The organism is Nonomuraea pusilla, assembly GCF_900109355.1.
Lineage (GTDB): Bacteria > Actinomycetota > Actinomycetes > Streptosporangiales > Streptosporangiaceae > Nonomuraea > Nonomuraea pusilla.
This window is the reverse complement of sequence record NZ_FOBF01000027.1, coordinates 1-55,437: the sequence shown is the minus strand read 5'-3', so window position 1 is coordinate 55,437 and position 55,437 is coordinate 1. Positions and strand designations below refer to the sequence as shown.

Genomic DNA, 55,437 nt, shown 5'->3' with positions numbered 1-55,437 from the left:
CGAGTCAGCGCTTCTTCATGCGCGTGCAGTTCACGGCACCGCTGGGCGAGGACGAGGTGACGGGCGCCTTCGCGGCGCTCGCGCCCGACTTCGGCATGGAGTTCAGGCTGCGCGACCTGGCCAGGAAGCCCCGCGTGCTGATCATGGTGAGCCGCTTCGACCACTGCCTGAACGACCTGCTCTACCGGGTCAGGGCGAAGGCGCTCGACATCGAGATCGTCGCCGTCGTCTCGAACCACCCCGACCTGCGGCCGCTCACCCAGTCGTACGGCATCGACTACCACCACCTGCCGGTCACCCCGGAGACGAAGCCGAAGCAGGAGGCGGAGGTGCTGGCGCTGGTCGAGCACTACCAGGTGGACCTGGTCGTGCTGGCCCGCTACATGCAGGTGCTGTCGGGCGACCTGTGCGGGAAGCTGGCGGGCCGGGCCATCAACATCCACCACTCGTTCCTGCCGTCGTTCAAGGGCGCCAAGCCGTACCACCAGGCGCACGACCGCGGTGTGAAGCTGATCGGCGCGACCGCGCACTACGTGACGTCCGACCTGGACGAGGGCCCGATCATCGAGCAGGAGGTGGCCAGGGTCAACCACAGCCACTCGCCCGAGGACCTCGCGGCGATCGGCCGTGACGTGGAGTGCGTGACCCTGGCCAGGGCGGTCAAGTGGCACGCCGAGCAGCGGGTGCTGCTCGACGGCCACAAGACGGTGGTCTTCCCCCGGTAGAGCCCGGTGGAGCCCGGCAGAGCCCGGTGGAGCCCGGCAGGGGTCAGGGGCGGTAGGTGCCGAAGTACCAGAGGTTGCCCTCGGGGTCGGCGCACGCGTACTCGCGCGACCCGTACGGCTGGTCGGTGAGCGGGGCGGTGATGCGGGCGCCGGCGTCGCGCGCCCGGTCGTGGTGGCCGTCGACGTCCTCGACGGCGACGTACACGCCGGGCCCGCCGGCGCGGCCCTCGCCGATCATGACGATGTCGTCGCCCACCAGCAGTTCGGCGTGGTAGACGGCGCCCTGCTCGTTCGTGGACGCCTCGTGCACCAGGAAGCCGAACGCGGTGGTGAGGAAGTCGAGCGCGGTCTGGACGTTCTGGTAGCGGGCGAGTGCGTAAACGGTTCGCGTCATGGTCACAGCATCGCCTGCGCGGGCCCTTCCGGTCTTGGACGAATCTGACCGGGGGTGGTGCCGCCGAGCACGCGGAACTCTCGGTTCATGTGGGCCTGGTCGTAGAAGCCGCAGTGGGCGGCGACGCGCGCGATGGGTGCGCCGCCGCGCAGCAGCCGCACCGCCCTGGCGAACCTGATCACCCGGGCCGCGGCCTTCGGCGCGAGCCCGACCTCCTCGTGGAAGCGGCTCACCAGGTGCCGGTGGCTCCAGCCGAGCGTGGCGGCGAGCGCCGACACGCTGACGCCGCCGCCGGTGCCGAGCAGCCGCTCCCATGCCCACGCCACCTCGGGGCGCGGGTCGGGCCCGGCGCTCAGGCGCTCGCGCAGCAGCCGCTCCGCGAGGGCGAGCCGGTCGCGCGGGGTCGGGGTCGCGGCCAGCCGCTCCGCCGCCGTGCCCGCCCACGCCCCGAGGACGTCCTCGGCGGGGACGACCTGGTTGGTCAGGTGCCGCATGGGCAGGCCGTACAGGCGGCGGGCGCCGAACGGGGTGAGCACCACCTCGACGCCCTCGCCCGGCCCGGACACCCGGGTGAGCGTGTAGCGGTCGGCGAGCCCGCCCGCGAACGCGGTGAGCGGCCGCCCCTCGACCTCCAGCGGCGCGCCGAACCCGAGCACCAGCACGGCGCCCGGCAGGGCGGCCTCGGCCCGCGTCTCGGGGGTGCGGGGCTCCTCGCGGTAGGCGCACAGCCGGCTGACGTACGGCCGCAGGGCGGCGCCGGGGACGGCCTCGACCATGGCCGGCCCCGGCGCGCTCATGCCCGTGCTACAGACCGGTGTGGCGGGCGAGGAAGGTGAGCGTGTCGGCCGAGAGGTCCGCCGACCTGCTCACGGAGCGGGCGCCGTGTCCCACCTCGGCCTCGTTGCGCAGCAGCACCGGCCGGTCGCCGGACGTGGCGTGCTGCAGCGCCGCGCACATCTTCCACGCGTGCAGCGGGTGGACCCGCGTGTCGGACTGGAAGACGGTGAACAGCGTGGCCGGGTAGTCGACGCCCTCCTTGACGTGGTGGTACGGCGAGTACGCCCGCAGCCAGGCGAACTGCTCGGGGTCGTCGGCGGAGCCGTACTCGACGTTCCAGGTGGCGCCGAGGCCGAACCGCTCGTACCTGATCATGTCGAGCAGCGGGGCCGAGCAGACGACGGCGGCGTACAGGTCGGGGCGCTGCGTCAGCGCGGCGCCGACCAGCAGGCCGCCGTTGGACCCGCCGGAGATGCCGAGCTGCGCGGGCGTGGTGACGCCGGTGGCGATGAGGTGCTCGGCGGCGGCGTGGAAGTCGTCGAAGACGTTCTGCTTGTGGGCGAGCATGCCGGCGCGGTGCCACTCCTCGCCCTCCTCGCCGCCGCCGCGCAGGTTGGCGATGGCGTAGACGCCGCCGGCCTCGACCCAGGCCAGGATGGACGCCGAGTAGCCGGGGGTCATCGACAGGCCGAAGCCGCCGTAGCCGTACAGGATGGTCGGGCGCGGGCCTTCGGCGGCGTCGGCGGGGGAGATGACGAGCATGCGGACGTCGCTGCCGTCCTTCGAGCGGTAGACCACCTGGGAGGTGCGCACGGCCGGCACGTCGACCGCGCCGGGCGAGGCCGCCCAGAGCGTCGTCTCGCCGGTGCGCGCGTCGTAGCGCTGGATGGTGGGCGGCGTGGTGTTGTCGGTGTAGCCGAACCACGCCTCGTGGCCGCCCTCGGGCCGCTCGGCGATGCCGCCGATGCTGCCGAGGCCGGGCGTGGGCACCTCGCCGACGCGCTCGCCCGTGGCGAGATCGTGGATCGTGATCTCGCTGATGGCGTGGCGGGTCCAGCCCACGAGCATGACCGGGCGTTCCAGGTCGTCGAGGATCGCGAAGTCCGACAGCACGGCCTCGGGGTCCTCGGGGACGAGGTCGCGCCAGTGCTCGTGGCCGGGCTCGGCGGGGTCGGCGACGCACACGCGGCCCCTCGGCGCGTCGCGGTCGGTGTGGACGTACAGGCGGCCGTCGCGCCCGAACACCAGCCCGGTCTGGGCGTCGACGCCCTCCTGCACCACCCGCAGGTCGGGACGGTCGAGGGGCGAGGCGGTCAGGTCGGCGACCCACAGGTCGTTGCGCGGGGCGGTGCCCTCGTGCGCCGACACCTGCAGCCACCGCCCGTCGCGGGAGACCGAGACGCCGTAGTAGTTGGTCATCTTCAGGCCCTGGCCGAAGATCATGACGTCGTCCTCGGTGGAGGTGCCGACGCGGTGCAGGTAGACGCGGCGGTGGAACTGCGACTCGTTCTCCGGCACCTCGGTGCTGGGCAGGCGGCGCACGTAGTAGAACGCCTCGCCGCCGGGCAGCCAGGCGATCGGGGAGTAGCGGCAGCGGTCGATCGGGCCCTCGACGCGCGTGCCGGTGGCGACGTCCATGACGTACAGCACCGACTCCTCGGTGCCGCCCACCGAGATCTGGTACGCGAGCAGCCGGCCTTCCTTGTCGGGCTGCACGGCGTCGAGCGTGGTCAGGCCCGAAGGGTCGATCTCCATCGGGTCGATCAGCGCGCGCTCGGCGCCGCCGGCGTCGGCGACGTAGTAGACCGCGTGCTCCTGGTCGGGGGTGCGGCGGCTGAAGAAGCAGCGGTCGCCGCGCCAGGCGGGCGTGCCCACGGAGCCCGAGCGCAGCAGCTCGGTGATGCGGTGCTTGAAGCGCTGCGGCCCGTTCCGCTCGGCGAACAGCCCGGCCTGCGCGAGCAGCCACTCCTTGGTCTCGGGGCTGTCGGGGTCTTCCAGCCACCGGTACGGGTCGGGCACGGGCGTGCCGTGCACCAGGTCGACGATGTCCTCGCGGCGTGCGGTCGGGTACGGCGGTCGCGTCATGCCAGGAACACTACTGCCAAGGATGGTGCGCCGGGACGCGCGTAAAGGCCCGGTGATGTGGGCATAAAACGTACCGTCTGTCCCTCTCGTCGGCCCGTTCGGGGGATATGGGGTGGCGGGGACGACGCGCTAAAGGCCACACTTGGTGACAGGACGGCGCCGTGGGGACCATCCGCTGGGCCGTCCGGCGGAGGTCCACGTGACGGATGCACGAGCGCCCCAGGAGGGGCCGACAGACGGGACATGTTGCGACATGTCCCCTTTGATACGGGTGCAGCGGGGAGAGGCCCTGTGATGCGCCAAGTCCTGCTGCTGAACGCCACCTACGAGCCGCTGACCACGTTGTCCCTGCACCGCGCCATCGTGCTGGTGCTCAGGGAGAAGGCCGACGTCGTGCACCGCGACGGCCGGGGCGCCGTGCTGCGCTCCGCCACCTGCACGCTCGACGTGCCCTCGGTGATCAGACTGAGAAGATATGTCCGCATACCCTACCGATCCCGCATTCCTCTGACCAGGGCCGCCCTCATGCGGCGCGACGACTACCGCTGCGCCTACTGCGGGCAGCGGGCCGACACCATCGACCACGTCATCCCGCGGTCCCGGGGTGGCACGCACACCTGGGAGAACTGCGTGGCCTCCTGCACCTCCTGCAACCACAGGAAGGCCGACAAGTTCCTGGAGGAACTGGGGTGGGCTCTGCGCTTCGTCCCGGTGGTGCCCCGTGGCGCCCACTGGAGGCTCATCGGCGCCTCCGGCACGGGAGACCCGCTCTGGGCGCCGTACCTGGAGGCGGCGGCCTGACATGTGGTCCTTCACCTCCGACGCCCGCAAGTACGCCGAGGTCGCCGAGCCGTTCCTGCTCGGCGACCCGGTGAGCGACACCGTCCCGCTGACCGCCCTCAACGGTCTGCGCGCCGGCAGCCCGGCCGATGACCCCGTCCTCGGCTGGTGGGACGACGGCGGCGAGGTGCGCGGCGCGGCCGTGCGCACGCCGCCGTACCCGCTCGCCCTGGCCCGCATGCCGGTCGAGGCCGTCGCGCCCCTGCTGGACGTGCTGGGCGCGCCCCACGTCCGTCAGGTGCACGGCCCGGTGGAGCTGACCTCCGAGGTGGCCAGGCTGCTCGGCGCCCCGGTCAAGGAGGTGTCGGAGCGGCTGTACCGGCTGGGCGCGCTCGACGTCCCCGACGTGCCAGGACGGGGCAGGCTGGCGACGCCCGCCGAGTTCCCGCTGATGGTGAGCTGGTTCCACGCGTTCGGCACGGAGGTCGGGCTCGGCGAGACCGCCGACGCGGCCGAGCGCGTCGCCCAGCGCACCGCCGGGCGCGAGCTGTTCGTCTGGGAGGCCGACGGCGTCCCCGTGGCCTGCGCCGGGCTGTCGCCGTCCGCGGGCGGCGTGTGCAGGATCGGGCCCGTCTACACCCCGCCCTCCCGCCGCAGGAGGGGCTACGGCGCGGCCGTCACCGCGTTCGCCAGCCGGGTGGCGCTGGAGGAGCGCTGCGAGCAGGTGGTGCTCTTCACCGACCTGGCCAACCCCACCAGCAACGCCGTCTACCAGTCGATCGGCTACGAGCCGGTGGCCGACTACGCCCACCTCACGTTCGCCGCCCGGCCCTGACGTCCCCCTGCCCGCCCTGAGCCGCCCGCTCCGGGCGGACCCGGCGTTACCCTTGGTGGCATGCCGCGTTACGACTTCCGCTGCCGCGCCTGCGGCTCCACGTTCGAGGTGTCCCGCCCCATGTCCGCGTCCGGCGACCCGGCGGCCTGCCCCGAGGGTCACGACGACACGGTCAGGCTGCTGTCCACGGTGTCCATGACGGGCGGCGCCCAGGCCCCCCGCTCAGGCGGTGGTGGCGGGGGCTGCTGCGGCGGAGGCTGCTGCTCCTCCTGACGGGCGGGCGAGAACCGGCAGGCCGACGCGCGCCTGCCCGGCTCTCGCCCGCGTGACGGTCAGGCGGCCCTGCTGCGCCTGCGGCGCTGGAACGGCAGGAACCGGTCGGCGAGGTGCGGCCTGGACGGGGTGAGCGTCGGCTCGACCGCGAGGATCCGGTCGAACCTGAACGCCCTGATGGCGTGGCGCATCCTGCACACGCCCACGAGGTACCAGTACTCCCGGTGCACCAGGCAGGTGACCGGCTCGACGTCCCGCGTGCTGACGGTGCCCCTGGCGTCGCGGTAGTGCAGGCGGATCATGAGACGGCTGGTGATGGCGTCGGCGATGAGCCTGGCCCGCGAGGCCACGTCGGCGGGCAGCGGCTCGGTGAGGGTGGACAGCGTGGCGGCGATGACGTCGTCGTCGAGTTCCAGGTGCTGGAGCGTGTGCTGGAGGGCGCGCCTGGCGGTGACGGCCTGGGGGCCCGTGCCCAGATGGGCGAGAGAGAGGGCGAGGGCGGCGATCTCGGCGGTCGTAAGCGGGTGGGAGTGGGGCTTCACGACTGTCGTCATACCCCGAGAATACGGGCCAGGACCGACATTTTTCGAAAGCCTGTACGGCAGGAGAGTGCCTCCTGCCGTACAGGTAAGGGCTCAGCGTGACAGCTGCGTCAGGTCCCTCGACGCGCCGGTGGAGGCGGACGTCGTCATCGCCGCGTACGCCTGCAGCGCCGCGCTCACCGGGCGGTGCCGGTCGCGCGGGCGGTAGCCGCCCAGCTCGGCCAGCAGCCGCTCCCGCCGCGCGGCCAGCTCGGCCTCGGGCACGCGCAGCTCCATCGAGCGGTTCGGGATGTCGATGTCGATGATGTCGCCGTCCTCGACCAGCGCGATCGCGCCGCCCTCGGCCGCCTCGGGCGAGGCGTGGCCGATCGACAGGCCCGAGGTGCCGCCGGAGAAGCGGCCGTCGGTGACCAGCGCGCACGCCTTGCCCAGGCCCCTGCCCTTGAGGAACGAGGTCGGGTAGAGCATCTCCTGCATGCCGGGGCCGCCCTTCGGGCCCTCGTAGCGGATGACCACCACGTCGCCCTCCTTGACCTGGCCGCCCAGGATGCCCTCGACCGCCTGCTCCTGCGACTCGAACACGACGGCGGGGCCGCTGAACCTCCAGATCGACTCGTCGACGCCGGCCGTCTTGACGACCGCGCCGTCGCGGGCGATGTTGCCGTAGAGCACGGCCAGGCCGCCGTCGGCGGTGTAGGCGTGCTCCCTGTCGCGGATGCAGCCCGTCTCCCTGTCGAGATCGAGGGAGTCCCAGCGGTTGTCCTGCGAGTACGCCTTGACCGTGCGGACGTTGCCGGGCGCGGCGTGCCACAGCTCGACGGCCTCGGGCTTGGCGGTGGGCGACTTGACGTCCCAGCCGGCCAGCAGGTCGGCGAGGGTGCCGCCGTTGACCGTGGGGACGTCGCGGTGCAGCAGCCCGGCGCGGTCGAGCTCGCCGAGGATGCCGGGGATGCCGCCCGCCCGGTGGACGTCCTCGATGTGGTACTTGTTCGTGGCCGGGGCGACCTTGCACAGGCAGGGCACCCGCAGCGAGATCTCGTTGATCTCCTTGAGCCCGAAGTCGACCTGGGCCTCGCGGGCCGCGGCCAGGATGTGCAGGATCGTGTTGGTCGAGCCGCCCATGGCGACGTCGAGCGTCATGGCGTTCTCGAACGCCTCGCGGGTGGCGATCGAGCGCGGCAGCACCGAGGCGTCGTCGTCCTCGTAGTAGCGGCGGGTGATCTCCACGAGGGTGCGCCCGGCGTCCTCGAACAGCTGCTTGCGCGCCTTGTGCGTGGCCAGGATGGTGCCGTTGCCGGGCAGCGCCAGGCCAATGGCCTCGGCCAGGCAGTTCATGGAGTTGGCGGTGAACATGCCCGAGCAGGAGCCGCAGGTCGGGCAGGCGTTCTCCTCCATCGCCAGCAGCTCGTCGTCGGACACGCCCGCGTCGGCGGCGGCGATCATCGGGTCGATCAGGTCGAGCTTGCGGCCGGGCGTCTTGCCCGCCTCCATGGGCCCGCCGGAGACGAAGACGGTCGGGATGTTCAGCCTGAACGCCGCGAGCAGCATGCCCGGCGTGATCTTGTCGCAGTTGGAGACGCAGATCAGGGCGTCGGCGCAGTGGGCGTTGACCATGTACTCGACGGCGTCGGCGATCAGCTCGCGCGACGGCAGCGAGTAGAGCATGCCGCCGTGGCCCATCGCGATGCCGTCGTCGACGGCGATCGTGTTGAACTCGCGCGGGATCGCCCCGGCCTCGCGGATCGCCGCGGACACCACGTCGCCCACCTCGCGCAGGTGCACGTGGCCGGGCACGAACTGGGTGAAGCTGTTGGCCACCGCGATGATCGGCTTGCCGAAGTCGCTCCCGGCTACGCCGGTCGCCCGGAGCAGGGCCCGGGCACCGACCATGTTCCTGCCGTGGGTGACCGTACGTGACCTGAGGGCCGGCATTGCGCTTCTCCCATCGCTCGCGAGTCTTCCCATGGTAACGACCACCGCCCGGTACTTGAGACGGTCGTCCACGACTCGGACGCGGGTTACGGAATCGTGCCGTAATGCGCTGTCGCGGCCCGCCCCGGCGTGTTACAGAGATCAGATGAGCCAGGGGTCAGCACAGGTGCTGGACGACCCGGCGGGGGTCGGCAACTTCATCCACACCGTCGACCGGCTGTGCCGCAGGCCGGCCAGGGGCGAGGGCGTGCAGGACTCCCCGCACGCCGCCAGGCCGCCGCTGCTGCGCAGGCGGGCGGCGGGGGAGACGCCGAGGCAGCACACCGACCGGCGCGGCATCCCGCTGGTCAGGCTGCACGAGGCGGGGGAGTGGCCCGAGATCCTCGCCCCCGCGGGCCGGCCCTCCGTGCACGTGATCTCGCCCGGCATCCCGCGCGCCAGGCCCGCCGTCCAGCCCGGCGAGCCGGTGCCGCGGATGCTGTCGCGCGTCGTGGCCGCCCTGCGCACCAGCGCGCCGAGGCTCCGCTTCCCCCGCTACCGCCTGGCCGCCTGGATCGTCGAGCGGCTGGCCGAATCCCACGACAGGGAGGAGCAGGCCCGGCGGGTGCTGCGCGAGTCCGACCGCACCTGGGGCTGGGGCGTGGACACGGCGGGGCTCGGCGCCGAGCACGTCCCCTTCCCGCTGAACGTCCTGCTCAGGCTGTTACCGGGGTTCGTCCACGACGCCAGGGTGAGCGGGCGCGTGCCCGGCCTGAGCGGACGCTTCCGCTGGCTGCGCGGCCGCCTGGCGCACGAGCGGCCCCGCGCGCCCGGCCTGGCCGCCCTGCTCGCCGACTTCGACCCCGACGACGAGGAGCGCGTCTCGCGGCTGCTGCTCGGCGCGTTCATGGACGACCTGGCCAGGCAGTACCGGCGCTCGCCGCTGCACGTCCGCGGCGCCGGCCACGTCTTCTACCCGCTCCTGCTGCTCAACGAGCACGCCGGCCCGCTGGTACGCCTCATCGAGGAGCGGCGGGCCGACCTCGGCAGGTTCGATCCCGTCGTGGTCGTCTCCTACACCGCGGACGCGGTCGTCCCCGAGGACGACGAGCCGCTGTGGACCGTCATCCGGTGGCGCAGGGAACTGGTCACCGCCGACGACGACGCCGCCTGGCGGCACGTCGTCGAGACCCCGCTCACCATCACCGCGCCGCCCGTGCCCGCCGACCTGGCCAGGTACGACGTGACGGAGGCCGCCTGGGTGCCGCCCGCCAGGGTGGCGCCGTGGTGGTCGTCGTGGACGGCCGTCGCCCTGTTCTGGATGGCGCTCGCGGGGGCCGCCGGCGCGTACGCGGGACAGACCGCCGCCTGGCACAGGGAGGCGTGCGCGAGCGGCCTGTGGACGCCGTGGACCGAGAGCGGCAGGCAGCTGCTCGGCACCGAGTGCGTGGGCGTGGCCGAGCCGGGCTACCTGTTCGCGCCGGGCAACGCGGAGATCGGGGAGGTCCAGCGCGTCCTGGCGCAGGAGAACGAGCGGGCCGCCCGCCTGCACGAGGCGGACGGCCAGGGCCGGTCCAGGCCGTACGTGACGATCGTGTACCTCGCCGCGCTGACCACGACCGACCAGGACCAGCTCGCCGCCGCCCGCGAGGGCCTGGCCGGGGTGGCGATCGCGCAGAAGCGGCAGAACAGCTCGGCGGGGCCGAGCGAGCCGCTGGTCCGCATCCTGCTGGCGAACGCGGGCGGCCGCATGCAGCACGGCTCGCGCATCGCCAGGCTGCTGCTGCGCCACCACGACGACGAGGCGCCCATCGTGGGCGTCGTCGGGCTCGACCAGAGCCGCAAGGAGACCGTGGCCGCCATCCAGGAGCTGGGCAAGGCGGGGCTGCCGATGGTGGCGTCCACGCTGTCGGCGGACCGCCTGGTGAACGAGTCGCCGTTCTACTTCCAGGTGGCGCCGCAGAACGCCAGGCAGGCGTGGGTGGCGGCGGGCTTCGCCGACGACCTCGCCCGGCGCCGCCAGGTGGCCAGGCGGGCCCGCGTCTACTACTCGCACGACGTGACCGACTACTACGCCTCGAACCTGAGCCGCCAGGTCGTCGCCCGGCTGGAGGAGCGCGGCTTCGCGGTGGAGCCGATGCGCTTCACCCCGGTCGGGGCCGAGCGGCCGGGGCCCGGTGACGTCAGCGACGACCCGTACCGGGGCGACCCGCGGGCGGCGGGCGTGTCGGCGTGCGGGTTCGACGGCCTGGTGTACTTCGCCGGGCGCGGCATCCCCGACTTCTCCGAGTTCGTCAAGGGCGTGGCCGACAGGTGCGCGGGCGCGCCGCCGGTCATCCTCGCCGGCGACGACGTCACGAGGTACGCCGCCGACGTCCGGCTCAGGTCGGCCGTCAGCCGGGTCGGCTACTACTATCAGTCGTTCGCCGTCGCCCCGGCCCGGTGCGACGAGCCGCAGCGCCACGACTTCTACGTCGAGCTGTTCGCCACGTTCCCGTTCGAGTGCAGGGAGCCGGGCCCCGGGCGCACCCTCGACGGGCACGCCGCCCTCGCCTACGACGCGACCGAGACGATGATCACGGCCATCCGGCGGCTCGGCAGGGAGAGCCACGCCGTGCCGGTGAACTCCTTCACCGTCTGGCGCCAGCTCGGCACCCTGCACACCCCGGCCGGGCAGTCCGGCCACGCGATCGAGGGCGCCACGGGCGGCCTGGACTTCGGCGAGGACTCGCCCCGGCAGTACCCGGTGGACAAGCCCGTGATCATCCTGCGCGCCACGGGCGCGAGCCGGCCCACCCAGGTGGGCGTCTGCGGCCCGGTCACCGGCGCGCCGCCCGGGGAGTCGTTCCCCTGGTGCGCGTCGGTGCCCGACGCCTACCGCTGAGACGGCGCCGCGGACGGAGGGTCAGCCCTCGCCGTAGCGCGGGGGCAGGACCTCGGCCGCGATCTCGTAGATCCGGTCGATCTCCTCCTGCGTGAGCGCGCGCTCCCGCTTGGTGATCCACTTGCGGGCGCGGTCGCCCTGGTAGACGTCCACGCCGCGGATCGTCATGATCTTCCATGGCACCGGCGGGCCGTACACCGCGAGCGAAGGGACGACCGTGATCTCGCGGCCGTACCGCGCGCTGATGAGCTCGCCGGCCCGCGTGGCCTCCCACTTCGCCTCGGTGAGGCGCGGCTTCATGTCGAACGGGCCGTGGAAGAGCTTCTTGCCGCTCTGCACGCGCACGGGCAGCCGCCTGTCCCACTTCTCGGAGTCGACCGCGTACACGCCGGTCGGGCCGACCACGAGGTGGTCGATCTGCGCCTCGCTGTCGGGGATGGCGCGGGCGTGCAGGGTGCGGTAGCCGTTGCGCTGCAGGGAGCGCAGCTGGGCCTCCGTGCGCCGCTCGGCCGCCGAGGCGCGCCGCCAGGCGGGCACGGACGAGTGGGAACGCGCGCGGTAGACGGCCTCGCCGATGGCCGCGACGATGCCGGCGGTCACGCCGACCCGCCAGTCGGCCGCCAGGAAGCCCACGACGACGGCCGCGACGAGTGCCACCACCGCGCGGGTGCCGAGGCGGCGGACGCGCGGCTGTTGCAGCAGGTCGCGTACGGACGCGCGCTCGACGGGCGCGTACGCGGGGGTGGGCGCCGGAGGATCGGCGACGGCGGTCTCCTCGCTGTCTGACCGTTCGCTCACCCAGATCGGTGACGTATTGTGACCGTCTTCTCGCTGCTGGTCGGAGTCCACGTAACTCACCGTAGCCCGGGGTTCGGATCGATTCCTAGTGTTGCCCTGTGCATAGTTTTATGGCCCAGATCATCGTGTTCCACGCACGTTCACGGGGTATGTCTTACGTTCTTCTCTAGAGAGGCTGTGCCCCGGGTTGATCCTAACCGTCCGGGGGCGCCCCGATCATGGACTTGCCCCACTCCGCTCCGCACGCGCGTCGTGCCTGGCCAGCGGGGCCGCCCGGGTTTACGTTCGTGGTGTGCACAGCGCGGCGGAGATCCTCGTGTTCCTCATCGGGACGTCCATGGGGTCGTTCGTCCTGATCACCCTGGCGGTCGCGATCCCCGGGCGGGGTTCGCGGCGGCCCGAAGGCCCGGTCTGGATCGGCGGCCCCAGGCGCAGCGAACGCGGCGTGAGCACGTCCGGCATGGTGCTGGCGGAGCGGACGGGCCGCGCGCCCGGCGAGGACTGGGTGCTCGCGGCGGAGACGGCCGAGCCCGGCAGGCACATCGGCGGCGCCTCGGCGGGATGGTGATGGGCGATGCGGGTGCTGACCACCGCGCAGGCCGACGACGTCAGGCGCGTGATCGCCACGGCCGAACGGCGCAGCGGGCTGCGTTTCGGGGTGTTCCTGGGCGCGCCGGTGGGCGGGCGGCGGCACTTCGCCGAACGGCTGCACGCCGCACTCGGCGAGGAGTCGCCCGGCGCCGTGGTGATCCTCGTGGACGTCGAGGCCCGCGGCCTGGAGATCGTCACGGGCGAGAGGGCCAGGCGCAGGCTGAGCGACGGTGTGTGCCGGCTCGTCGGCATGTCCATGGCCACCGCGTTCAGCGCGGGCGACCTGGCCGGGGGCCTGCTCTACGGCATAGCGACGCTCGCCGAGCAGGCCGCCGCCCGCCGCTGGTGACACCGCACCCCGCGGCGCCCGCACGGGAGGGGGCGTCAGAGCCGTGCGAGCAGGCGGGCGACGTGCTCCGAGGGGGCGTCAGAGCCGTGCGAGCAGGCGGGCGACGTGCTCGCTCACGCCCTGCAGCAGCGTCGCGGGCGCGATGGGCGCCGCCGCCACCGCGGAGAACAGCGACGGCAGCCCCGGCAGCGGGAAACCGTCGTCGCTCGTCGCCGCCGCCCCCACCGGGTTCTTGTCGAGCGCGGCCCGGCTGCGCTCCCACGCGTCGAGCACCTCCTCGGGCGACGGCACGCCGAAGCCGTGCCCGACGGGGGCGGCGTGGCGCAGCCGCACCAGCGGGGTCTCGGCGAAGGCCAGCGCGGTGCGGGCGCGCACCTGCAGGTCCGCGCGCGGCTCCGGCTCGATCCAGTCCATCGCCGTGCACGGGTTGCGGCAGCCCGCCACGCAGGTGGCCAGCGCGCCCGCGACCTGGCTGTGCTGCCGGTCGAAGTACGCCCGCCAGCCCTCGGGCGGCTCGGCCGCCACCCGCAGCGTGCGGTTGGTGGCCGACTGCTCGGACTTGGTGTGGTCGCACTCGCGGTCGCCGATCACGCCGAACCTGCTGCCCGGCGCGCTCAGCCCCGCCGGCCAGCGGGCCGGGTCTCCCGCGTGGCCGAGGTGCGGTTCGAAGGCCAGCAGCGGAAGGTACTCGCTGGCGATGTGCACCGCCGCGATCATCGGGCTCAGCTCCCGCCGGTGCCAGCGCACCGAGATGACCTCCAGCAGCAGCCCGTACGCGGGGCGCAGCGAGTCGAGCGCGCCGCGCGGCTGCTCGCGCGGCGTCTGCGGCATGTGGCAGGCGCGTGCCCGCCGCCGCAGGTCGGCGGGCACCGACCGGGCCTCGGCGGCGAAGTCCTCGGCGTCGAGCGCCAGCAGCCGGTGCCCGAACTCGCACACGTCCGCGATCTCCTCGCCGGGCGCGAGCGCGCCGAGGTCGGCGAAGGCGTAGCGGCGGGCCAGGGCGATCAGCAGCTCACGAGTCGATTCCACCCGACGACTTTCTCACGCCCGGCGGGTTGCCGGGACACGCCGCTTTCACGCCGTTCGTCCACGCCGGTTCGTCCACGGCGTTCGCTGGCGGGCCCGGCCGGGAACCTCGCCGCTCACGGCGTCTCGCCCGGCACCTCGGTGGCCGTGGGCTCGGACGTCGGCTCGTCGGTGCCGGGCTTGGTCGGCTCCTGGGTGGGCTCGCCGGTGGGCTCCTGCGTCGGTTTGTCCGTGGGTTTGTCCGTGGTCGGCTCCGCCGTGGGGCTGGGGTCGCTGGGGCTGGCCGTCGGGGTGGCGCTCGGTGTCGCGCTGGGCGGGGCCGTGACCGTGCCGCCCGGCTTCGGGCCCGGGGTGCTCCTGCCGGGCCTCGGCTGCTGCCTGCCCGGCGTGACCGGACTGGACGGGGCGGGGACGGGCGCGGTGGTGGCGCTGACCGTGGCCGGCGTCTCGACCTGCGCCGCCGGCTCGACCGGGCGCAGCCACACCCATCCGGCCACGGCCGAGGTGACGGCCACGGCCGACGTCATCGACAGCAGCGCCGTCATCGTGCGGTGCCTGCGCGGCGCGGGCAGCGCGGCGGGCGAGGCGACGGCCTTGCGCGCGGCCTCGGCCATCTGCGCGGCCGATGCCCAGCGCCGGTCGGGCGCCTTGTCCATGGCGCGTTCCACGACCTGGCGCGGGCCGGGCGGCACGGTCCGGGGCAGCCGCGGGACGGGTGAGTTGAGGTGCTTGAAGATGATCTGTACGGGAGTGTCGCCCTGGAACGGGAGCTCACCGGTCAGGCACTCGTACGCCACCACGCCGAGCGCGTACACGTCGACCGCCGGGGTCACCTCGCTGGCCGTGGCCATCTCGGGGGCGCAGTAGCCGGCCGAGCAGAGCATGGTGCCCGTGGCGGTGAGGTGCCCCGCCGAGACCGAGTGCGCGATGCCGAAGTCGGTGAGCGCCACGCCGCCGTCGGGCCTGACCATGAGGTTGGCCGGCTTGACGTCGCGGTGGACGATGCCCTGCGCGTGGGCGGCCGCGAGCGCGTCGGCCACCTGGGCGACCAGCAGCATCGCGGCCTCGGGGCCGAGCGGGCCGCGCCGCAGCACCTGGTCGAGCGACTCGCCCGGCACGTACTCCATGACGAGGAAGCTCACCCGGCGGCCGCCGACGTCGCTCGTGCCGTAGTCGTAGACGTCGACCACGCCCGGGTGCCTCAGCGTGGCCATCGCCCTGGCCTCGTTGAGGAAGCGCTGCGTGAAGGTCGGGCTCTCGGTGAGCGCCGGCATGAGGACCTTGACCGCGACCGTGCGGCCGAGCACGGTGTCGTCGGCGCGCCAGACCTCGCCCATGCCGCCGCCGCCGATGCGGTCGGCCAGCACGTAGCGGTCGTTGAGCGTGGTCCCCGCGCCTAGCACGTCCTTCAGGCTAACAGCGGGGCTCCGCTGCCAGGGCCATGTTGCCGCCACCCGGCCGAACAGGCAGGAGCCCCCGCCGGGCTGCGGCGGGGGCCCCTGGCGGCGGTGCGCCCGGGCGGCTGCGGGCGTCAGGCCGACGCGGCGTCCTTGGCCCGGTTGCGCAGGGCGCGGCTGACGCCGTCGGCGCCCTCCAGGATCATCCGGCGAAGCGCCTGCGGCGGCTGCTCGCCGGCCAGGAAGTCCTCCGCCGCCCGCACCGTCGCCTCCTCGATGAGCAGCGACGGGAAGCAGCCGACGGCGAACGTCTGCGCCTGGTCGAACGTCCACTCCTTGTAGATCCGCCCCACCTCGGCGAAGAACCTGTCGCGGTACGGCGCGAGCAGGTCGGTGTGGTGCGGGTCCTGGAAGCCGGCGATCGTCGTACGGGCGATGTGGTTGGCCAGCTGCCCGCCGATGATCCGCTCCCAGGCCGCGGCCTTGGCCTCGGCGGTGGGCACGGCCGCGCGGCACAGCGCCGCCGACCGCTCGCCGGTCGCCGTCGGGTCGCGGCGCAGCTCGGCCTCGATGTCGTCCTCGCCCAGCCTGCCGCCGGACACCAGCGCGTGGACGAGCGTCCAGCGCAGGTCGGCGTCGACGGCCAGCCCCTCGGGCACGGACGAGCCGTCGAGGATGCCCTGCAGCAGCTCCAGGTCCTGGCCCGAGGTCGCGACGGGCGCGAACGCCTGCAGGAACGCGAGCTGGTGGTCGGAGCCGGGCTCGGCGGACCGCAGCAGCCCGCGCAGCTCGCCGGCGAGCAGCGCGAGGCCCTCGGCCTGCCAGGCCGGGTCGGCGTACTGCTGCACCGCCATGCGGGCCTGGCGCAGCACGGCCTGCAGGACGGTGATGTCGGACACGGTGCCGGCGCCGGAGACGACCAGCTTGACGTAGTCGCGGGTGGACATCTCGCCGTCGCGGGTCATGTCCCACGCCGCCGACCAGCACAGGGCGCGCGGCAGCGACTCCGTGAACGCCGCGATGCCGCCGTCGACGAGGGTGCGCAGCGACCGCTCGTCCAGCCGGATCTTGGCGTACGTCAGGTCGTCGTCGTTGACCAGCACCAGGTCGGGCTGCTCCTCGCCGACGAGCTCGGGCACCGCGGTGCGGGCGCCGACGACGTCCAGCTCGACCCGCTTGGTGCGGGTGAGCACGCCGTCGGCCAGCGAGTACAGGCCGATCGCGACGCGGTGCGAGCGCAGCGTCGGGTAGTCGGCCGGGGCCTCCTGCAGCACCTCGAAGGAGGTGAAGCGGCCGTCGGACACCTCGAACGACGGGCGCAGCGTGTTGACCCACGCCGTCTCCAGCCACTCCTTCGACCAGGACGACAGGTCGCGGCCGGAGGTGCGCTCAAGGGCGTTGAGCAGGTCCTTCAGCTCGGTGTTGCCCCACGCGTGCTCGGCGAAGTAGTCGCGCACGCCCGCGAGGAAGTTGTCCAGCCCCACGTACGCGACGAGCTGCTTGAGCACCGACGCGCCCTTGGCGTAGGTGATGCCGTCGAAGTTGACCTCGACCGCCTGCATGTCGGGGATGTCGGCGGCGATGGGGTGGGTGGAGGGGAGCTGGTCCTGGCGGTAGGCCCAGGCCTTCTCGACGTTGGCGAACGTCGTCCACGCGCCCTTGCCCCAGCGGGTGGCCTCGGCCTGCGCGAGCACGGACATGTAGGTGGCGAACGACTCGTTCAGCCACAGGTCGTCCCACCAGCGCATGGTCACGAGGTCGCCGAACCACATGTGCGCCATCTCGTGCAGGATCGTCTCGGCGCGGCGCTCGACGACGGCGTCGGTGACGCGGGAGCGGAAGACGTAGTCCTCCAGGAACGTCACGCAGCCCGCGTTCTCCATGGCGCCCGCGTTGAACTCCGGCACGAAGAGCTGGTCGTACTTGCCGAAGGGGTAGCGCACGCCGAACACGCGGTGGAAGAAGTCGAAGCCCTGGCGGGTGACCTCCAGGATGTTGTCGGCGTCGAGGTGCTCGGCCAGCGACGCGCGGCAGTAGACGCCGAGCGGGATGCCGTCGTGCTCGGCGGTCACCTTGTGGTACGGCCCGGCGACCAGCGCGGTGATGTAGGTGGAGATGGCCGCGGTGGCCGGGAACACCCAGCGCCTGGCCGCCTGCACGCCGCCGTGCCTGCCGCCCTCCTCGGCCAGCTCCGCCACCTCGGAAGGCGCCGCGTTGGAGACGACCTCCCAGTCGGCCGGGGCCAGCACGGTGAGCTGGAAGGCGGCCTTGAGGTCGGGCTGGTCGAAGCAGGCGTACATGCGGTGGGCGTCGGCCGTCTCGAACTGGCTGTGCAGGTAGACCTTCTGGTCGACAGGGTCCACGAAGCGGTGCAGGCCCTCGCCGGTGCGCATGTAGGTGCAGTCGGCGTCGACCAGCAGCTCGTTCGACTCGGCGAGGTCGGGGAGCGGGAAGCGCCCCTTGTCCGCGTCGTAGGCGGACACGTCGAGGTCGCGGCCGTTGAGCGTGACCTTGCGGACGTGGGCGCCGTGCAGGTCGACGAAGGTGGACGCGCCCGGGCGGGTGCAGGTGAAACGCACCGTCGTGACGCTCTCGAAGCGCTCGTCCCCCTCCGTCAGGTCGAGTGCCACCTCGTACGACTCGACCTCAAGCAGCCGGGCGCGCTCGCGAGCCTCGTCCCGGGTCAGGTTGCCTGCCAAGTTGCGCTCCTTTTCACCACTTCTTTGGGGTATGTCGGTATCCTTCCACGCCTGGGAATAGGACCCGAGCACCCTCAGGTTATGGCCACACGTGACTGAGAAGACTCCTGTGGACCTGTGGTTCGATCCTTTCTGTCCTTTTGCCTGGGCGACGTCACGATGGCTTCTCGAAGTGGAGAAGGTTCGCCCGATCGAGCCCCGCTGGCACGTCATGAGCCTCAACGTGCTGAACGAGGGCAAGGACGTCCCTGAGCGCTACCGCGAGCAGATCGAGAAGGCGATCGGCCCGGTCAGGGTGGTGGCCGCCGCCCGCGCCGAGCACGGCGACGGCGTCGTGGGCCCGCTCTACACGGAGCTCGGCACCCGCCTGCACAACCAGGGCGCGATCAAGGAGCTCGACCGTCTGCGCGAGACCGTCGAGGATGCCCTCGAGGCCGCCGGGCTCGACAGGTCGCTCGCCGACGTCATGGACTCCGAGAAGTTCGACGGCGACGTGCGCGCCTCCCACCGGGCGGGCATCGACCTGGTCGGCGAGGACGTCGGCACGCCCGTCATCCGCGTCGGGACCAACGCGTTCTTCGGTCCGGTCGTCACCTCCGTCCCGAAGGAGGAGGACGCCGGCCGGCTCTGGGACGGCGTGCTTCTCGTCACCGAGTTCGACGACTTCTTCGAGCTGAAGCGCACCCGTACCCGGTCACCGCGCTTCGACTGATATTCCGCCCTTGTCCGGCGAAATGCCTGCGGACGGTCGTACATTGAGGAGGGCGGCAGGCGGCGCGGGGGAAAATCCTCCACCCGCGCCCAGGTGAGTCCCTCGCTATGTCTAGACGAGTACGCAAGGATGGGCGCATGCGAGAGCTCTTCATCGGCGGATCCTGGACCGCATCGACGTCAGGCGAGTCCATCGAGGTCGTCAACCCCGCGACCGAGGAGATCATCGACCGGGTGCCCGCGGGCACCCCCGACGACGTCGAGGCGGCCGTCCTCGCCGCCCGAAGAGCCTTCCCCTCCTGGGCCGACACCGCGCCGAGTGAACGCGCCCGGCTGCTCGGCGCCGCGGCCGACCTGCTCAAGCAGCGCGCCGACGTCATCGCCAAGACCATCGCGACCGACATGGGCTCGCCGCTCGGCTTCGCGCTCAAGGTGCAGACGCTGATGCCGGCCGCCGTCCTGTCGTCGTACGCGCAGCTCGCCGAGAGCCACCCGCGCGAGCGGCGCATCGGCAACTCGCTCGTCGTCAAGGAGCCCGCCGGCGTCGTCGCCGCGATCACGCCGTGGAACTACCCGCTGCACCAGATCATCTGCAAGGTCGGCCCCGCGCTCGCCGCCGGCTGCACCGTCGTGCTCAAGCCCAGCGAGGTGGCCCCGCTCGCGGCGTACGCGCTGGCCGAGATCTTCGCCGAGGTCGGGCTGCCCGCGGGCGTCCTCAACCTGGTCAGCGGGCGCGGCCCCGTCGTCGGTGAGGCCATGGCCGCCCACCCCGAGGTCGACCTCGTCTCCTTCACCGGCTCCACCGCCGCCGGCCGCCGCGTCGCGGCGCTCGCCGCCGAGACCGTCAAGCGCGTCTCGCTGGAGCTCGGCGGCAAGTCCGCCAGCGTCGTCCTGCCCGACGCCGACCTGGCGGCGGCCGTCAAGGTCAGCGTGGCCAACTGCTTCGTCAACGCCGGGCAGACCTGCTCCGCCTGGAGCCGCCTCGTCGTCCACCGCGACCAGTACGACGACGCCGTGCGCCTGGCCGTCGAGGCGGCGCGCAAGTACACCGTCGGCGACCCGTTCGACGAGTCCACCAGGATCGGCCCGCTGGTGTCCAAGGCGCAGTACGACCGGGTGACCCGCTACATCATCAGGGGCGAGGAGGAGGGCGCGAGGCTCGTCACCGGCGGCACCGAGCGCCTGCTGCCGAAGGGCTACTACGTCGAGCCCACCGTCTTCGCCGGGGTCGAGCCCGGCATGACGATCGAGCAGGAGGAGATCTTCGGCCCGGTGCTCACGATGATCCCGTACACGAGCGAGGGCCAGGCCGTCGAGATCGCCAACGGCACCAGGTACGGCCTGGCCGGGGCCGTCTGGTCGGGCAGCCAGGAACGCGCGCTCGCCGTGGCCCGCAGGCTGCGCACCGGCCAGGTGTCGGTCAACGGCGGCCAGTTCAACCCGCTGGCCCCGTTCGGCGGCTACAAGCAGTCGGGGGTCGGCCGCGAGCTCGGCGAGTACGGCATGGAGGAGTACCTGGAGATCAAGTCGCTCCAGGTCTAGCCGGTCGCGGCCGCGCCCCCGGGGAGGCTCAGACGAGCATCCCGCCCGTGGCCAGGAGGTTCTGGCCGGTGACCCAGCGCCCGTCGGGCCCGGCCAGGAACGCCACCACCGAGGCGATGTCCTCGGGCGTGCCGAGGCGCCCCAGCGCCGTGAACGCCTTCGACCGCTCCAGCGCCTCAGGAGGGTTGGCCGTCCGCAGCAGGTCGGTGTCGGTCGCGCCGGGGGAGACGGAGTTGGCGGTGATGCCGCGCGGGCCGAACTCGCGCGCCGCCACCTTCGCGAACTGCTCGATCGCCGCCTTGCTCGACGTGTACAGCGCGAGCGCCGGACCCGGGATCACCGTGTTGAGCGTGGAGACGTTGACGATCCGGCCGCCGTCGCGCATGACCCGGCCCGCCCACTGCATCGCCAGGAACGCCGCCCGGGTGTTCACCGCGAACGCCCGCTCGTAGTCGTCGTCGGTGATGTCGGTGATCGGCTTCACGCCGGCGAGCTCCGCCGCGTTGTTGACGAGGATGTCGAGCCCGGGCAGCCGCGCCTCGGCCTCGGCGAAGAACCGTTCGAGATCGGCCCGGTCGCCCATGTCGGCCCGCACCGCGTGCGCGCCCGTGCTCTCGGCGACGTCCTTCGCCGCGGTCTCGTCGGCGCGGTAGCTGAAGACGACCTGTGCTCCGTCGGCGGCCAGCCGCTCGACGACGGCCCTGCCGATGCCACGGGAGCCTCCCGTGACCACTGCTCCCTTACCCGAAAGTACGCTCATGCCGCCAATCTACGCGCGCAGCATGATCGAACGGGCTTCGTTTCTCGGCAGGCGATCGACGTACAGCCTGCCGTCGAGATGCTCGGTCTCGTGCTGGAAGCAGCGCGCCAGCGAACCTCTCGCCCTGATCCGCACTGGGCGCTCCAGGCGGTCCACGCCCTCCACGGTGACGCCCGACGCCCGTGCCACCGGCGCGTAGATGGGCTTGCCGGTGGCGCGGTCGGGCACCGACAGGCAGCCCTCCTCGTCGACGACCTCCTCGGGGTCGTCCACGGTCAGCACCGGGTTGACGACGTGGCCCTTGCGTCCGCTGATGTCGTACACGAACAGTCTCTTGGGCACGCCGATCTGCGGACCGGCCAGGCCGACGCCGTTGACCGCGTACATCGCCTGGAACATCTCCTCGATGAGGTGGCGCAGCTCGCGGTCGAAGCCGGTGACCGGCTCGGCGGGCGTGCGCAGGACCGGATCGCCGACGACGCGGATGTCACGCATGGGGTCTCTGCTTCCGTATGGGGGCCGTAAGGGGCGGACAGCGGTACGGGTCCTTACTCTAGCCACCGGGCCGCCCCTCCCACGCCTGTGGAAGACTGGTCTGGTGCGTGTCTACATCGGTGCCGACCATGCCGGCTATGAGCTCAAGAACCACCTCGTGTCCTGGCTGAAGGGCCACGGTCACGAGGTGATCGACTGCGGTCCCTTCGTCTACGACGCCGAGGACGACTACCCGGCGTTCTGCCTGCGCGCCGCCGAGGGCGTGTCCGGCGACCCCGGCAGCCTGGGCGTGGTGATCGGCGGGTCGGGCAACGGCGAGCAGATCGCCGCCAACAAGGTGCGCGGCATCCGCGCCGCCCTGGCCTGGAGCGAGGAGACCGCGCGGCTCGCCCGCGAGCACAACAACGCCAACGTCGTCGCGGTCGGCGCGCGCATGCACGCCACCGAGGACGCCACCCGCTTCGTCGAGGTGTTCCTCGGCACGGCGTTCTCCGGCAGCGAGCGCCACAGCAGGCGCATCGCGCAGCTGACCACGTACGAGACGATCGGCCAGCTCCCGGCGCTGCCCTAACCCTTGCGCTTCGTCTCGCGCCTGGGCATCTCGTCGCGCAGGGGCCGCCGGTCGGCGGCCTCCTGCTGCTCCTTCGAAGGGCGCGACACGTCACGGGCGCGCATCGCGACGGTCGCGGTGATCTGAAGGCTCTGCAGGGCCATGCCCCAGAGCCTACGTCAGAAGACCAGGCCCGCCGACGGCTTCGGGGTCCAGGACATCGCGGCGGCCAGCGCGCGCACCGCGCCGGGACGGTGCTCGCGCAGCACGTCCGCGCCCAGCAGCGCCCCCAGCAGCCCGTCGCCCAGGTAGGCCGAGCCCAGCGCCGACACCGGCAGCGTCACGTCCGGATCGTCCTCCACCCGCTTGCACTCGGCTCCCGCCGCGTCGGCGCGCAGCCGCCAGCGTCCGGCGTTCCACGGGCAGACGGCGTCCTCCACCTCCAGCACCACGTCCACCGGCGCCGCGTACGCGCGGGAGGCCAGCGCGCGCTCCACCACGACCAGGCGCACCCACAGCTCGTCGCCCCAGCCCGCCCGCAGCTGGCGCTGGTCGGCGAGCAGCGCGATCAGCGGGTCGTCGGCCGGCCTGCCGCCCGCCTCGACCCTCGTGACCAGGTCACGGTCGAGCAGGTGCCGCCACAGCAGCGCGTACGCCGCCGGGTCGGCCGCCTCCACCTCGCGGACCAGCAGCGAGCCGTCGGGCACCCCGTCGCGGTCCCAGCTCGACCTGATGCGGAACAGCGCGTACCCGCGCACCCCGCCGTCGTCCTCGGCCAGCGCGCAGCGCAGCCGTCCCGCGCCGTGCTGGTCGAACTCCTCGTCGGCCAGCACCTGGTCCCACCGGGCCGGCGCGCGGTCGTAGCGCCCGGGACGCGCCGGGGCCACCGCCGCGAACAGCCGCTCCAGCGCCTCGCGCTCCCGCGCGGGCTCGGCCACCCGCACCCGCAGCGACGGATCAGTGGGCGCGTTCGGCACGAAGGCCGCCGCCTGCTTGTTCAGGCGGAACGACAGCTCGCTGGCCGCCCTGCCGTAGCCGAACCTGCCGTAGATCGACGACTCGGACGCGTACAGGGCCGCGACGGCCTCGCCCCGCTCGCGGATGTCCGACAGCTGCCTGCGCATCAGGGAGGACAGCACGCCCCTGCGCCGGTGCGACGGCAGCACGCTCACCGCGCTCACCCCGGCCACCGGCAGCCGGCCTCCAGGTACCGTCATGGTGAGGCTCAGCACCGTCGTGGTGCCGACGATCCTGTCGCCGTCGAAGGCGGCCAGGGTGCGGTCGAACTCGGTCTCGGCCTTGTACCGCTCAGTCTGCTGGGGATGCGGCGTCCAGCCGAACCCCTCGTCCATGGTGTGGGCGAACGCGGGCCACTCGGACTCGTCGATCGGACGGATGGGAAAGGTCATCCGTCCACCGTAGGAGGGAGCGAACGGTGCGGGCCACCGGTTATCGCAGGTTAACGATCAGTGCCTTCGCCGGGCGCACTGCCCAAACACGGGCCAGACCGCTACAGTCAGGCGCATCATGAGTTCGCGACCGGTGCCGCTGATCCCGCCACGGCTCCGTGCGCTCCTGGCGCGGGTACCCTTCCTCGTGGCCGTCGTACGGTTCCTCCGCCGTGGCCCCCTGGCGCGCGACCGCAACCTGCTCGCCACCCTCGTCGTCCTCGCGCTGGCCATCGGGCTGCTGGCGGCGCGGGTCTCCACCGAGTGGTTCTCGCCCTCGCTGCTGATCCCCGTGACCCTCGTGGGCGGCCTGCAGCTGCGGCTGCGCAGCCTGGTGAAGCTGCTGGTCGGCGTCGTCGCCGCGCTGGGCTACGTCGCGCTCACGCTCGGCGCCGCCAGCATCGGGCTCGGGCTCACCGTCACCATGGGGTTCACCGCCGTGCTCGCCCTCCTCCTGGCCCGTACCCGGGGCAAGCTCGGCGTGCAGGGGCTGCGCGGCGACGCGATGCTGCTGGAGCTGCGCGACCGCCTCAGGAGCCAGGGCCAGCTGCCCCCGCTCCCCAAGGACTGGGGCGGCAAGGTGGTGCTCAAGCAGGCGGGCGGCTCCTCCTTCGGCGGCGACTTCCTGGTCTCCATGCGCGACGGCGACGTCGTGGAGATCGCCCTCGTGGACGTCTCAGGCAAGGGCGTCGACGCCGGCACCAGGGCGCTGCTGCTCTCCGGCACCTTCGGCGGGCTGCTCGGCTCGGTCGACGACTTCCTGCCGGCCTGCAACGCGTACCTGCACAGGCAGCGCGGCGACGAGGGGTTCGTCACCGCCGTCCACGTCCGGCTCGACCTCGCCACCGGCGGCTACACGATCACCTCGGCGGGGCACCCGCCGGTCGTGAAGTTCGACGCGGGCACGGGGAGCTGGCAGGTGGCCTCCGCCAAGGGCGTGGTGCTCGGCGTCGTGCCCGACCTGCACTGCGAGCCCGACAGCGGCACCCTGCGCAAGGGCGACGCGCTGCTGCTGTTCACCGACGGCCTCATCGAGCAGCCCGGCCGCGACATCGACGCCGGCCTCGACCGGCTGCTCGGCGAGGCCGAGCGGCTGCTGCCCTCGGGCTTCCGCGACGGCGCCAAGGCCCTGGTCAACGCCATGGCGTCGGGGCACAACGACGACTGCGCGCTCGTGCTGATCTGGCGGCCCTAGGCGCCTGCGCCGGTGGCCGGAGGACGACCCGGCCGTGACGTTTCACACGGGCTGGACGTGATGACGGTCACTGGCAGAGCCCTCGGGCCGCTGACATGCTCGTACCTGACCGGGCCCCGGCGGAGCGGCGCGGCTCCGCCGGGGCCCGTCGCCCGCCTACAGCCACCCCGAGTCGCTGGCGATGCGCACCGCGTCGAGCCTGTTACGCGCGCCGGTCTTGCACATGATGCGGGAAAGGTGGTTGCGCACCGTGCCGACGGAGAGGAAGAGCTGGTCGGCGATCTCGGTCGAGCGGGCCCCGCCCGCCGCGATGCGCAGCACGTCCAGCTCACGCCTGGTCAGCGGGTTCGACGCCGAGCGCAGCGCCGCCGCGGCGAGCTCCGCGTCGACCGCGCGGCGGCCCGCCGCCACCTGCCGCAGCCCCTCCGCCAGCCGCTCCGGGGCCACCGCGAGCGTCATGAAGCCGAGGGCGGGCCCGTCGAACGCCCGCCGTACCTGACCGGGGTCGGGCCTGGCCGACAGGATCAGCACCGCGCAGCCGGGCGCCTGCTCCGCCAGGCGGGCCGCGACCGGCAGACCGGGCAGGTCGAGATCGACCACCGCGACGTCGGGCGCGGAGGAGAGCGCCGCCGGCACCACCTCGTCCAGGGTCGACGCCTCGGCCACGACGCGCAGGTCGGGCTCGGATTCGAGCGCGGCGAGCAGCCCGCGGCGCACCAAGGGCAGGTGTTCGGCGATCAGCACTTTGATCAAGACGTCCCCCTCCGTCGTCTCCCAGGGTGATCGTCCGGTCGCCCAGTGTCAACGCGGTTCGCCGATTCGTCAAGGATGAGCAAGCCGTCCGGGCCCGCGGGTTCGATTACCCTGGGGCTGTCGGGATTTCGTCTGCCTGGAGCGCGCCCTGATGAACTTGCTCTTTGTCGCGGGAATCGTCATCTTCTTCATCGGGTTGATGGCCTCCATCGCGCTGCACGAGATCGGCCACCTCGTGCCCGCCAAGCTGTTCGGCGTCCGGGTGACGCAGTACATGGTGGGGTTCGGGACCACGGCCTGGTCACGTCGCAAGGGCGAGACCGAGTACGGCGTCAAGTGGATCCCGCTCGGCGGGTACGTCCGCATGATCGGCATGCTGCCGCCCCGGCCCGGCGACGAGCCAGGCAAGCTCAGGAGCGCCTCCACCGGCCCGTTCCAGGCGCTCATCGAGACCGCCCGCGACGCCGCGCAGGAAGAGGTGCGGCCAGGCGACGAGGACCGCGTCTTCTACCGCAAGAAGTGGTGGCAGAAGATCATCATCATGGCGGGGGGTCCCGCCATGAACTTCGTGCTGGCCTTCGTGTTCTTCACCGTCCTGCTCGTCGGCATCGGGCTGCCCGGCTACGCGCCCGTCGTCTCCCCGCAGACCAACACCTGCGTCATCCCCCTCTCCGAGCAGCGCACCGAGTGCCGGCCCACCGACAGGCCCACGCCCGCCGCCCAGGCCGGGATGAAGCCGGGCGACAGGCTCGTCTCGTTCGACGGCCAGAAGATCGCCACCTGGGACGACGCCACCCGCCTCATCCGCTCCCATGGCGCCGGGCCGGCCGTCATCGGCATCGTCCGCGACGGCAAGCCGCAGACGCTGAACGTCACGCTCATCGCCCAGGACCGCCCCAAGCCCGACGACCCCACGAAGATCGAGAAGAACGTCGGCTTCCTCGGCGTCATGCCGACCGAGGCCATGCAGCGGCAGAGCTTCAGCCAGGTGCCCGCCTACATGGGCGAACTGACCTCCCGGGTGGCGGGCTCGCTGCTCAACCTGCCGCAGAAGATGGTCGGCGTCTGGCACGCCGCCTTCTCCGGCGAGAAGCGCGACCCCGAAGGGCCCGTCGGCGTCGTCGGCGCGGGCCGCATGGGCGGCGAGATCCTCGCCTCCGACCTGTCCGACGAGAAGAAGCTCTTCTTCTTCGTCAACCTGCTGGCCGGCTTCAACCTCGCCGTCGGCCTGTTCAACCTCGTCCCGCTGCTCCCGCTCGACGGCGGCCACATCGCCGGCGGCATCTGGGAGGGCATCAAGCGCGCCTGGGCGAGGATCATGCGCCGGCCCGAGCCCAAGTACGTGGACATCGCCAAGGTGCTGCCGCTCACGTACGCCGTCGCGCTCGTGATGATCGTCATGGCGGGCCTGCTCGTCTACGCCGACCTCGTCAACCCGCTCACCCTCACCGGCTGACGCCGTGGACGCCGTCCCCGCGCCCGCCGCCGACGTGCTGGAGCGGCTGCGCGCCCTCTGCCTCGCGCTGCCCGAGGTCACCGAGCGGCTCAGCCACGGCGAGCCCACCTGGTTCGTCCGGGGCAGGAAGACGTTCGTCATGTTCGCCGACCACCACCACGACGACCGCGTCGCCTTCTGGTGCGCCGCGCCGCCCCGCGCCCAGCAGGAACTGGTGGCCGAGGCCCCCGACCGCTTCTTCCGGCCGCCGTACGTCGGACACAGGGGCTGGCTCGGCGTCCGCCTCGACACGCACCCCGACTGGACGGAAATCGCCGAACTCGTCACCGACGCCTACCGCCAGGTAGCCCCCAAAACCCTCCTCCAACGTCTTCCCTGAGCTTTATCACCCGTGTTTCCGAAACAGGTATCCGGTCGCCCGATCTGATCTGTTCGCGGTCGTTACCCCGTCCTTCCGGGAAACTCCGACCGGGTTGGCCTTCGCCGTCCTCCACCCTCCTGAGCTCGGAAGACGCGTGGTCATGTCGGGCTCACGGGCTCACCCGAAGATGGCCTGGAAATGGCAAGAAGGCCATGTCCGACGTCTTTTCCAGCGAATTCCGTACCCGAATGGAGCCGACCGGCCGGGGGTACTGAGCGGGATGTCTCCTACGAAAGTAGTGGCGCATCACCGACGCTGAAAGGGAACACCATGACCACGACCGCGGAGCGCGCCGAGCGTACTGAAACACCCGAACGTGAGGGCGAGGAGCGCGCCTTCGAGGCGCTCCTGCTCGCCGCGCTCGCCTCCCGCCGCGAGCAGGGCGCCGAGAGCATCGTCCAGCACCCGCTGCTCCTGGCCGCGCTGATGCGGCGGCGCGAGGAGGGCGGCGAGAGCATGATCCAGCACCCGCTGCTGCTCGCCGCGCTGATGCGCCGCCGCGAGCAGGGCGGCGACGGCTCCATCCTCGAGCACCCGCTCCTGCTCGCCGCGCTGATGCGGCGGCGCGAGGAGGGCGGCGAGAGCATCATCCAGCACCCGCTGCTCCTGGCCGCGCTCATGCGCCGCCGCTCCCGCGGCGGCGAGAGCATCGTCCAGCACCCGCTGCTCCTGGCCGCGCTCATGCGGGGCCGCGAGGAGGGCGGCGAGAGCATCATCCAGCACCCGCTGCTGCTGGCGACGCTGATGCGGCGGCGCGAGGAGGGCAGCGAGGGCGTCGTCGAGAACCCCCTGCTGCTCGCCGCGCTCGCCTGCCGCTAGCCGGCCGCGCACCGCCGCAAGGACACGCGCCCGACCACGGCGCGGACGGCAGACGCCGGGCAGGAAGCACGCGCAGGACCACACGCAAGGACGCCGTCCCCGGCCGCGTACGCGGCCGGGCGACGGTTCACACCAACCGCAGAGGAGCACCCCATGGCGTCGGAGGATGCCGGCAAGCCACCCGAACACGACCCGGCGGAGTCGCTGATCGACGACCTCATCCGCGACATACTCACCGAAGCCGGCCAGTCCACCAAGGCCAGGGGACGCGGCGGCGACCCCATGACGGCCCTGATCGAGACCGCCATCGCCTCCGCCTCGCGCAGCCCGTCGGCGACCTCGACCATGGAACGGCTCCTGGTCACCCACGCCATCGCGAACGCCCTGGCCGACGCGCTCGCACCCGCGCTCGCCGAAGCCCTGGCACCCGAGATCATGAAGGCGCTGGAGCACTCCCCGGCCCACCGGGGGGTCAACGGCGAGGTCCCCGCGACCACCGCCGCCCAGCCCCGCGGCACCCGCAAGAAGACCTGACCGGTCCCACCCGCCGGCTCCCGGCGGCAGGCCCGGACCCGGGACGTGGCCGGCCCGACCACCGGCGGCGCCGGTCAGCCGGCGCGGCCGGCGCGGCCGGCTTCGCTTCGGCGGCACCCACACCTTCGTGGACGGTGACCGCCGCGGCCAGGTCGGCCATGGCGGCATGCCGAGGACCCAGGCGCTCCGTGGCGCTCGGCACCTAATCGTCGAGGTAGCGCAGGATGGCCAGCACCCGGCGGCTGTAGCCGGCGTCGCGCGGCAGCTCCAGCTTGTCCATGAGCGAGTGGATGTGCTTCTCGACAGTGCTCAGCGACACGTGCAGGCGTTCAGCGATCGCCGTGTTGACGTAGCCCTGGGCGAGGTGCCGCAGCACCTCCGTCTCGCGCGGGCTCAGCCTGCTCAGCGGGGCAGTGTGAACGGTACGAGTGAGCAGTTGGCGGACCACCTCGGGATCGAAGGCCGTACCGCCCGCACCGATCCGCTCCAGCGCGTCGAGGAAGTCGGCCACCTCGGAAACGCGGTCCTTGAGCAGGTACCCCAGAGCTGCGGCGTCGCCGGCGAGGAGCCTGGCCGCATAGGTCTTCTCCACGTACTGGGACAGGACGAGCACGCCGACGCCCGGGTGGCGCTCGCGGATCTCGAGCGCTGCGCGCAGTCCTTCGTCGGTGTGCGTCGGCGGCATCCGTACGTCGACCACCGCCACGTCGGGCGGACGTTCATCGATCGCCTCAAGGAGCGCCCGCGCGTCGCCGACGGCGGCCACGATCTCATGCCCGGCGTCGGCGAGCAGCCGCGTCAGCCCTTCGCGGAGCAGTACCGAGTCGTCTGCCAGGATCACCCGCACGGGACCTCCTTGGGCAGCGTGGCCGCGATCCTGGTGGGCCCGCCCGGCGGGCTGTCGACGGTGAACACGCCGTCCAGCGCCCGGACGCGCCTGGCGAGCCCGGACAGCCCTCCGCCCGAGGGGTCGGCGCCACCCGCGCCGTCATCGGAGACCGCCACGCTCACGACCTGCTCGTGCTCCTCCATCACGACCAGGATGTCACGCGCGCCCGCATGCTTGATCGCGTTGCTGATCGCCTCGCGGACGACGAAGTACAGGGCGGTCTCGATCTCGGAGACGGGCCGTTCGACCAGCCCGTAACGGATGGTCACCGGCACGCTGGACTGCTCGGCGACGCCGGCGAGCGCGGCACGCAGCCCCAGTTCGTCGAGCGCGGTCGGGTAGATCCGCCAGGCCACGCTGCGCAGCTCGTCCAGGAGCTCGCGTGACTCGGTGTAGGCCTGGGCGACCAACTCGCCGGCCTTGGCCGGGTCGGCGGCGTGCTGCGCGCGACCGAGCAGCATCGCCAGCGCGATCCCCCGCTGCTGGACACCGTCGTGCAGGTCGCGCTCGATCCTGCGGCGCTCCTCGTCCACGGCCCGGACGATGTCGGACCGGGTGGCGGTCAGCTCGGCTATGCGCCGGCGTATCCGCTCCTGGCTGCTCGGCCCGAGGAGCCGGTCGGCGAGCCGCCCCTCCGCGGCGCCGGCGGCGAGCATTCCGGCCAGGGTCAGCCCGAGCAGGAACCCCCCTGTCAGCAGCCCCACCACGCCGGCGTTGCTGATCACGTTCACGCCGGGGAGGTCGATCGGCACGGACTCGCTTTCGCCGGTCAGCAGGTCCCACAACCCTCCGAACAGGAGCAGGCCGCTGAAGAACAGCCCCTCGGCCACGCCGAACCCTGCCACGAGTCCCACGACGGCGCGCACGGCGAGAAAGCCGTACCCGCCACCGGCCGGGACCGTCCGATGCCCCAACCACCTGGCGAGTCGTAACCGTTCGAGCGACAGCAGCCGCTCCGCGATCCGGTCGCAGGTGGGCCGCGTCGCCGGGATGAGGCGAACAGGACCGGCCACGCAGAGGAACACCAGCTCGACCACGCCGAGGACCGCGCCCGCCAGAACTCCCATCAAGGTGCGCGCACCACGTCGACCTGACACGGCCTGCAGTCTAGGCAGCGCATCACCTGCGCGTTCATAGCGGTTTCCCGTAACAGACGCGGAGGTTTCCCCCCATGGCGGAGGGGTGAGGGGCGTCATTAGCTTCGGCAGGTGCTCAGAACCGCCCTCGCCGCCATCTGCCTCACCGTCGTCCCCAGCATCCTCACGCCGGCCCCCGCGTCGGTCGACGCCTACGTCGAGCGATACCGGGCGGCCACGGGCCTGCCGGGCGTCGCGGTGGCGATCACGAAAGGGGGCAGCGTCATCCACGCCGCCGGATACGGCAAGACCGCCACGGGCGAGCCCGTCACAGCCGACACCCCCATGGCGGTGGCCTCGGTCAGCAAGTCCTTCACCGCCTTGGCCGTCATGCAGCTGGCCGAGAAGGGCGAGCTCGCCCTCGACCAGCCGGTGCGCCGCTACCTGCCCGAGTTCACGATGGCCGACCCCCGGGCCGCGAAGATCACCGTACGGCAGCTGCTCGACCAGACCTCGGGCATGGCCGACTCGGCCTTCCGCGAGAAGAGCCTGCCTCAACCGGACACGCTCCAGGGCGCCGTGGCCCGGCTCAGAACGGCCGGGCTCGCCGCGGAGCCCGGGACCGCCTTCAGCTACCACAACACCAACTACCAGGTCGCCGCCCGGCTCGTCGAAGTGGTCAGCGGCCGGCCGTTCGCGGCCTACCTCGCCGCGCACGTCTTCGAGCCCCTCGGCATGCGCCACAGCACGACTCTCAACACCGACCGCGACCTGCCCGGCACCGCCCGCGGCCACCTGTACGTCCTCGGCCAGGCCCTCGCTCTGCCCGAGCCCACAGGATTCGGAAACGGTTCGGGCGGGGTGCTCAGCACCGCCGGCGACATGGCCAGGTGGCTGATCGCGCAGAACAGCGGACTCCCTGGCCTGCTGTCCCCGCGAGCCGTCAGGGAGATGCGCACGCCGTCGAAGCCGAACAAGGAGTACGCCCTCGGCTGGTACGTCGGCAGGACCGAACGCGGCACCCCCGTGCTGGAGCACGGCGGAGACCTCTTCACCTCCACCGCCCACCAGGTGCTGATGCCGGACTCCGGCTACGGCATCGCCGTCATGGCCAACACCGGCATGGCGTTCTCCGATGCCCACGCCCTCATGACCGGCATCATCGCCATCATCGAAGGCGGCACTCCGCGGCCGCCCTCCACGCAGTCCCTGGTCCTCACCGACGCGCTCTTCGCCTTGCTGACCTTGGTGACCGTCGGGCTCGCGGCGCGGGGAACCGTACGCGCTCGGCGGTGGGCCGCGCGCCGCAGGGGGTGGCAGCTGTGGCGGCTGGCGCCGTACCTGGTGCCGATCGCGTTGTGCGCGACGATCGCGCCGATCCATCGCGTCCTGGCGCGCGGCCGCGACGCCGCGTGGATCCAGCTGGCCTACCTCTACCCGACGTTCATGATCTGGCTGGTGACGGCCGCGGCGGCGGGCCTGACGGTGGTCGCCGCCCGCCTCTGGGGCACGGCACGGCTACGACGGCGATGAGACGCGCCCGATGCCCGGCCGGCCTCGGAGATGAGCGCATCGCCTTCGGTCATGCGTCGGCCTGGCCTCGTCGAGGACCAGGCCGACGCTGCCGTACCGGGAGGCCCGTCAGTCGGCGCGCCACGCTGGGCGGGCGCTCCTAGCGGGTCTGGCGCGTTCCGCGGCGCCAGACCTCGGCGATCGAGCCGGTAGCGGTGATGTCGCGGGTCGGGTCGCCTTCGACCAGCACCAGGTCCGCGCGGAGACCAGGGGCGATCCGGCCGCGGTCGGCCAGCCCGAAGTGGCGCGCGGGCAGGCTCGTCGCGGCCGCGAGCGCCTCTTCGGCGCTGAGCCCTGCCTCGGTCAGCAGCTGCAGCTCCCGGTGCATGCCGGCGCCGTGGGCAGGGACGAACGGGGTGGCGTCCGTCCCGGCGAGCAGTGGCACGCCCGCGCTGCGCAGGGCCCGCAGCGCGCCGACGGCGTTGACGGAGCTGCCGGGACGGGCGCAGTCGGCCGTCTCGACGTGCTGCGCGGTGATCGCCTCGAAGTAGGCGAGCGTGGTCACCGCGAAGACGCCCTGGCTGCGAACCCGCTCGGCCAGTCGCTGGGAGGCCGGGTCGTCCGGCGCCAGGTCGGTCCACACATGAGCCAGGCCGTCGACGCCGGCGTCGAGGGCGATCTCCACCTCGGAGGCGGTGATCGCGTGAGCGACGACCTGTAGTCCCGCCTCGTGTGCCGCCGTGACGAGGGCGGCGGCGATGTCCGCCGTCATCACGGGAAGCTCGGCCCCGTGCACGGTGCCGTCGTCGATGACGATCTTGAGGTAGTCGGCCCCCTCGGCCAGCCGGGCCTTGACGAAGGCCGGCGCCTGCGCGGGATCGGAGACGAAGTCGATCGCCGCGGCGTCGAGCCCGCTCAGGACGGTGCCCGCCAGGGCCGCGAGCAGCTGCGTCGGGTGCCCGCCCGGCGCGGTGGCCAGCGTGCCGGCGCTGCGGAGATCGGCCACGTCGTCGTTGTCGGCGGCCAGCCGCCGCTGCCCCTCAAGGATCTGGGGGAGGCAGAACATGTCGAGTTCGGTGGTGACCCCGTACCGCAGGGCCTGCGCCAGGCTGCCGTCGAACACGTGGGTGTGCGCGTCGATCAGCCCGGGCAGCAGCGTCCTGCCCGTCCCCTCGATCTCGACATCGGCCGGGCGGTCCGCGCCGGCGCCGACCGCGGCGATCAGATCGTCCTCGATCACCACGTCGGCCGTCGCGATGGTGCGCTCGCCGTCGAACACCCTGACGTCGCGGATCAGTGTACGCATCGAAGATCTTCCCTCTGGGTCGTGAATCCTTGGACGCCACCAGAGAGGGATGCCGGCCAGGGAGTGTGACATCGCGGCCCACGGCCGTGGCGCAGATCACGTCCGAGGCGGTCATGTCACACTCGGCACGTCGGGACACTCTTCGGTCACGGCAAACGAGGAGGCACGCCATGACATCGACCCCACGGCACGCGACCGACGCCGTCACCGAGCAGTTCCTCGGCTACCGGGAACTGCTGTTCTCGGTGGTCTACAACATGCTCGGCAGCGTCGCCGACACGGAGGACGCGCTGCAGGAGGTCTGGCTGGCCTGGTCCGCCCGGCACCGCGGGCAGGAGGCCGGAGCGGTCGAGAACGCTCGCGCCTATCTGGTGCGTATCGCGGTGAACCAGGCACTCGCCCGGCGCGCGAACCTGAGCCGCAGGCAGGAGACCTACGTCGGCCCCTGGCTGCCGGAGCCGCTGGTCACGGCCGAGGACAACGCCAGCGCCACCGCCGAGCGCGCGGAGTCGTTGTCGATGGCGGTGCTGGTGGTGCTGGAAACGCTGTCGCCGCTGGAACGGGCGGTGTTCGTGCTGCATGAGGTGTTCGGTTTCAGCCATCCCGAGACAGCCGACATCCTCGGCCGCACGCCGGCCGCGGTCCGCCAGCTCGCGGCCCGCGCGCGCCGCCACGTCCAGGCGCGCCGTCCCCGTCACCGGGCCGAGCCCGACGTCCACGCCCAGGTCACCGAACGGTTCGCCGCGGCCGCCCTCGGCGGCGACCTGCGGGCCCTGCTCGAGGTGCTGGCGCCGGACGTGACCTTGTGGACCGACGGCGGAGGCAAGGGGCCCGCCACCAGCCTGCACCCGGTGCACGGCCGCGACCAGGTGGCCGCGCTGTTCATGTCGGTCGCCGCGACGCTGTCCCCGGGGGAGGTGGACCTGCGTTACCGGCGGGTGGCCGGCGACCCGTGCGCGCTCGTCTTCTCCGGCGACAGCCCGCTCGCCGTGGTCGTCGTGGAACTCACGCCCGACGGCGACCGCATCGCCGCCGTCTACTCGGTCACCAACCCGGAGAAGCTCACGGGAGTCCGCTGAGAGCAGCGGCGCCCGCCACCCCCTGCTTTCAGTACATCGAGATGTGGACGTGGTCGTAGTGGTTCTCGGTGATGCTGCCGCGGTCGGACATGGGGCGCCAGCCGGAGCCGGAGTTGATGCGCTGCTTCCAGATGACGTACTTGACGCCGATCTTGGTGCGGTTCTGCAGGGCCCAGGCGGCGATGCGGTCGCCGAGGGCGTTGTCGGCGGCCGTGGGCATGGTGCCGCCGGAGCTCATCATGAAGTCGCAGGCGCGTCCGAGCGGGTGTTCGCCGCTGGAGCCGGAGCGGAAGCAGCCGACGGTGAACGGCAGGGCGAAGTTCTTCTGGATGAGGCCGCGCATGGCGCTGGTACGCGGCGTGATGTTGTCGGAGCCCGTCGGCAGCTGGGGCGCCCAGCTGCCGTCGGGGCGGCGGCCGGGTGAGAACGGGACGAGGTCCTTGAGCTTCTTCTCGATGTCGTCGATGACGTCCTGGGCCTCGTCGCGCTGCGTGGCCACCTCGGCGGCGTCGGCGCGGATGCCGGCGGCGAGGGCGGTGGCCTCGTCGGCGGCGCGCTTCCCGTCGTCGCGTGCCTTGGCGACGCTCTGGATGACGGCCTGCTGCTCGGCGGCGAGCTGTTCGAGGACGGCGGCTCTCTGCCCGGCCTGGGGGAGCAGCACGGTGGGCAGCGAGGCGTCGCCCACCTGGTACCGGAGCCTGGCGATGTCGGCGACGCGCTGCTCGGCGGTGGACAGGGCCTTCTCGGCGTCGGCGAGGCGCCGCCTGGCGGCCTTCTCGGCCTCCTGGGCCTTGGCCAGGTCGACCCGTTTGAGGTTGTACTGCTCGATCAGCTTGTCGACCTTGCCGTTGAGCTTCTTCAGCTCGGCGCGGAGTTGCTTCTCGGTGGGCTTCGGCGCCGCGGCAGCGGGGGCGGTGGGCGTCAGGGCGACGGTGGCCGCGGCGATGAGACAGACGGCATGTACGAGACGGGCATGATTCGCGGGGGACGAAGCCGCCACGTGATGGTTCCTCTCCCTCTGCCGGCCGGGTTAGCTGACGGGTTCGGGCAAGGGAGCTGCCCTACCACCGAAGTGGATTCACCCCAGGTGCGGTGGGCCCCCGGCTCCCGGGCGACACGCCCGGGATTAGGCATAACGACCGATTTTGGCCGCGCATGAGGGGATATTAGTGGTAGATCACAGGTAATGCGACTCCAAGGAGAAATCTATTAGTGATCGATTTGTGATCGGAGCATGCGGGCCGCCTCCTCCGGCAGGACGTCGTTCACGAACGCCCCCATCGCGGACTCCGAGCCCGCCAGATACTTCAGCTTGCCCGGCGCCCGCCTGATGCTGAACAGCTCCATGTGCAGGTATGCCAGGTCGCGCCGCCACCGTACGGGAGCCTGGTGCCAGGCCGCGATGTACGGCATCGCCACCCCGAACAACCCGTCCAGGGCACGCAGCACGGAGGTGTAGAGCGGCGCGAACGTGGCGCGCTCCTCCTCGGTGAGCGCGGCGAGGTCGGGCGCCTGCCTGCGGGGGTAGAGGTGCACCTCGAACGGCCAGCGCGCGGCGGCCGGGACGAAGGCGGTCCACAGCTCGTTCTCGGCCACCACCCGTACGCCGGCGGCCCGCTCGGCGGCCAGCACGTCGGCGAACAGGTTGCCTCCCCGGTGCCGCGACGCGGCGTCGAGCTGGAGCCGCGTCCTCGGCGTGACGTACGGGTAGGCGTAGATCTGCCCGTGCGGGTGGGTGAGGGTGATGCCGATCTCCTCGCCCCGGTTCTCGAAGCAGAAGACCTGCTCCACACCCTCGATCGCGGACAGTTCCGCGGTGCGGTCGGCCCACGCCTCCATGACCAGCTCGACCTGTTCGTCCGAGAGCTGGGAGAAGGACGAGGAGTGGTCCGAGGTGAAGCACACCACCTCACACCGCCCCACACCCGGACGCACCTCGCTCAGACCCCCCGCATCCGCATAAGTCCCAAAATTTCCGGAGAAGGAGGGGAAGCGGTTCTCGAAGACCACCACGTCGTAGTCGGACGCCGGGATCTCCGACGCCCGCGTCTCCGACGACGGGCACAGGGGACACTGGTCGGGCGGCGGCATGAACGTCCGGGTCTGCCGGTGTCCCGCCATCGCGATCCACTCCTCCGTCAGCGGGTCGTACCGCAGCTCGGAGGCCACCGGACGCGGATCCAGCGGTCGCCGGTCCACGGCGCCGCGGTCGGCGTCGTCGCGCCGGTCGAAGTAGATGAGCTCCCGGCCGTCGGCCAGGTGGGTGATGGTGCGCTTCACGAGCCCTCCGCGATGATCAGTTCTCCGGCCCGTTCGGCCAGTTCCTTGCGTGCCTCCGCGGGCAGGTCCGCGTCGCTGACCACCACGTCCGCCTCCGCGAGTTCGGCGATCGTGCTGATGCCGACGGTGTTCCACTTCGTGTGGTCGGCGGGGACGACGAGCCGGTGCGCCGCGGCCACGAGTTCCCTGTCGGTCTCGGACTCCAGCAGGTTCGGCGTGGTGAACCCCGCGCGCACGCTCATCCCGTGGACGCCCAGGAAGAGCGTGTCGACGTGCAGCCGCCTGATCGCGGCGACGGCCACCGGGCCGACGAGCGCGTCGGAGGGCGTGCGGACCCCGCCGGTGAGGACGACGGTGCGGTCGGGACGCGGGTTGCGGTGGAAGACCTCGGCGACCGGGATCGAGTTCGTGATCACGGTGAGCTCGGGCACGGTGGTGAGGTGGTGGGCGAGCGCCCACGTGGTGGTGCCCGCGGAGAGCGCGATGGCGGTGCCGGGGTGCACGAGCTGGGCGGCGCGCCGCGCGATGGCCTCCTTCTCGGGCTGCTGGCGCGCGGACTTGGCGGTGAAGCCGGGCTCCTCGGTGGAGCCGGGGCCGATGGCGGTGGCGCCGCCGTGCACCTTCTCCAGCAGCCCCCGCTCGGCCAGCACTTCCAGGTCGCGGCGGATCGTCATGTCGGACACGCCGAGTTCGCGTACGAGGTCGGCCACGCGGACGCCGCCGCTGCTGCGCACCCGTTCGAGGATCGCCTGCTGCCGCTGCTGTGCCAGCACCGCCCCGCTCCTTCCAACAGATTCCACCAAATTATGACACGCCTATGTTGGGGAATGTTAGATCGGTCGTATCACTTGTGCGGCGCCGGGGCAGGAGAGATGGTGAGGTTCCGATCCCCGGAGGTGGGCTCATGGCCAGGCGAGCACGCAAGGGCAAGGCGCGCAAGAAGAAGAGGGCGAACCACGGGAAGCGTCCCACGGCACGCTGAAGCGCGGCCCCGCGGCGAGCGGGGCCGCGCGTCCGGCGGTCGCCCTACCCGGGCAGGTGCGTGAGCGCCTCGTCGATGCGCTCCTGCGGGAGCGTGAAGTCCTCCAGGTCGCCCGCCAGGTAACGGTCGTACGCGCCGAGGTCGAAGTGCCCGTGGCCGCACAGCGCGGTCAGGATCACCTTCTCCTCGCCGGTCTCCTTGCAGCGCAGCGCCTCGGCGATGGCCTCGGCCAGCGCGTGCGTCGGCTCCGGCGCGGGCAGGATGCCCTCCGTCCGGGCGAAGCGCACGCCCGCCTCGAAGCACTCGCGCTGCGACCGCGTCACCGCCGTGAACAGGCCCAGCTCGTACATGTGCGACAGCAGCGGCGACATGCCGTGGTAGCGCAGCCCGCCCGCGTGGATCGGGTCGGGGACGAAGTCGTGCCCCAGCGTGTGCATCTTCATCAGCGGGGTCAGGCCCGCCGTGTCGCCGAAGTCGTACGCGTACGTGCCCCGCGTGAACGACGGGCAGGCCGCCGGCTCCACGGCGCGGAACTCCGTGCGCAGGTTGCCCGCCAGCTTCTCGCGCATGAACGGGAAGACCAGCCCGCCGAAGTTCGAGCCCCCGCCGGTGCAGCCGATGACGAGGTCGGGCATCTCGGGCAGTTCGGCGAGCGCCTCCTCGCCGATGACCGTCTGGTGCAGGAGGACGTGGTTGAGCACCGAGCCGAGCGCGTACCGGGCGTCGGGGGTGGACGCGGCCACCTCGACGGCCTCGCTGATGGCGATGCCCAGGCTGCCCGGCGAGTCGGGGTCGTCGGCGAGGACCTTGCTGCCCGCGTTGGTGACGGTGGAGGGGCTGGCGTGCACGGTGCCGCCGTACACCTTCATGAGCGAGCGGCGGTACGGCTTCTGCTCGTACGACGCCTTGACCATCCAGATCTGGCATTCCAGGTCGAACTGCGCGCAGGCGAAGGCCAGCGACGAACCCCACTGCCCGGCGCCGGTCTCCGTGGTGAGGAGGCGGACGCCCTCCTTGGCGTTGTAGTACGCCTGCGGGACGGCCGTGTTGGGCTTGTGGGAGCCCGCGGGGGAGACGCCCTCGTACTTGTAGTAGATCCGGGCGGGCGTGCCGAGCGACTTCTCCAGCCGGTGGGCCCGGATGAGCGGGGTCGGCCGCCAGAGCCGGTAGACGTCCAGCACCTCCTGGGGGATCGGGATGTACCGCTCGGTGCTCACCTCCTGGGCGATGAGCTCCGCGGGGAACAGCGGCGCCAGGTCCTCGGGTCCGATCGGCTGCCTGGTGGCGGGATGCAGCGGCGGAGGGGGCGGCGAGGGTAGATCTGGAACGATGTTGTACCAGTTGCTCGGGATCATCGCCCCAGTGTGACGCCGCCGCGGCCGCGTTTTCCAGTACTCGTGGGAGACAGCTCCGTGGGTTATCGTGGTTGAATGACTTCACAATCTAAGGCCGTGAAAATCGAAGCAGTCATCTTCGACATCGGCGGAGTCCTGGAGATCACGCCGCGCCTCGGCGTCAACGACGCCTGGGAGGCCAGGCTCGGGCTGCCCGCGGGCGGCATCGGCGTCCACATGGGCGATGTCTGGGCCGCCGGGATGATCGGCGCGGTCACCGAGCAGGACGTCGAGACCAGGCTCGCCGCCCTCCTCGGCCCCCACACCGGCGACTACCTCGCCGACCTGTGGAAGGAGTACCTGGGCACGCTCAACGCCGAGCTCACCGCCTACCTCCGGGGCCTGCGCCCCCGCTGCCGTACCGGCATCGTCAGCAACAGCTTCGTCGGCGCCACCGCGCGCGAACAGGCCGCGTACGGCTTCGGCGACCTCGTCGACGTGCTCGTCTACTCGCACGAGGCCGGCGTGGCCAAGCCCGACCCCCGCATCTTCCACCTCGCCTGCGAGCGCCTCGGCGTCGCGCCCGGGCAGGCGGTGTTCCTCGACGACCACGAGCCGTACGTGGAGGGCGCCCGCGCGGCCGGGCTGCACGCGGTGCGCTTCCACCACAACCAGCAGGCCATCGCCGAGATCGAGGCCCTGCTCGACCGCCGACCGCCGACCGGCGCCGGCCAGGCTCAGCCGGCGAACAGCACCGCCGGCCCGGCCCGGCTCAACCCGTGAACAGCACCGCAGGCCGCTCCGGATGGTCGGCGCGCACCACCACGTCCGCCGCCTCCTGAGGGCGCGTCTCACGCTCGTACCTGCGGTAGGCGGGCAGCCGCCACCGCTCCTCCTCCTGCGTGCCCCGCGCCAGCGCCCCCTCCGACAGCCACAGGTGCACGCTCAGCTCGACCGGCAGGCCGCGGCCGAGCAGCAGCGTCCCGTCCAGCACCAGCACCCCGCCCCTCGGCAGCACCCGGTACGGCTCCCGGTAGGCGCGGTCCACCCGGCTGTCCCACAGCCTCGCCAGCACCCGCCCCGAACCCCCGGGCCCCAGCGGTTCCAGCACCTCCCGCAGCAGCGCCCCCACGTCCAGCCAGTCGTCGTGGAACGCGTCAGGGTCGGTCCTGCCGTACTCCAGCCGCAGCGACGCGGGCCGCAGGAAGTCGTCTGCCGACACCCGCAGCACCTCGCGCCCGCGCAGCCGCAGCGGGGCCACCAGCTCGTCGGCCAGCGCGCCCGGCCCGGCCGGGGGCGCGCCGTCGACGGCCACCCGCACCCAGCGGTCGCGCGGGAACCCGCCGACCCGGTCGGCCAGCTCCTCCACCAGCGCCGCGCGGGAGATCGGTCGTGCTCGCATCGATCTCCACCCTACGGAAGACGCGGGCGGTAGTGTCGCCGACCATGGCCGACCACGACCACCTGCACCGGCTCCGCCAGACCTTCAACGAGGACGCCGAGCTCTACGACCGCGCCCGCCCCTGCTACCCGGCCGAGCTCTTCCGCGACCTCGACCGCCTCGCGGGAACCGGCCCCGGCTGCCGCGTCCTGGAGATCGGCTGCGGCACGGGCAAGGCGACCGTCCCGCTGGCCGAACGGGGCTGCGTGATCACCGCCGTCGAGCTCGGCGCCGACATGGCCGCCGTCGCCCGCCGCCACCTCGCGCCCTTCCCCGAGGTCGAGGTGGTGACGTCGGCGTTCGAGGACTGGCCGCTGCCGCCGCGGCCGTTCGACGTCGTCCTGTCCGCCACCGCGTTCCACTGGATCGACCCGCGGGTCCGCGTCGGCAAGGCCGCCGACGCGCTGCGCCCCGGAGGCGTCCTCGCCACCGTCGCCACCTACCACGTCGCCGGGGGCAGCGGGGAGTTCTTCGCGCAGGTCCAGGACTGCTACGAGCGGTTCGACCCCTCCACCCCGCCCGGTCTGCGGCTGTCCCCCTCCGGGGACATCCCGCTCGACAGCGCCGAACTCGACCGGTCCGGCCGCTTCGGTCCCGCCGCCTTCCACCGGTACGAATGGGACATGCCGTACACGACCGACGAGTACGTGGACGTGCTGAACACGTACTCGGGGCATCGCGCCCTGGGACCCGAGGCGCGCGCCGGCCTGCTGCGCTGCATCCGATCGCTGATCGACGGCCTCCACGGCGGCCGGATCGTCAAGCGCTACCTGACGGAGCTCCGCCTGGCGCACCGCCTGCCCTAGCCGCGGACGCCCGCCCCGCTCCCGCAGCCGGCCGGGCGCCGACGCCCGCCCCGCTCCCGCAGCCGGCCGGACGCCCCCGCCCGGCCTGACGTCGCTCCCGCCGCCCGCCCATGACAGGCGTGGCGCTCACGCGGCCGCCCTCGCCACCACGACGAACTCCCCGTCGCCCTCCCCGGCCGGCTGTCGGTCCCAGCCCCCGTACACCCGCTCCACCCTGAACCCCGCCCGCTCCAGGGACGCGCGCAGCTCCTCCTCCGTCCTGAAACGCAGCGTCGAACTGCTCACCAGGGCCGCGCCGCCGGAGAAGGCGTAGTGATGGGTGAAGCCGACGCACCCGCCGGCCACGGCGGTCACCTCCGTCCACACCTCGGCCTCGCGGCCGTCGCCCAGGCGCACCCGGCGCCGCGAGTCCACCGGGTTCCACCGCTCCCACGCGCGCGCCCGCGGGTCCCGCGCGTCGAACAGCAGCCGCCCCCCAGGGACGAGCGCCCTCACGAGGCGTCCGAGGACCTGCGCCCAGGCGCCGTCGTCCACGAACACCTGCGCCACGTGGCTCGTCATCACCGCGACGTCGAACGCCCGCTCGGGAAGCACGTCCGCCGTGCCCTCGACCCACGTCACCCGAGCCGCGCCCGGCTTCGCGCGGGCCGCCTCCAGCGACGCCCGCGCCGGATCCACCCCCGTCACCGCGTGCCCGGCCGCCGCCAGGGCGAGCGCCAGCCGCCCCGTGCCGCACCCCAGGTCCAGCACCCGGGCGCCAGGGGTCTCGCCCACGGCCGTCAGGAAGAAGTCGTCGTCACGCGCCCAGGTGTTGACGGCGTCGTACACCGCCACCAGATCCGGCTCGTTGAACTCGGCGTCCCGCAACCAACCCCCTCGAAAGCACGAAGGCCAGGCCCCCATGCGGGGTGACCTGGCCTTTCGTAACGAGAGCGGACGACGGGAATCGAACCCGCGTAGCTAGTTTGGAAGACTAGGGCTCTACCATTGAGCTACGTCCGCGCGAACCGGTCGAACTCTGGTCTAGACTTCATCCGGTCGTCAGGTCGTAGCGTACCGGAGAAGCGGAGCGCATGCGCACCCGGCGCGGCGGGGCGTGGCGCAGCTTGGTAGCGCGCTTGCTTTGGGAGCAAGAAGTCGCAGGTTCAAATCCTGTCGCCCCGACCAGCGGTACCAGTGCGAAGGCCGCTCCCGATCCTGGGGAGCGGCCCTTTTGCCTGGTGGGCGAGCCTCGTCGTCAGGCGGTGAGGGCGTAGCTCGTGATCCACAGGCCCGGGATGACCTCGGTCTCGCCGGTCAGCGTGAACCCGAGCCGCTCGTACAGGGTTCGCGCGGGCGCGTTGTCCCGGCCGGTCGACACCACGACGCGGCGTCCCCCGGCGCGGCTCACGAGCTCCTTCACGAGGGCGCGTCCGATGCCGCGGCGGTGCGCGGACGGGTGCACGACGAGGCGGTCGATGTCCACCTCGTCGGAGTCCTCCTCCCAGGCGAGCGCGCCGGCGAGCCGGCCGTCGTCCATGGCCGCGAGCCAGCGCAGCGGCGCGGCGACGAGCTCCTCCAGGCTCTCGTGCAGGGGAGGGATCCGGTCGTCCTGGATGAGCTCGGCCTCGACGGCGTACGCGGCGCGCTGCAGGGCGAGCAGCTCGGCCGCGAGCGAACCCCCGGTGGGGGAGATCTCGGTGATCAGCACCGGACCAGTATCCCCGGCGCGACGAGCAGCGGGTCGCGGCCTCAGGGGCACCGGTACCCGTCGTCGTCCCAGCACCCGTCGGCCTGTGCGACGTCCACCCGCAGGCCGCCCTTCTCGCCGAAGGCTACGCCGACGAGCCGCCGGCCGACCCGTTTGACGAGCTGGGCGTCCCCGCAGTCGTCGGAGCAGGCCGGTGCGGGCGGCGACCACCCCGCCTCCGCGAACGCCTCCCAGAGATCGTCGCGCCGCACCGCGGGGGCCACCAGGATCGACACGGCGGCGCCGTTGCCGGCGGAGTCGCAGCCGTTCCACTCCTCGACCCGCACCCGCTCGGCGGACGGCAGGACGTCGCCCACGGCGTTCAGCGAGAACGCGTTCTCGCGCTGGGCGCGGTCGAGACAGGCCTGAACGGAGGCCGGGTGCGTCCCGGTGGCGGGTGTGCAGCCGATCAGGCACGCGGCCAGGAGGACGACGGCGGCGCCCGGCGAACGGCCCGCTCCTGACCGTCTGGACGAGCGGTGTGACCCCATGGCCGAATTAGATCATTCGGGCGGCCTGTAGGGTCGGGCCGTGACTGACAACCGGATGGATCCGCCCTATATCGCCGACGAGCGGGCAATGCTCACCACCTTCCTCGACTGGCACCGCGACACCCTCGCGTTCAAGTGCGAGGGGCTGACCGAGGAGCAGTTGCGGCTGAGGTCCGTCGAGCCGTCGGGGCTGTCGCTGCTCGGCCTGGTCAGGCACATGGCGCACGTCGAGCGCGCGTGGTTCCGCCGGGTGCTGAAGGCCGAGGACGTCCCGCTGCTGTGGGACAAGGCCGCCCACCAGGACGCCGACTTCGACGACGTGGACACCGCCTCCGTGGAGGAGGCGTTCACCGTCTGGCGCGAGGAGGTCGAGATCGCGCGCAGGATCTCCGCCGAGACGTCGCTCGACGCCACGGGGATCCGCCACGGGCGCGACTGCTCGCACCGCTGGATCCTCGTCCACATGATCGAGGAGTACGCCCGCCACAACGGCCACGCCGACCTCCTGCGCGAGCGCATCGACGGTGTGACGGGCGAGTGACGTCGGAGGCCGCGCCCCGGGAAGCCGGCGAGCCGTACGCGGTGGTCGGACGGGGCGTGGTCGGTGTCGAAGACCTGGCGCTCCAGCCCGGCGACGGGGCGGCGGAGGCAGGCGTCCGCGACGGGCGCGTGGTCGGCCGGACACGGGGGTCACGGGGTCGCGGCCGGCGCCGATGAGCACCACGGGCCGTCCGGCCAGGCGCGGCGCGAGCCCGGCGCGCCGCGCGAGGCATGGAGGAAGCCTCGCGAGGCGCAGGGAAGCAGGAGAGGAGAAAGGGAGGCGGGGAGGCTCAGGAGTCGGCGCGGAAGAGCGCCCAGACGGCCTTGCCGCCGCGTGACAGCCGGTCCCAGCCCCAGCACTGGCTGTACGTCTCGACGATGTAGAGCCCCCGCCCGTTCTCGGAGACGAAGTCGGGCTCCTTGGGCCGCGGCATCTCGTCGCTGGGGTCGGCCACGGCCAGCAGCACGTGGGGGGCGACCCGCATCAGCAGCAGGGTGATCTCGCGGTGCCCGGTGGCGGCGTACATGGCGTACCTGACGGCGTTGGTGACCAGTTCCGACACCACGAGGGCGGCGTCGTCGCTGAGGTCCTGCAGTCCCCATCCGCGCAGGGTCCGCCGGGTGACGTCACGGGCGGTCTTCACGGAGTCGGCCTGAAAGGGCAGCGGGCACGAGGTCGCGTACGGTCTGCCGCCCTGGAGGAGGTGGTCGAAGCCCACCTCGCGGGTGAGCTGCAGGCAGTCGGCAGTGGCCAGAGGATCCTCCACCATCTGCCGTTACCTCCCCGCGCGCCATCACTTAGTGCATGTTTGGCCCAATATGCACTAAGCCATCATGGTTCACGACCAGGCGTGGCTGCAAGACCCAAATGCACGTGCAATTGCCATGTGCAACAGCATGCGTCGTTTTGGGACGTACCCTGCCGAATCGGACACGGGGTTGAGACCTTGTCATACCAGGCAATGTGGTGTCACTGTGTGTGCGGACCTTGATAGGAGGCAAAGTGACGCAGAACCAGCCGGGTTCCGGGCCGACGGCGCTGCGCATCCTCCTGGGCTCCCAGCTGCGCAAGCTCCGGGAAGCGAAGAACGTCACCCGTGAGGAGGCCGGCCACCTGATCAGGGGGTCGGAATCCAAGATCAGCCGAATGGAACTCGGCCGGGTGGGCTTCAAGGAACGCGACGTGGCCGACCTGCTGACGTTGTACGGGGTGACCGACCAGCAGGCACGGGCCGCCGTCCTCGACCTTGTCGCCACCGCGAACGAACCGGGCTGGTGGCACCGCTTCAACGACATCCTTCCCACGTGGTTCCAGGCGTACGTCGGCCTCGAGGAGGCCGCCTCGCGGATCAGGACCTATGAGGTCCAGTTCGTGCCTGGGCTGCTGCAGACCAAGGAGTACGCGAGAGCCGTCGTGACCGCTGGCGCGGCGGGCGTCGGAGCGGAGGAGATAGCCAGGAGGGTCGATCTGCGGCTCGAACGCCAGCGGATCCTGGACCGGCCGGACGGCCCGGTCTTCTGGGCGGTCATCGACGAGGCCGCCCTGCGACGCCCCATAGGCGGCGTGGAGGTGATGCGCGCCCAGATCCAGCACCTCGTGGACCTGATGCGCCAGCCGAACATCACCATCCAGGTCATGCCGTTCAGCTTCGGCGGACACAGCGCGGAGGGCGGGGCCTTCAGCATCCTGCGCTTCCCCGACGGAGACCTGCCCGACGTCGTGTACGTCGAGCAGCTCGCCAGCGCGTTGTACCTCGACAAGCGGGAGGACGTGGACCGATACACCGAGGTGATGGAGCGGCTGTGCGCCGTCAGCACCACCCCGGACGAGACGATCGAGCTGCTGAGGGCGATCGCCGACGAGTTCTGAGCGCCGCGCGTCGTTGTCGGGTACGCATCTGCCCTAGACTGGCCATCGGCGTTGGATGCCGCGTGGCGCAGCATGCCCGACGCCGCTCATGTGGGCGCGGCGCGCGAGCCGAACCGATCAGGGACGCGCCCGCGATCACTCGTAGCTTGATCAAGGAGACCATCCCGTGAAGACCGCTGTCGAGGAGCTCAGCCCGACCCGGGTCAAGCTCACTGTCGAGGTGCCGTTCGAGGAGCTGCGCCCGAGCATGGATGCGGCGTACAAGAAGGTCGCGCAGCAGGTGCGCGTCCCCGGGTTCCGCCCTGGCAAGGTGCCCGCCCGCATCATCGAGCAGCGCTTCGGCCGGGCGGTGGTGCTGGAGGAGACCCTCAACGACGCGGTGCCCAAGCTGTACGGCCAGGCCGTCGACGAGGTCGAGGTGTTCCCGGTCAGCCAGCCTGACATCGAGGTGACGAAGATCGAGGACGGTGAGCAGATCGAGTTCACCGCCGAGGTCGACATCCGTCCCAACTTCGACGTGCCCGACTACCAGGGCATCGAGATCACCGTCGACTCCGCCGAGGTCTCCGACGCCGACGTCGACGCCCAGCTCGACGCGCTGCGCCAGCGCTTCGCCACGCTCGCCGGCGTGGAGCGCCCCGCCGCCAACGGCGACTACGTCGTCATGGACCTTCGCGCCGAGATCGACGGCAAGAACATCGAGGAGCAGCAGGCCACCGAGGTCTCCTACGAGGTCGGCGCCGGCTCCGTGCTGCAGGGCCTCGACGCCGCGCTCGAGGGCATGTCCGCGGGCGAGGAGAAGAGCTTCAAGACCGAGCTCGTCGGCGGCGAGAACGCCGGCGAGGAGGCCGACGTCATCATCAACGTCAAGTCGGTCAAGGAGAAGGTCCTTCCCGAGCTCGACGACGAGTTCGCCCAGCTCGCCAGCGAGTTCGACACGCTCGACGAGCTCAAGGCCAGCATCCGCGAGACCGTCCGGCGCAACAAGCTGATCGACCAGGTCGTCCAGGCCCGCGAGAAGGCCCTCGACGCCCTGCTCGAGCAGATCGACATCCCGCTGCCCGAGAGCGCGCTCAAGGCCGAGGTCGACGCCCGCAAGCACAACCTCGACCACCAGGTGGCCGAGAGCGGGCTCAGCCGCGACGCCTTCTTCCGCCTCTACCAGACCACCGAGGAGGAGCGCTTCGCCGAGTTCGAGAAGAACTCCGCGCGCGCACTCAAGGTCGGCTTCGTCCTCGACAAGATCGTCAAGTCCGAGGAGCTGGGCGTCAACGAGCAGGAGCTGACGAACTTCGTCGTCCGCCGCGCCATGGAGATGGGCGTCCAGCCCAACGAGCTGGCCAAGCACCTCGCCGACAACGACCAGCTCACGCTGGCCATGGTCGAGATCGTCCGCGACAAGGCCAAGTCCGTCCTGGGCGACTCCGCCAAGGTCGTCGACACCGAGGGCAACGAGGTCGACCTCAAGGCGATCTACACCGAGATCAACGGCGAGCCCGTCACCGAGGAGTCCGCGGAGGCCGCCGAGGAGGCGTCCGAGGAGTCCGAGGGCAAGTCCGAGGCCTGACCCGAGCCAGGTCGGGGGCGCACGCCCCCGCACCTCTCGTGAGCGTCACGAGGCCCCCGAGCCGAACGGCCCGGGGGCCTCGCGCATTTCTGGGCAGAGGTCCGTCATGGGGGACCAGTTCTTCATCCTCGCGCTGCCCTTGGCCGTCGCCCTCGTGGTCTCCCGCGTGCTCGCCCGCCGGCTCAACCTGCCCGAGCCGATCCTGCTCCTGCCGCTCGGCGTCGCCATGAGCTTCCTGCCCGGCGTCCACGAGGTGCGCGTCCCGCCCGACGTCGTGCTCAACTTCTTCCTCCCGCCGCTCGTCTACCACGCCGCCTTCCTCACCGCCCCGAGGGAGAGCAGGCAGGACGCCGTGCCCATCACCGTCATGGCGGTCGGCCTCACCTGCGCCACGGCCGTGGCCGTCATGTCGGCGGCGAGCCTGGCGATCCCCGGCCTCGGCTGGGCCGCCGCGCTCGCGCTCGGCGCGGCGGTCGCGCCCACCGACCCGGTCTCGGCCACCTCCGTCATGCAGCGCGTCGGAGCCCCCAGGAGGCTCGTGACGATCCTGGAGGGCGAGAGCCTGCTCAACGACGGCGTGGCGCTGACCCTGTGGAGCCTCGCCCTGTCGGGGCTCGCCGTGGAGCTCACGGCCGCGCACGCGGGGCTGACGCTGCTGCGCGTGGCGGGCGGCGGCATCCTGTACGGCCTCGCGCTCGCCTGGCTCATCGCCAGGGTGCGCCCCCTGTTCAAGGATCCGCCCAGCCAGATCGTGCTGTCCCTGATGACGCCGTACCTGGCGTACCTGTCGGCCGAGCATCTCGGCGTGTCGGGCGTGCTGGCGACGATCATGACCGGCTTCGTGTTCGGCGTACGCGGCCAGGGCGTGCTCCAGCCCGCCTCGCGCCTGACCGGCCAGGTGTTCTGGAACGTGCTGGTCCACCTGCTGGAGTCCAGCCTGTTCGTGCTGCTCGGGCTCCAGATGAGCAGCGTGTTCCACGGCGTGCGGCAGGGGCCCTGGACCTGGGCGAGCCTCGCGGTCGCGGCCCTGGCCGCCATCACCGCCGTCGTCGGGCTGCGGCTGCTGTGGAGCCTGCTGGTGCTGCCGCTGGCCCGCGGCAGGACGCCGCTCGACCTGGCCCAGCGGCTCGTCGTCGGCTGGGCGGGCATGCGCGGGGCCATCACGCTGGCCATCGCCCTGTCGCTGCCCCTGAGCGTCCATCAGCGGCCTCTGCTGCTGTTCGTGGCCGCCTGCGTGGTCGTCGCGACGCTGTGCCTGCAGGCGCCCACGCTGGCGCCGCTGCTGCGCACGCTGGGGCTGGGGGAGGCGCGGGCCGAGATGCTGGAGGAGGCGTCGGCGCGCGAGGCCGTCCTGGAGGCGGCCCTCGCCCGGCTCGACGCCCTCGCCGCCGACGACAGGATCGACGACCGTACGGCCCAGGTCTTCAGGCAGCTCTTCGAGCTGCGTCTCGACCGCGTACGGGCGGTGCTCGACGACGAGGAGCCCGCCGCGGCCACGCCGGGAGCGGGCGCGGGCACCGTCCGCCGCGAGCTGGTCAGGGTCCAGCGCGCGAAACTCCGCGATTTGTACAGACGTGGCGAGATCCACGCCGAGACCTTGCGAAGGCTGGACCATGAGCTTGACATGGAGGAACGCCGCAGGGTGACGGGCCGTCAATGAACCGACCTGCGCCGTCAGCGAACAGTACGGGGGACCGGGCATGAGCTGTGGGCCCCGCGCGTTAAGGTCACAAGCAAAGCCAATCGATTACGACGCATCGGAAGGTGACGCTGTGACCAGCCCGCCGACCTTCTACCAGCCTGAGTCGCGAGGCCGTGAAAGCGGTACGGCCTTCCGCCTTGAGGACCAGCTGTACCAGCGCCTGCTGCGTGAGCGGATCATCGTGCTGGGGCAGGAAGTCAACGACGAGATCGCCAACCGGATCTGCGCCGAACTGCTGCTGCTCGCGGCCGACGACCCCGACCGCGACATCACGCTCTACATCAACTCGCCGGGCGGCTCGGTCAGTGCCGGCATGGCGATTTACGACATGATGGAGTACGTACCGAACGACGTCTCCACGGTGGTGATGGGCATGGCGGCCTCGATGGGGCAGTTCCTGCTCACCGCAGGTGCCAGGGGCAAGCGCTACGCCCTGCCACACGCGCGGGTCATGATGCACCAGCCGTCCGGAGGCATCGGTGGCACCGCCGCCGACATCGCCATCCAGGCGGAGCAGATGCTCTACGTGAAGAAGACGCTGGCCGAGCGCATCGCCTTCCACACGGGGCAGCCGCTCGACCAGATCGAGGCCGACTCCGACCGCGACCGCTGGTTCACGGCAGAGGAGGCCAAGGACTACGGCTTCATCGACCACGTCGTGCGCAGCGCGCGTCAGGTGCCCTCCCAGGGCCCCGTCTCTTAGGGGAATCCGAAGTGGATATCAACAGCCGCTACATCATTCCGGAGTTCACGGAGCGCACGTCGTACGGGACGAAGACCCAGAACCCGTACACGAAGCTCTTCGAGGACCGGATCATCTTCCTCGGGGTGCAGATCGACGACGCGTCGGCCAACGACGTCATGGCCCAGCTGCTGACGCTGGAGTCGCTCGATCCCGACCGTGACATCAGCATCTACATCAACTCGCCCGGCGGCTCGTTCACGGCCATGACGGCGATCTACGACACGATGCAGTTCGTCCGGCCCGAGATCCAGACCGTCTGCCTCGGCCAGGCCGCGTCCGCCGCGGCCGTGCTGCTGGCCGGCGGCACCCCGGGCAAGCGCTTCGCGCTGCCGAACGCCCGGGTCCTGATCCACCAGCCCTCCACCGAGGGCGGCGGCCAGGGAAGCGACATCGAGATCCAGGCCCGCGAGATCCTTCGCATGCGGTCCCTGCTCGAGGAGATCATTGCCAGGCACTCCGGCAAGTCCTCGGCTGACGTCCGTAAAGACATCGAACGCGACAAAATTCTCAACGCGGACGAGGCGAAGGCGTATGGTCTGATCGATGACATCATCCCGACCAGGAAGAAGCGGGCTCAGGCCGTCGCTTCCTGACGAGATGTGACCGCACCGGAGCGCTGCCCAAGAGGGCACGTTCCGGTGCGACTCGCCGCCAGGGGGCTCACTGAGGGCCCAGAAGACGGTAACGTCGAAACCTGAGCGGTTCGGACCGGGTCCGGAGGACACGGATCGCGGGAGCAGGGCGGTCCCACGCAAAGGAGTATCTGGGGTGGCACGCATCGGCGACGGGGGAGACCTGCTGAAGTGCTCGTTCTGCGGAAAGAGCCAGAAGCAAGTCAAGAAGCTCATTGCCGGGCCCGGCGTCTACATCTGCGATGAGTGCATCGATCTCTGCAACGAGATCATCGAGGAGGAGCTCTCCGAGTCCTCCGAGCTCAAGTGGGACAACCTGCCCAAGCCGAGGGAGATCTACGAGTTCCTCGACGCCTACGTCATCGGTCAGGACAAGGCGAAGAAGGCGCTCTCGGTGGCGGTCTACAACCACTACAAGCGGGTGCAATCCGGAGACCGGGGCAGAGACGACGGCCTGGAACTGGCCAAGAGCAACATCCTGCTGCTGGGCCCCACGGGCTCGGGCAAGACGCTGCTCGCCCAGACGCTGGCGAAGATGCTCAACGTGCCCTTCGCCATCGCCGACGCCACGGCCCTCACCGAGGCCGGCTACGTCGGCGAGGACGTCGAGAACATCCTTCTCAAGCTCATCCAGGCGGCCGACTACGACGTCAAGAAGGCCGAGACCGGCATCATCTACATCGACGAGGTCGACAAGATCGCCCGCAAGAGCGAGAACCCGTCGATCACCCGCGACGTCTCGGGTGAGGGCGTCCAGCAGGCACTGCTGAAGATCCTGGAAGGCACCACCGCCTCGGTGCCCCCGCAGGGCGGCCGCAAGCACCCGCACCAGGAGTTCATCCAGATCGACACGACGAACGTGCTCTTCATCTGCGGCGGCGCCTTCGCCGGCCTGGAGAAGATCATCGAGTCGCGCATCGGCCAGAAGGGCATCGGCTTCAACGCCATCATCCGCTCGAAGGAAGAGATCGACAGCGTCGACATCTTCGGCGACGTGATGCCCGAGGACCTCCTCAAGTTCGGCATGATCCCCGAGTTCGTGGGCCGCCTGCCGGTCATCACCTCGGTGCACAACCTCGACCGCGAGGCCCTCATCCAGATCCTCACCGAGCCGCGCAACGCCCTGGTGAAGCAGTACCGCAAGCTGCTCGAACTCGACGGCGTGGAGCTCGAGTTCACCGACGGCGCCCTGGAGGCGATCGCCGACCAGGCCATCCTGCGCGGCACCGGCGCGCGCGGCCTGCGCGCCATCCTGGAGGAGGTCCTCCAGTCCGTCATGTACGAGGTGCCCTCCCGCGAGGACGTCGCCCGCGTCGTCATCACCCGCGAGTCGGTGCTGGAGCACGCCATCCCCACCCTCGTCCCGCGCGACCAGCTCGCCGCCAAGCAGCAGCGCACGCCGCGCGAGAAGTCGGCCTGACACCGTCGTCACAGCACACAGGACGCCCCGTGGAGCCATCCATGGGGCGTTCCGCTTGTCCGGCTCCCTAGAATTGGTCACTGTGACAACGCCAGAGCTGCCTACCCAGTACACCCCGGCCGACGTCGAGACCCGTAGCTACGAGCGCTGGGTGTCCGACGGCCACTTCCGCGCCGACCCCGGCAGCCCTCGCGTACCGTTCAGCATCGTCCTGCCGCCGCCCAACGTGACGGGCGTCCTGCACATGGGTCACGCGCTCGACCACTCGATCCAGGACGCGCTCTCGCGCCGCGCCCGCATGCAGGGCCGCGAGACGCTGTGGCTGCCCGGCATGGACCACGCCGGCATCGCCACCCAGAACGTCGTCGAGCGCGAGCTGGCCAAGGAGGGGCTGTCCCGCCACGACCTCGGCCGCGAGGCGTTCGTCGAGCGCGTCTGGGCGTGGAAGGAGGAGTCCGGCGGCCGGATCCTCGGCCAGATGCGCAAGCTCGGCGACAGCGTCGACTGGTCGCGTGAGCGCTTCACCATGGACCCCGGCCTGTCGCGCGCCGTCCAGACCATCTTCAAGAAGCTCTTCGACGACGGCCTGATCTACCGCGCCGAGCGCATCATCAACTGGTGCCCCCGCTGCCTCACCGCGCTGTCCGACATCGAGGTCGAGCACAGCGAGGACGAAGGCGAGCTGGTCTCGATCCGCTACTCCGACGAGATCGTCGTCGCCACCACGCGCGCCGAGACGATGCTGGGCGACACCGCCGTGGCCGTGCACCCGTCCGACGAGCGCTACGCGCACCTGGTCGGCACCATGGTCGAGGTGCCGTTCACCGGCCGGATGATCCCGGTGGTCGCCGACGAGCACGTCGACCCGGCCTTCGGCACCGGCGCGGTCAAGGTCACCCCGGCGCACGACCCCAACGACTTCGAGATCGGCCGCCGTCACTCGCTGCCGTCCATCACGGTGATGGACGAGCGCGGCGTCATCACCGCGCACGGCCCGTTCCAGGGGCTCGACCGCTTCGAGGCCCGGCCCGCCGTGGTGGGCGCGCTGCGCGCCGAGGGGCGCATCGTCGCCGAGAAGCGCCCGTACCTCCACTCGGTCGGCCACTGCTCACGCTGCAAGACGGTCGTCGAGCCGCGCCTGTCGCTGCAGTGGTTCGTGAACGTCGCCCCGCTGGCGAAGGCCGCCGGCGACGCCGTCCGCGACGGCCGCACCCGCATCCACCCGCCGGAGATGGCCAAGCGCTACTTCGACTGGGTCGACGACATGCACGACTGGTGCATCTCCCGCCAGCTGTGGTGGGGTCACCGCATCCCCGTCTGGTACGGCCCGGGCGGCGAGGTCGTGTGCGTCGGCCCCGACGAGGAGCCGCCGGCCGGCTACGTCCAGGACTCCGACGTCCTCGACACCTGGTTCTCGTCGGGCCTGTGGCCGTTCTCCACGCTCGGCTGGCCCGACAGCACGCCGGAGCTCGCCAAGTTCTACCCGACCTCCGTGCTCGTCACCGGCTACGACATCCTGTTCTTCTGGGTCGCCAGGATGATGATGTTCGGGCTCTACGCCATGGACGGCCAGCCGCCGTTCCGGCAGGTGGTCCTGCACGGCATGATCCGCGACCAGCACGGCAAGAAGATGTCGAAGTCGTTCGGCAACGTCGTCGACCCGCTCGACTGGATCGAGCGCTTCGGCGCCGACGCCACCCGCTTCACCCTGCTGCGCGGCGCCAATCCCGGCGCCGACGTCGCGGTGAGCGAGGAGTGGGCGGCCGGCTCGCGCAACTTCTGCAACAAGATCTGGAACGCCACCAGGTTCGCGCTCATGAACGGCGCCGCCGTCGGCTCGCTGGAGGGTGCGCCACTCACCGCGGCCGACCGGTGGATCCTGTCCAGGCTGCAGAGCGTCATCGCGGCGACCGACGCGGCCCTCGACGACTTCGAGTTCGCCAAGGCGTCCGACCTGCTGTACCACTTCGCGTGGGACGAGGTCTGCGACTGGTACCTGGAACTGGCCAAGATCCAGCTCGGCGAGGGGCTGGAGCACACGAGGCTGGTGCTCGGGCACGTCCTCGACGCGCTGCTGCGGCTGCTGCACCCGCTCGTGCCCTTCGTCACGGAGGAGCTGTGGCGGGCGGTCACGGGCCAGGAGACCGTGGTGGCGGCGTCCTGGCCGGCGCCCGACCCCCGGTTCGCCGACCCGTCGGCCGAGGCCGAGATCGAGGCGCTGCAGGAGCTGGTGACGGAGGTCCGCAGGTTCCGCTCCGACCAGGGGCTGAAGCCGGGCCAGAAGGTCGCCGCACGGCTGGCGCTCGGCGGCACGTCGCTCGCGGGCCAGGAGAGCGCCATCCGCGCGCTGCTGCGCCTGACGGAGCCGGAGGAGTCGTTCGACGCCACCGCCAGGTTCAGCGTGGGCGGGGTGACCGTCGAGATCGACACCGCCGGCGCCATCGACGTGGCGGCCGAGCGCAAGCGGCTGGAGAAAGATCTCGCCGCCGCCAGGAAGGAGGCCGCGCAGGTGGCCGCCAAGCTGGGCAACGAGCAGTTCATGGCCAAGGCCCCGGAGGACGTGGTGGCCAAGGTCAGGGGCCGCGCCGAGCAGGCGGAGGCCGACATCGCGCGGCTCGAGGCGCAGCTCGCCGCCCTCGGGGTTTGAAAGCTTCAGACGCGGGGAAGGTCCATTCGTTACCGAAGATGGACCTTCGACCGCGCAGAGGCTGCTAGAGTTTTCTGTGTGGGGCGGTTAGCCCCGACCTCCTTGCTGATCTATCAAGCTTCACGCTGCGTCCGGATGAGATTGGACAAAGGCTGGAAGTTCAGGTAAGTTAGCAGGGTTGCCTCGGAAGGGGCGTCCGGAAGATCCCGAATCGGGCGGTTTGACAAGAATCGTCCGGATCTGGTAATCTGAAGAGGAAGCGAAGTGTGCGCCTCCGCGCAAGGGTCCGAAAGGATCCGGGCAAGGAAGTACGCGTCCGTTTCTTGAGAACTCAACAGTGTGCTTAAAGCCAGTGCATGATTATCATGTAACACCCCGTCATTATTGACGGATTCCTTTATGGTTGGGATTCAACCAGCTTCAAACATTGTTTGGAGAGTTTGATCCTGGCTCAGGACGAACGCTGGCGGCGTGCTTAACACATGCAAGTCGAGCGGAAAGGCCCTTCGGGGTACTCGAGCGGCGAACGGGTGAGTAACACGTGAGTAACCTGCCCCTGACTCTGGGATAAGCCCGGGAAACTGGGTCTAATACCGGATACGACCACTCCAGGCATCTGGTGGTGGTGGAAAGAACTTT

The 55,437-nt window shown here is 71.6% G+C and carries 54 protein-coding genes, 2 tRNA genes, 1 rRNA gene and 1 riboswitch (1 of these 58 only partly in view); of the genes, 30 read left to right on the top strand and 27 right to left on the bottom strand.

Annotated elements, in window-relative coordinates; genetic code table 11:
• A protein-coding gene (gene purU / locus BMX74_RS37965) for a formyltetrahydrofolate deformylase (RefSeq protein ID WP_055510337.1) crosses the window boundary here: on the top strand, positions 1-725 show its 3' portion. The gene continues 130 nt to the left of window position 1, outside the view; only the last 725 of its 855 coding nucleotides appear in the window; the start codon falls outside the window, past its left edge; its stop codon occupies positions 723-725.
• A 43-nt stretch (positions 726-768) separates the two neighbouring features.
• Here the strand turns inward: purU and BMX74_RS37960 are convergent, their stop codons facing one another.
• The 3 genes from BMX74_RS37960 to BMX74_RS37950 are packed head-to-tail and all read right to left on the bottom strand — an operon-like array spanning position 769 to position 3,981.
• Positions 769-1,119 carry a VOC family protein gene (locus tag BMX74_RS37960; RefSeq protein WP_055510339.1) on the bottom strand — a complete coding sequence of 117 codons (351 nt, stop codon included), beginning with the start codon at positions 1,117-1,119 and terminating at the stop codon, positions 769-771.
• A 2-nt stretch (positions 1,120-1,121) separates the two neighbouring features.
• A complete protein-coding gene (locus BMX74_RS37955) occupies positions 1,122-1,916 on the bottom strand; it encodes a helix-turn-helix domain-containing protein (RefSeq protein WP_091105294.1) in 795 nt (264 codons plus the stop codon).
• A gap of 7 nt (positions 1,917-1,923) precedes the next feature.
• Positions 1,924-3,981 carry a prolyl oligopeptidase family serine peptidase gene (locus BMX74_RS37950; protein ID WP_091105293.1) on the bottom strand — a complete coding sequence of 686 codons (2,058 nt, stop codon included), beginning with the start codon at positions 3,979-3,981 and terminating at the stop codon, positions 1,924-1,926.
• A 294-nt stretch (positions 3,982-4,275) separates the two neighbouring features.
• Between BMX74_RS37950 and BMX74_RS37945 the strand changes: the two genes are divergently transcribed.
• The 3 genes from BMX74_RS37945 to BMX74_RS37935 are packed head-to-tail and all read left to right on the top strand — an operon-like array spanning position 4,276 to position 5,869.
• Positions 4,276-4,782, top strand: coding sequence for an HNH endonuclease (locus BMX74_RS37945; protein WP_055510343.1), 507 nt, complete (start codon positions 4,276-4,278; stop codon positions 4,780-4,782).
• A gap of 1 nt (position 4,783) precedes the next feature.
• Positions 4,784-5,596 (top strand): GNAT family N-acetyltransferase, encoded by an 813-nt coding sequence (locus BMX74_RS37940; protein ID WP_091105290.1) that lies wholly within the window; start codon positions 4,784-4,786, stop codon positions 5,594-5,596.
• A 60-nt stretch (positions 5,597-5,656) separates the two neighbouring features.
• Complete coding sequence (locus tag BMX74_RS37935; RefSeq protein ID WP_082535707.1) at positions 5,657-5,869, top strand: FmdB family zinc ribbon protein; 213 nt, start codon at positions 5,657-5,659, stop codon at positions 5,867-5,869.
• 59 nt (positions 5,870-5,928) lie between these two features.
• On the opposite strand, the gene BMX74_RS37930 is transcribed toward BMX74_RS37935, so the two are convergent.
• On the bottom strand, positions 5,929-6,423 hold the full coding sequence (locus tag BMX74_RS37930) for a helix-turn-helix transcriptional regulator (protein WP_055510348.1): 495 nt from the start codon (positions 6,421-6,423) through the stop codon (positions 5,929-5,931).
• 81 nt (positions 6,424-6,504) lie between these two features.
• A complete protein-coding gene (gene ilvD, locus BMX74_RS37925) occupies positions 6,505-8,343 on the bottom strand; it encodes a dihydroxy-acid dehydratase (protein ID WP_082535708.1) in 1,839 nt (612 codons plus the stop codon).
• A gap of 145 nt (positions 8,344-8,488) precedes the next feature.
• On the opposite strand from ilvD, the gene BMX74_RS37920 reads away from it, so the two are divergent.
• The gene (locus BMX74_RS37920; protein ID WP_143078916.1) at positions 8,489-11,206 is read left to right on the top strand and encodes an ABC transporter substrate-binding protein; all 2,718 of its coding nucleotides are present in this window, start codon (positions 8,489-8,491) and stop codon (positions 11,204-11,206) included.
• Between the two features lie 21 nt (positions 11,207-11,227).
• Here BMX74_RS37920 and BMX74_RS37915 read toward each other — a convergent pair whose 3' ends face one another.
• Complete coding sequence (locus tag BMX74_RS37915) at positions 11,228-12,004, bottom strand: nuclease-related domain-containing protein (protein ID WP_236715188.1); 777 nt, start codon at positions 12,002-12,004, stop codon at positions 11,228-11,230.
• 292 nt (positions 12,005-12,296) lie between these two features.
• On the opposite strand from BMX74_RS37915, the gene BMX74_RS37910 reads away from it, so the two are divergent.
• Positions 12,297-12,572 carry a hypothetical protein gene (locus BMX74_RS37910; protein ID WP_055510355.1) on the top strand — a complete coding sequence of 92 codons (276 nt, stop codon included), beginning with the start codon at positions 12,297-12,299 and terminating at the stop codon, positions 12,570-12,572.
• Positions 12,573-12,578: 6 nt separating this feature from the next.
• Entirely contained in the window at positions 12,579-12,944 is a 366-nt protein-coding gene (locus tag BMX74_RS37905; RefSeq protein WP_055510358.1) for a TPM domain-containing protein, read from the top strand.
• Positions 12,945-13,022: 78 nt separating this feature from the next.
• Here the strand turns inward: BMX74_RS37905 and BMX74_RS37900 are convergent, their stop codons facing one another.
• The 3 genes from BMX74_RS37900 to pepN all read right to left on the bottom strand — a co-directional run bounded on the left by BMX74_RS37900 (position 13,023) and on the right by pepN (position 18,066).
• Complete coding sequence (locus BMX74_RS37900; RefSeq protein ID WP_091105285.1) at positions 13,023-13,973, bottom strand: hypothetical protein; 951 nt, start codon at positions 13,971-13,973, stop codon at positions 13,023-13,025.
• A 113-nt stretch (positions 13,974-14,086) separates the two neighbouring features.
• Positions 14,087-15,373 (bottom strand): serine/threonine-protein kinase, encoded by a 1,287-nt coding sequence (locus BMX74_RS37895; protein WP_091105284.1) that lies wholly within the window; start codon positions 15,371-15,373, stop codon positions 14,087-14,089.
• Positions 15,374-15,501: 128 nt separating this feature from the next.
• The gene (gene pepN / locus BMX74_RS37890) at positions 15,502-18,066 is read right to left on the bottom strand and encodes an aminopeptidase N (protein ID WP_091105282.1); all 2,565 of its coding nucleotides are present in this window, start codon (positions 18,064-18,066) and stop codon (positions 15,502-15,504) included.
• A 91-nt stretch (positions 18,067-18,157) separates the two neighbouring features.
• On the opposite strand from pepN, the gene BMX74_RS37885 reads away from it, so the two are divergent.
• Together BMX74_RS37885 and BMX74_RS37880 are read left to right on the top strand one after the other, a co-directional pair.
• Positions 18,158-18,778: a mycothiol-dependent nitroreductase Rv2466c family protein gene (locus BMX74_RS37885; RefSeq protein WP_091105280.1), complete on the top strand. Its 621-nt coding sequence runs from the start codon at positions 18,158-18,160 to the stop codon at positions 18,776-18,778.
• Positions 18,779-18,915: 137 nt separating this feature from the next.
• Positions 18,916-20,319 (top strand): aldehyde dehydrogenase family protein, encoded by a 1,404-nt coding sequence (locus BMX74_RS37880; protein ID WP_055510367.1) that lies wholly within the window; start codon positions 18,916-18,918, stop codon positions 20,317-20,319.
• Between the two features lie 28 nt (positions 20,320-20,347).
• On the opposite strand, the gene BMX74_RS37875 is transcribed toward BMX74_RS37880, so the two are convergent.
• The gene (locus BMX74_RS37875) at positions 20,348-21,079 is read right to left on the bottom strand and encodes an SDR family NAD(P)-dependent oxidoreductase (RefSeq protein ID WP_055510368.1); all 732 of its coding nucleotides are present in this window, start codon (positions 21,077-21,079) and stop codon (positions 20,348-20,350) included.
• 9 nt (positions 21,080-21,088) lie between these two features.
• Entirely contained in the window at positions 21,089-21,574 is a 486-nt protein-coding gene (gene def / locus BMX74_RS37870) for a peptide deformylase (protein ID WP_091105279.1), read from the bottom strand.
• A 103-nt stretch (positions 21,575-21,677) separates the two neighbouring features.
• Here def and BMX74_RS37865 point away from each other — a divergent pair, with 103 nt between their 5' ends.
• Positions 21,678-22,145, top strand: coding sequence for a ribose-5-phosphate isomerase (locus BMX74_RS37865; RefSeq protein WP_055510372.1), 468 nt, complete (start codon positions 21,678-21,680; stop codon positions 22,143-22,145).
• Here BMX74_RS37865 and BMX74_RS44585 read toward each other — a convergent pair.
• Together BMX74_RS44585 and BMX74_RS37860 are read right to left on the bottom strand one after the other, a co-directional pair.
• Positions 22,142-22,288, bottom strand: a complete 147-nt coding sequence (locus BMX74_RS44585; protein WP_176573603.1) for a hypothetical protein — start codon at positions 22,286-22,288, stop codon at positions 22,142-22,144. The genes BMX74_RS37865 and BMX74_RS44585 overlap by 4 nt on opposite strands.
• Positions 22,289-22,303: 15 nt before the next feature.
• Positions 22,304-23,533: a GNAT family N-acetyltransferase gene (locus BMX74_RS37860; RefSeq protein WP_091105277.1), complete on the bottom strand. Its 1,230-nt coding sequence runs from the start codon at positions 23,531-23,533 to the stop codon at positions 22,304-22,306.
• Positions 23,534-23,651: 118 nt separating this feature from the next.
• Here BMX74_RS37860 and BMX74_RS37855 point away from each other — a divergent pair, with 118 nt between their 5' ends.
• Positions 23,652-24,767 carry a PP2C family protein-serine/threonine phosphatase gene (locus BMX74_RS37855; RefSeq protein ID WP_055510375.1) on the top strand — a complete coding sequence of 372 codons (1,116 nt, stop codon included), beginning with the start codon at positions 23,652-23,654 and terminating at the stop codon, positions 24,765-24,767.
• A 156-nt stretch (positions 24,768-24,923) separates the two neighbouring features.
• On the opposite strand, the gene BMX74_RS37850 is transcribed toward BMX74_RS37855, so the two are convergent.
• Positions 24,924-25,511 carry a response regulator transcription factor gene (locus tag BMX74_RS37850; RefSeq protein ID WP_337959883.1) on the bottom strand — a complete coding sequence of 196 codons (588 nt, stop codon included), beginning with the start codon at positions 25,509-25,511 and terminating at the stop codon, positions 24,924-24,926.
• 160 nt (positions 25,512-25,671) lie between these two features.
• Here BMX74_RS37850 and BMX74_RS37845 point away from each other — a divergent pair, with 160 nt between their 5' ends.
• The 4 genes from BMX74_RS37845 (at position 25,672) to BMX74_RS37830 (ending at position 28,750) form a co-directional block, all read left to right on the top strand.
• Positions 25,672-26,976 (top strand): M50 family metallopeptidase, encoded by a 1,305-nt coding sequence (locus BMX74_RS37845; protein WP_055510379.1) that lies wholly within the window; start codon positions 25,672-25,674, stop codon positions 26,974-26,976.
• A gap of 4 nt (positions 26,977-26,980) precedes the next feature.
• Positions 26,981-27,355, top strand: a complete 375-nt coding sequence (locus BMX74_RS37840) for an MmcQ/YjbR family DNA-binding protein (protein ID WP_055510381.1) — start codon at positions 26,981-26,983, stop codon at positions 27,353-27,355.
• 312 nt (positions 27,356-27,667) lie between these two features.
• Positions 27,668-28,216 carry a hypothetical protein gene (locus BMX74_RS37835; RefSeq protein WP_055510382.1) on the top strand — a complete coding sequence of 183 codons (549 nt, stop codon included), beginning with the start codon at positions 27,668-27,670 and terminating at the stop codon, positions 28,214-28,216.
• Positions 28,217-28,369: 153 nt separating this feature from the next.
• A complete protein-coding gene (locus tag BMX74_RS37830) occupies positions 28,370-28,750 on the top strand; it encodes a hypothetical protein (protein ID WP_055510385.1) in 381 nt (126 codons plus the stop codon).
• A gap of 202 nt (positions 28,751-28,952) precedes the next feature.
• Here BMX74_RS37830 and BMX74_RS37825 read toward each other — a convergent pair whose 3' ends face one another.
• Positions 28,953-29,597, bottom strand: a complete 645-nt coding sequence (locus BMX74_RS37825; RefSeq protein WP_055510387.1) for a response regulator — start codon at positions 29,595-29,597, stop codon at positions 28,953-28,955.
• Positions 29,588-30,706 (bottom strand): sensor histidine kinase, encoded by a 1,119-nt coding sequence (locus BMX74_RS37820; protein ID WP_091105274.1) that lies wholly within the window; start codon positions 30,704-30,706, stop codon positions 29,588-29,590. Before BMX74_RS37820 ends, BMX74_RS37825 begins: the two co-directional genes overlap by 10 nt.
• 141 nt (positions 30,707-30,847) lie before the next feature.
• On the opposite strand from BMX74_RS37820, the gene BMX74_RS37815 reads away from it, so the two are divergent.
• Positions 30,848-32,248, top strand: a complete 1,401-nt coding sequence (locus tag BMX74_RS37815; protein ID WP_091105273.1) for a serine hydrolase domain-containing protein — start codon at positions 30,848-30,850, stop codon at positions 32,246-32,248.
• Positions 32,249-32,387: 139 nt separating this feature from the next.
• On the opposite strand, the gene BMX74_RS37810 is transcribed toward BMX74_RS37815, so the two are convergent.
• A complete protein-coding gene (locus BMX74_RS37810; protein ID WP_091105271.1) occupies positions 32,388-33,533 on the bottom strand; it encodes an amidohydrolase family protein in 1,146 nt (381 codons plus the stop codon).
• Between the two features lie 170 nt (positions 33,534-33,703).
• Here BMX74_RS37810 and sigJ point away from each other — a divergent pair, with 170 nt between their 5' ends.
• The gene (gene sigJ, locus BMX74_RS37805) at positions 33,704-34,612 is read left to right on the top strand and encodes an RNA polymerase sigma factor SigJ (RefSeq protein ID WP_055510394.1); all 909 of its coding nucleotides are present in this window, start codon (positions 33,704-33,706) and stop codon (positions 34,610-34,612) included.
• A 28-nt stretch (positions 34,613-34,640) separates the two neighbouring features.
• On the opposite strand, the gene BMX74_RS37800 is transcribed toward sigJ, so the two are convergent.
• From BMX74_RS37800 to BMX74_RS37790, 3 genes are all read right to left on the bottom strand, one after another.
• Positions 34,641-35,612 carry a coiled-coil domain-containing protein gene (locus BMX74_RS37800; protein ID WP_177227660.1) on the bottom strand — a complete coding sequence of 324 codons (972 nt, stop codon included), beginning with the start codon at positions 35,610-35,612 and terminating at the stop codon, positions 34,641-34,643.
• A 5-nt stretch (positions 35,613-35,617) separates the two neighbouring features.
• Positions 35,618-35,755: riboswitch (cyclic di-AMP (ydaO/yuaA leader) on the bottom strand.
• Positions 35,756-35,821: 66 nt separating this feature from the next.
• Positions 35,822-36,892, bottom strand: coding sequence for a galactose-1-phosphate uridylyltransferase (galT, locus tag BMX74_RS37795; RefSeq protein WP_091105269.1), 1,071 nt, complete (start codon positions 36,890-36,892; stop codon positions 35,822-35,824).
• On the bottom strand, positions 36,889-37,665 hold the full coding sequence (locus BMX74_RS37790; RefSeq protein ID WP_055510400.1) for a DeoR/GlpR family DNA-binding transcription regulator: 777 nt from the start codon (positions 37,663-37,665) through the stop codon (positions 36,889-36,891). Before BMX74_RS37790 ends, galT begins: the two co-directional genes overlap by 4 nt.
• A 44-nt stretch (positions 37,666-37,709) precedes the next feature.
• Between BMX74_RS37790 and BMX74_RS46805 the strand changes: the two genes are divergently transcribed.
• Positions 37,710-37,874, top strand: coding sequence for a 50S ribosomal protein bL37 (locus BMX74_RS46805; RefSeq protein ID WP_420538159.1), 165 nt, complete (start codon positions 37,710-37,712; stop codon positions 37,872-37,874).
• A gap of 44 nt (positions 37,875-37,918) precedes the next feature.
• Here the strand turns inward: BMX74_RS46805 and BMX74_RS37785 are convergent, their stop codons facing one another.
• Positions 37,919-39,229, bottom strand: coding sequence for a TrpB-like pyridoxal phosphate-dependent enzyme (locus BMX74_RS37785; protein WP_055510401.1), 1,311 nt, complete (start codon positions 39,227-39,229; stop codon positions 37,919-37,921).
• 96 nt (positions 39,230-39,325) lie between these two features.
• Here BMX74_RS37785 and BMX74_RS37780 point away from each other — a divergent pair, with 96 nt between their 5' ends.
• Positions 39,326-39,991 (top strand): HAD family hydrolase, encoded by a 666-nt coding sequence (locus BMX74_RS37780; RefSeq protein WP_091105267.1) that lies wholly within the window; start codon positions 39,326-39,328, stop codon positions 39,989-39,991.
• On the opposite strand, the gene BMX74_RS37775 is transcribed toward BMX74_RS37780, so the two are convergent.
• Positions 39,981-40,610: a nucleoside/nucleotide kinase family protein gene (locus BMX74_RS37775; RefSeq protein ID WP_055510404.1), complete on the bottom strand. Its 630-nt coding sequence runs from the start codon at positions 40,608-40,610 to the stop codon at positions 39,981-39,983. The two genes, BMX74_RS37780 and BMX74_RS37775, sit on opposite strands and share 11 nt — an antisense overlap.
• 44 nt (positions 40,611-40,654) lie before the next feature.
• Between BMX74_RS37775 and BMX74_RS37770 the strand changes: the two genes are divergently transcribed.
• A complete protein-coding gene (locus tag BMX74_RS37770) occupies positions 40,655-41,455 on the top strand; it encodes a class I SAM-dependent methyltransferase (RefSeq protein WP_091105265.1) in 801 nt (266 codons plus the stop codon).
• Positions 41,456-41,581: 126 nt separating this feature from the next.
• Here BMX74_RS37770 and BMX74_RS37765 read toward each other — a convergent pair whose 3' ends face one another.
• Both BMX74_RS37765 and BMX74_RS37760 read right to left on the bottom strand, forming a co-directional pair.
• A complete protein-coding gene (locus tag BMX74_RS37765; protein ID WP_218154183.1) occupies positions 41,582-42,322 on the bottom strand; it encodes a class I SAM-dependent methyltransferase in 741 nt (246 codons plus the stop codon).
• 64 nt (positions 42,323-42,386) lie between these two features.
• A tRNA-Gly gene (locus BMX74_RS37760) sits at positions 42,387-42,457 on the bottom strand.
• A gap of 88 nt (positions 42,458-42,545) precedes the next feature.
• Between BMX74_RS37760 and BMX74_RS37755 the strand changes: the two genes are divergently transcribed.
• A tRNA-Pro gene (locus BMX74_RS37755) sits at positions 42,546-42,622 on the top strand.
• 70 nt (positions 42,623-42,692) lie between these two features.
• On the opposite strand, the gene BMX74_RS37750 is transcribed toward BMX74_RS37755, so the two are convergent.
• Positions 42,693-43,145 (bottom strand): GNAT family N-acetyltransferase, encoded by a 453-nt coding sequence (locus BMX74_RS37750; RefSeq protein ID WP_218154182.1) that lies wholly within the window; start codon positions 43,143-43,145, stop codon positions 42,693-42,695.
• Between the two features lie 41 nt (positions 43,146-43,186).
• Positions 43,187-43,675 (bottom strand): hypothetical protein, encoded by a 489-nt coding sequence (locus tag BMX74_RS37745; RefSeq protein ID WP_091105262.1) that lies wholly within the window; start codon positions 43,673-43,675, stop codon positions 43,187-43,189.
• A 40-nt stretch (positions 43,676-43,715) separates the two neighbouring features.
• On the opposite strand from BMX74_RS37745, the gene BMX74_RS37740 reads away from it, so the two are divergent.
• Positions 43,716-44,216, top strand: a complete 501-nt coding sequence (locus tag BMX74_RS37740; protein ID WP_256257523.1) for a DinB family protein — start codon at positions 43,716-43,718, stop codon at positions 44,214-44,216.
• A 289-nt stretch (positions 44,217-44,505) separates the two neighbouring features.
• Here the strand turns inward: BMX74_RS37740 and BMX74_RS37735 are convergent, their stop codons facing one another.
• Positions 44,506-44,985 carry an ATP-binding protein gene (locus BMX74_RS37735; protein WP_082535712.1) on the bottom strand — a complete coding sequence of 160 codons (480 nt, stop codon included), beginning with the start codon at positions 44,983-44,985 and terminating at the stop codon, positions 44,506-44,508.
• 233 nt (positions 44,986-45,218) lie between these two features.
• Here BMX74_RS37735 and BMX74_RS37730 point away from each other — a divergent pair, with 233 nt between their 5' ends.
• The 8 genes from BMX74_RS37730 to BMX74_RS37695 all read left to right on the top strand — a co-directional run.
• Positions 45,219-46,085, top strand: a complete 867-nt coding sequence (locus BMX74_RS37730) for a helix-turn-helix domain-containing protein (protein ID WP_055510411.1) — start codon at positions 45,219-45,221, stop codon at positions 46,083-46,085.
• A 166-nt stretch (positions 46,086-46,251) separates the two neighbouring features.
• Positions 46,252-47,652 (top strand): trigger factor, encoded by a 1,401-nt coding sequence (gene tig / locus BMX74_RS37725; RefSeq protein WP_091105260.1) that lies wholly within the window; start codon positions 46,252-46,254, stop codon positions 47,650-47,652.
• A 106-nt stretch (positions 47,653-47,758) separates the two neighbouring features.
• Positions 47,759-49,312, top strand: coding sequence for a Na+/H+ antiporter (locus BMX74_RS37720; RefSeq protein ID WP_091105258.1), 1,554 nt, complete (start codon positions 47,759-47,761; stop codon positions 49,310-49,312).
• A gap of 112 nt (positions 49,313-49,424) precedes the next feature.
• Positions 49,425-50,057 (top strand): ClpP family protease, encoded by a 633-nt coding sequence (locus tag BMX74_RS37715; RefSeq protein ID WP_055510416.1) that lies wholly within the window; start codon positions 49,425-49,427, stop codon positions 50,055-50,057.
• An 11-nt stretch (positions 50,058-50,068) separates the two neighbouring features.
• Positions 50,069-50,692, top strand: coding sequence for an ATP-dependent Clp protease proteolytic subunit (locus tag BMX74_RS37710; RefSeq protein ID WP_055510418.1), 624 nt, complete (start codon positions 50,069-50,071; stop codon positions 50,690-50,692).
• A 175-nt stretch (positions 50,693-50,867) separates the two neighbouring features.
• Positions 50,868-52,151 carry an ATP-dependent Clp protease ATP-binding subunit ClpX gene (gene clpX, locus BMX74_RS37705; RefSeq protein WP_055510420.1) on the top strand — a complete coding sequence of 428 codons (1,284 nt, stop codon included), beginning with the start codon at positions 50,868-50,870 and terminating at the stop codon, positions 52,149-52,151.
• 73 nt (positions 52,152-52,224) lie between these two features.
• A complete protein-coding gene (locus BMX74_RS37700) occupies positions 52,225-54,798 on the top strand; it encodes a valine--tRNA ligase (protein WP_055510421.1) in 2,574 nt (857 codons plus the stop codon).
• A gap of 428 nt (positions 54,799-55,226) precedes the next feature.
• Positions 55,227-55,437: ribosomal RNA gene (locus BMX74_RS37695) — 16S ribosomal RNA — on the top strand; the annotation flags it as partial.

What these genes read in the sequence shown, in the direction of transcription:
- BMX74_RS37830 (WP_055510385.1), top strand. Translation starts at nt 28,370, where the DNA reads ATGGCGTCGGAGGATGCCGGCAAGCCACCCGAACACGACCCGGCGGAG.
- BMX74_RS37935 (WP_082535707.1), top strand. Translation starts at nt 5,657, where the DNA reads ATGCCGCGTTACGACTTCCGCTGCCGCGCCTGCGGCTCCACGTTCGAG.
- BMX74_RS37875 (WP_055510368.1), bottom strand. Translation starts at nt 21,079, where the DNA reads ATGAGCGTACTTTCGGGTAAGGGAGCAGTGGTCACGGGAGGCTCCCGT.
- BMX74_RS37835 (WP_055510382.1), top strand. Translation starts at nt 27,668, where the DNA reads ATGACCACGACCGCGGAGCGCGCCGAGCGTACTGAAACACCCGAACGT.
- BMX74_RS37720 (WP_091105258.1), top strand. Translation starts at nt 47,759, where the DNA reads ATGGGGGACCAGTTCTTCATCCTCGCGCTGCCCTTGGCCGTCGCCCTC.
- ilvD (WP_082535708.1), bottom strand. Translation starts at nt 8,343, where the DNA reads ATGCCGGCCCTCAGGTCACGTACGGTCACCCACGGCAGGAACATGGTC.
- BMX74_RS37905 (WP_055510358.1), top strand. Translation starts at nt 12,579, where the DNA reads ATGCGGGTGCTGACCACCGCGCAGGCCGACGACGTCAGGCGCGTGATC.
- BMX74_RS37960 (WP_055510339.1), bottom strand. Translation starts at nt 1,119, where the DNA reads ATGACGCGAACCGTTTACGCACTCGCCCGCTACCAGAACGTCCAGACC.
- BMX74_RS37920 (WP_143078916.1), top strand. Translation starts at nt 8,489, where the DNA reads ATGAGCCAGGGGTCAGCACAGGTGCTGGACGACCCGGCGGGGGTCGGC.
- BMX74_RS37785 (WP_055510401.1), bottom strand. Translation starts at nt 39,229, where the DNA reads ATGATCCCGAGCAACTGGTACAACATCGTTCCAGATCTACCCTCGCCG.
- BMX74_RS37855 (WP_055510375.1), top strand. Translation starts at nt 23,652, where the DNA reads ATGAGTTCGCGACCGGTGCCGCTGATCCCGCCACGGCTCCGTGCGCTC.
- BMX74_RS37820 (WP_091105274.1), bottom strand. Translation starts at nt 30,706, where the DNA reads ATGGGAGTTCTGGCGGGCGCGGTCCTCGGCGTGGTCGAGCTGGTGTTC.
- def (WP_091105279.1), bottom strand. Translation starts at nt 21,574, where the DNA reads ATGCGTGACATCCGCGTCGTCGGCGATCCGGTCCTGCGCACGCCCGCC.
- BMX74_RS37775 (WP_055510404.1), bottom strand. Translation starts at nt 40,610, where the DNA reads ATGCGAGCACGACCGATCTCCCGCGCGGCGCTGGTGGAGGAGCTGGCC.
- BMX74_RS37860 (WP_091105277.1), bottom strand. Translation starts at nt 23,533, where the DNA reads ATGACCTTTCCCATCCGTCCGATCGACGAGTCCGAGTGGCCCGCGTTC.
- BMX74_RS37880 (WP_055510367.1), top strand. Translation starts at nt 18,916, where the DNA reads ATGCGAGAGCTCTTCATCGGCGGATCCTGGACCGCATCGACGTCAGGC.
- BMX74_RS37770 (WP_091105265.1), top strand. Translation starts at nt 40,655, where the DNA reads ATGGCCGACCACGACCACCTGCACCGGCTCCGCCAGACCTTCAACGAG.
- BMX74_RS37940 (WP_091105290.1), top strand. Translation starts at nt 4,784, where the DNA reads ATGTGGTCCTTCACCTCCGACGCCCGCAAGTACGCCGAGGTCGCCGAG.
- BMX74_RS44585 (WP_176573603.1), bottom strand. Translation starts at nt 22,288, where the DNA reads ATGGCCCTGCAGAGCCTTCAGATCACCGCGACCGTCGCGATGCGCGCC.
- BMX74_RS37745 (WP_091105262.1), bottom strand. Translation starts at nt 43,675, where the DNA reads ATGGGGTCACACCGCTCGTCCAGACGGTCAGGAGCGGGCCGTTCGCCG.
- BMX74_RS37950 (WP_091105293.1), bottom strand. Translation starts at nt 3,981, where the DNA reads ATGACGCGACCGCCGTACCCGACCGCACGCCGCGAGGACATCGTCGAC.
- BMX74_RS37810 (WP_091105271.1), bottom strand. Translation starts at nt 33,533, where the DNA reads ATGCGTACACTGATCCGCGACGTCAGGGTGTTCGACGGCGAGCGCACC.
- BMX74_RS46805 (WP_420538159.1), top strand. Translation starts at nt 37,710, where the DNA reads ATGTTGGGGAATGTTAGATCGGTCGTATCACTTGTGCGGCGCCGGGGC.
- BMX74_RS37845 (WP_055510379.1), top strand. Translation starts at nt 25,672, where the DNA reads ATGAACTTGCTCTTTGTCGCGGGAATCGTCATCTTCTTCATCGGGTTG.
- BMX74_RS37945 (WP_055510343.1), top strand. Translation starts at nt 4,276, where the DNA reads ATGCGCCAAGTCCTGCTGCTGAACGCCACCTACGAGCCGCTGACCACG.
- BMX74_RS37955 (WP_091105294.1), bottom strand. Translation starts at nt 1,916, where the DNA reads ATGAGCGCGCCGGGGCCGGCCATGGTCGAGGCCGTCCCCGGCGCCGCC.
- BMX74_RS37735 (WP_082535712.1), bottom strand. Translation starts at nt 44,985, where the DNA reads ATGGTGGAGGATCCTCTGGCCACTGCCGACTGCCTGCAGCTCACCCGC.
- sigJ (WP_055510394.1), top strand. Translation starts at nt 33,704, where the DNA reads ATGACATCGACCCCACGGCACGCGACCGACGCCGTCACCGAGCAGTTC.
- BMX74_RS37930 (WP_055510348.1), bottom strand. Translation starts at nt 6,423, where the DNA reads ATGACGACAGTCGTGAAGCCCCACTCCCACCCGCTTACGACCGCCGAG.